Origin of the sequence: Paenibacillus cymbidii (genome assembly GCF_004764705.1) — a bacterium.
Lineage (GTDB): Bacteria > Bacillota > Bacilli > Paenibacillales > NBRC-103111 > Paenibacillus_AN > Paenibacillus_AN cymbidii.
In genome coordinates this window covers 57,672-115,342 of record NZ_SHLX01000020.1, presented here as the reverse complement: position 1 = coordinate 115,342, position 57,671 = coordinate 57,672, and the positions used below count along the sequence as shown (strand labels likewise).

42 protein-coding genes and 3 pseudogenes (2 of these 45 cut by a window edge) are annotated in these 57,671 nt (G+C 54.1%); 25 read left to right on the top strand and 20 right to left on the bottom strand.

What is annotated here, in order from left to right; translation table 11 throughout:
* From EXY20_RS24900 to EXY20_RS24870, 7 genes are all read left to right on the top strand, one after another.
* Positions 1-58, top strand: the final stretch of a protein-coding gene (locus tag EXY20_RS24900; protein ID WP_135554833.1) for an extracellular solute-binding protein. It extends 1,583 nt beyond the left edge of the window; only the last 58 of its 1,641 coding nucleotides appear in the window; its start codon lies off the left edge, out of view; it ends in the stop codon at positions 56-58.
* Between the two features lie 87 nt (positions 59-145).
* Positions 146-1,090: an ABC transporter permease gene (locus EXY20_RS24895; RefSeq protein WP_135554832.1), complete on the top strand. Its 945-nt coding sequence runs from the start codon at positions 146-148 to the stop codon at positions 1,088-1,090.
* A gap of 12 nt (positions 1,091-1,102) precedes the next feature.
* Positions 1,103-1,978 (top strand): carbohydrate ABC transporter permease, encoded by an 876-nt coding sequence (locus EXY20_RS24890; protein WP_135554831.1) that lies wholly within the window; start codon positions 1,103-1,105, stop codon positions 1,976-1,978.
* Between the two features lie 67 nt (positions 1,979-2,045).
* On the top strand, positions 2,046-7,541 hold the full coding sequence (locus tag EXY20_RS24885; RefSeq protein ID WP_135554830.1) for a LamG-like jellyroll fold domain-containing protein: 5,496 nt from the start codon (positions 2,046-2,048) through the stop codon (positions 7,539-7,541).
* A gap of 89 nt (positions 7,542-7,630) precedes the next feature.
* Positions 7,631-8,683 carry a Gfo/Idh/MocA family protein gene (locus tag EXY20_RS24880; protein ID WP_135554829.1) on the top strand — a complete coding sequence of 351 codons (1,053 nt, stop codon included), beginning with the start codon at positions 7,631-7,633 and terminating at the stop codon, positions 8,681-8,683.
* A 44-nt stretch (positions 8,684-8,727) separates the two neighbouring features.
* Positions 8,728-9,591: a sugar phosphate isomerase/epimerase family protein gene (locus EXY20_RS24875; protein WP_135554828.1), complete on the top strand. Its 864-nt coding sequence runs from the start codon at positions 8,728-8,730 to the stop codon at positions 9,589-9,591.
* Between the two features lie 104 nt (positions 9,592-9,695).
* Positions 9,696-10,838 (top strand): sialidase family protein, encoded by a 1,143-nt coding sequence (locus EXY20_RS24870; RefSeq protein ID WP_135554827.1) that lies wholly within the window; start codon positions 9,696-9,698, stop codon positions 10,836-10,838.
* A 249-nt stretch (positions 10,839-11,087) separates the two neighbouring features.
* On the opposite strand, the gene EXY20_RS24865 is transcribed toward EXY20_RS24870, so the two are convergent.
* The 3 genes from EXY20_RS24865 to EXY20_RS24855 form a co-directional block, all read right to left on the bottom strand.
* The gene (locus tag EXY20_RS24865; RefSeq protein WP_235886184.1) at positions 11,088-12,062 is read right to left on the bottom strand and encodes an ABC transporter substrate-binding protein; all 975 of its coding nucleotides are present in this window, start codon (positions 12,060-12,062) and stop codon (positions 11,088-11,090) included.
* Between the two features lie 81 nt (positions 12,063-12,143).
* Positions 12,144-13,298: a helix-turn-helix domain-containing protein gene (locus EXY20_RS24860; protein WP_135554825.1), complete on the bottom strand. Its 1,155-nt coding sequence runs from the start codon at positions 13,296-13,298 to the stop codon at positions 12,144-12,146.
* Between the two features lie 208 nt (positions 13,299-13,506).
* A complete protein-coding gene (locus tag EXY20_RS24855; protein ID WP_135554824.1) occupies positions 13,507-16,095 on the bottom strand; it encodes a LuxR C-terminal-related transcriptional regulator in 2,589 nt (862 codons plus the stop codon).
* Positions 16,096-16,344: 249 nt separating this feature from the next.
* Between EXY20_RS24855 and EXY20_RS24850 the strand changes: the two genes are divergently transcribed.
* Complete coding sequence (locus EXY20_RS24850) at positions 16,345-19,719, top strand: S-layer homology domain-containing protein (RefSeq protein WP_167859496.1); 3,375 nt, start codon at positions 16,345-16,347, stop codon at positions 19,717-19,719.
* Between the two features lie 237 nt (positions 19,720-19,956).
* Complete coding sequence (locus EXY20_RS24845; protein WP_135554822.1) at positions 19,957-20,379, top strand: VOC family protein; 423 nt, start codon at positions 19,957-19,959, stop codon at positions 20,377-20,379.
* 205 nt (positions 20,380-20,584) lie between these two features.
* Here EXY20_RS24845 and EXY20_RS24840 read toward each other — a convergent pair whose 3' ends face one another.
* Both EXY20_RS24840 and EXY20_RS24835 read right to left on the bottom strand, forming a co-directional pair.
* Positions 20,585-21,127 carry a hypothetical protein gene (locus tag EXY20_RS24840; RefSeq protein ID WP_135554821.1) on the bottom strand — a complete coding sequence of 181 codons (543 nt, stop codon included), beginning with the start codon at positions 21,125-21,127 and terminating at the stop codon, positions 20,585-20,587.
* Positions 21,128-21,450: 323 nt separating this feature from the next.
* Positions 21,451-22,059 carry a hypothetical protein gene (locus tag EXY20_RS24835; protein ID WP_167859495.1) on the bottom strand — a complete coding sequence of 203 codons (609 nt, stop codon included), beginning with the start codon at positions 22,057-22,059 and terminating at the stop codon, positions 21,451-21,453.
* On the opposite strand from EXY20_RS24835, the gene EXY20_RS24830 reads away from it, so the two are divergent.
* From EXY20_RS24830 to EXY20_RS24795, 8 genes are all read left to right on the top strand, one after another.
* Positions 22,042-23,712, top strand: a complete 1,671-nt coding sequence (locus EXY20_RS24830; RefSeq protein WP_167859494.1) for a helix-turn-helix domain-containing protein — start codon at positions 22,042-22,044, stop codon at positions 23,710-23,712. The genes EXY20_RS24835 and EXY20_RS24830 overlap by 18 nt on opposite strands.
* Positions 23,713-23,856: 144 nt before the next feature.
* A complete protein-coding gene (locus tag EXY20_RS24825; RefSeq protein ID WP_235886183.1) occupies positions 23,857-24,858 on the top strand; it encodes an ABC transporter permease in 1,002 nt (333 codons plus the stop codon).
* Positions 24,859-24,867: 9 nt separating this feature from the next.
* The gene (locus EXY20_RS24820) at positions 24,868-25,743 is read left to right on the top strand and encodes a carbohydrate ABC transporter permease (protein WP_135554818.1); all 876 of its coding nucleotides are present in this window, start codon (positions 24,868-24,870) and stop codon (positions 25,741-25,743) included.
* 97 nt (positions 25,744-25,840) lie between these two features.
* Positions 25,841-27,382, top strand: coding sequence for an extracellular solute-binding protein (locus tag EXY20_RS24815; protein ID WP_167859493.1), 1,542 nt, complete (start codon positions 25,841-25,843; stop codon positions 27,380-27,382).
* 94 nt (positions 27,383-27,476) lie between these two features.
* The gene (locus EXY20_RS24810; protein ID WP_167859492.1) at positions 27,477-30,923 is read left to right on the top strand and encodes a glycosyl hydrolase family 28-related protein; all 3,447 of its coding nucleotides are present in this window, start codon (positions 27,477-27,479) and stop codon (positions 30,921-30,923) included.
* A 97-nt stretch (positions 30,924-31,020) separates the two neighbouring features.
* Entirely contained in the window at positions 31,021-34,875 is a 3,855-nt protein-coding gene (locus tag EXY20_RS24805) for a fibronectin type III domain-containing protein (RefSeq protein WP_135554815.1), read from the top strand.
* Between the two features lies 1 nt (position 34,876).
* On the top strand, positions 34,877-36,208 hold the full coding sequence (locus EXY20_RS24800) for a sulfatase-like hydrolase/transferase (protein ID WP_207671334.1): 1,332 nt from the start codon (positions 34,877-34,879) through the stop codon (positions 36,206-36,208).
* Positions 36,209-36,274: 66 nt separating this feature from the next.
* On the top strand, positions 36,275-39,457 hold the full coding sequence (locus tag EXY20_RS24795) for a hypothetical protein (protein WP_135554813.1): 3,183 nt from the start codon (positions 36,275-36,277) through the stop codon (positions 39,455-39,457).
* Positions 39,458-39,847: 390 nt separating this feature from the next.
* Here EXY20_RS24795 and EXY20_RS24790 read toward each other — a convergent pair whose 3' ends face one another.
* From EXY20_RS24790 to EXY20_RS24780, 3 genes are all read right to left on the bottom strand, one after another.
* Complete coding sequence (locus tag EXY20_RS24790) at positions 39,848-40,150, bottom strand: 2Fe-2S iron-sulfur cluster-binding protein (protein WP_167859491.1); 303 nt, start codon at positions 40,148-40,150, stop codon at positions 39,848-39,850.
* Entirely contained in the window at positions 40,143-41,492 is a 1,350-nt protein-coding gene (locus tag EXY20_RS24785) for a DUF455 family protein (protein ID WP_135554811.1), read from the bottom strand. Before EXY20_RS24785 ends, EXY20_RS24790 begins: the two co-directional genes overlap by 8 nt.
* Before the next feature lie 242 nt (positions 41,493-41,734).
* On the bottom strand, positions 41,735-42,631 hold the full coding sequence (locus tag EXY20_RS24780) for a helix-turn-helix domain-containing protein (RefSeq protein WP_135554810.1): 897 nt from the start codon (positions 42,629-42,631) through the stop codon (positions 41,735-41,737).
* Between the two features lie 935 nt (positions 42,632-43,566).
* Between EXY20_RS24780 and EXY20_RS24775 the strand changes: the two genes are divergently transcribed.
* The 3 genes from EXY20_RS24775 (at position 43,567) to EXY20_RS24765 (ending at position 46,998) form a co-directional block, all read left to right on the top strand.
* Positions 43,567-44,121, top strand: coding sequence for a dihydrofolate reductase family protein (locus EXY20_RS24775; RefSeq protein WP_135554809.1), 555 nt, complete (start codon positions 43,567-43,569; stop codon positions 44,119-44,121).
* A 280-nt stretch (positions 44,122-44,401) separates the two neighbouring features.
* On the top strand, positions 44,402-46,678 hold the full coding sequence (locus EXY20_RS24770) for an ATP-binding cassette domain-containing protein (protein ID WP_135554808.1): 2,277 nt from the start codon (positions 44,402-44,404) through the stop codon (positions 46,676-46,678).
* A 110-nt stretch (positions 46,679-46,788) separates the two neighbouring features.
* Positions 46,789-46,998 carry a hypothetical protein gene (locus tag EXY20_RS24765; RefSeq protein WP_135554807.1) on the top strand — a complete coding sequence of 70 codons (210 nt, stop codon included), beginning with the start codon at positions 46,789-46,791 and terminating at the stop codon, positions 46,996-46,998.
* Between the two features lie 527 nt (positions 46,999-47,525).
* Here EXY20_RS24765 and EXY20_RS24760 read toward each other — a convergent pair.
* The 10 genes and pseudogenes from EXY20_RS24760 to EXY20_RS24720 all read right to left on the bottom strand — a co-directional run bounded on the left by EXY20_RS24760 (position 47,526) and on the right by EXY20_RS24720 (position 52,955).
* Positions 47,526-48,051 (bottom strand): annotated as a pseudogene (locus EXY20_RS24760) (DUF3231 family protein).
* Positions 48,052-48,198: 147 nt separating this feature from the next.
* Positions 48,199-48,456, bottom strand: a complete 258-nt coding sequence (locus EXY20_RS40475; protein WP_135554806.1) for a WGxxGxxG family protein — start codon at positions 48,454-48,456, stop codon at positions 48,199-48,201.
* A gap of 560 nt (positions 48,457-49,016) precedes the next feature.
* Positions 49,017-49,172, bottom strand: a complete 156-nt coding sequence (locus tag EXY20_RS40710; RefSeq protein WP_407944937.1) for a hypothetical protein — start codon at positions 49,170-49,172, stop codon at positions 49,017-49,019.
* Between the two features lie 44 nt (positions 49,173-49,216).
* A pseudogene (locus EXY20_RS40705) lies at positions 49,217-49,267 on the bottom strand (hypothetical protein); the annotation flags it as partial.
* A gap of 305 nt (positions 49,268-49,572) precedes the next feature.
* Entirely contained in the window at positions 49,573-50,151 is a 579-nt protein-coding gene (locus EXY20_RS24745; RefSeq protein ID WP_135554805.1) for a dihydrofolate reductase family protein, read from the bottom strand.
* A 490-nt stretch (positions 50,152-50,641) separates the two neighbouring features.
* On the bottom strand, positions 50,642-50,938 hold the full coding sequence (locus tag EXY20_RS24740; protein ID WP_135554804.1) for a spore coat protein: 297 nt from the start codon (positions 50,936-50,938) through the stop codon (positions 50,642-50,644).
* A gap of 10 nt (positions 50,939-50,948) precedes the next feature.
* Positions 50,949-51,149 (bottom strand): hypothetical protein, encoded by a 201-nt coding sequence (locus EXY20_RS24735; RefSeq protein ID WP_135554803.1) that lies wholly within the window; start codon positions 51,147-51,149, stop codon positions 50,949-50,951.
* A 31-nt stretch (positions 51,150-51,180) separates the two neighbouring features.
* Positions 51,181-52,317, bottom strand: a complete 1,137-nt coding sequence (locus EXY20_RS24730) for a zinc-dependent alcohol dehydrogenase (protein WP_135554802.1) — start codon at positions 52,315-52,317, stop codon at positions 51,181-51,183.
* Positions 52,314-52,700 (bottom strand): spore coat protein, encoded by a 387-nt coding sequence (locus EXY20_RS24725; RefSeq protein ID WP_135554801.1) that lies wholly within the window; start codon positions 52,698-52,700, stop codon positions 52,314-52,316. Before EXY20_RS24725 ends, EXY20_RS24730 begins: the two co-directional genes overlap by 4 nt.
* Before the next feature lie 12 nt (positions 52,701-52,712).
* Positions 52,713-52,955: a spore gernimation protein GerQ gene (locus tag EXY20_RS24720; protein WP_135554800.1), complete on the bottom strand. Its 243-nt coding sequence runs from the start codon at positions 52,953-52,955 to the stop codon at positions 52,713-52,715.
* 197 nt (positions 52,956-53,152) lie between these two features.
* Between EXY20_RS24720 and EXY20_RS24715 the strand changes: the two genes are divergently transcribed.
* The gene (locus EXY20_RS24715) at positions 53,153-53,470 is read left to right on the top strand and encodes a hypothetical protein (protein WP_135554799.1); all 318 of its coding nucleotides are present in this window, start codon (positions 53,153-53,155) and stop codon (positions 53,468-53,470) included.
* A 1,036-nt stretch (positions 53,471-54,506) separates the two neighbouring features.
* On the opposite strand, the gene EXY20_RS24710 is transcribed toward EXY20_RS24715, so the two are convergent.
* Positions 54,507-54,863 (bottom strand): hypothetical protein, encoded by a 357-nt coding sequence (locus EXY20_RS24710; protein WP_135554798.1) that lies wholly within the window; start codon positions 54,861-54,863, stop codon positions 54,507-54,509.
* 75 nt (positions 54,864-54,938) lie between these two features.
* On the opposite strand from EXY20_RS24710, the pseudogene EXY20_RS40470 reads away from it, so the two are divergent.
* The 4 genes and pseudogenes from EXY20_RS40470 to EXY20_RS24695 all read left to right on the top strand — a co-directional run.
* A pseudogene (locus EXY20_RS40470) lies at positions 54,939-55,170 on the top strand (tail fiber protein); the annotation flags it as partial.
* 54 nt (positions 55,171-55,224) lie between these two features.
* Positions 55,225-55,884 carry an Ig-like domain-containing protein gene (locus EXY20_RS40015; RefSeq protein ID WP_328592591.1) on the top strand — a complete coding sequence of 220 codons (660 nt, stop codon included), beginning with the start codon at positions 55,225-55,227 and terminating at the stop codon, positions 55,882-55,884.
* Positions 55,874-56,527: an InlB B-repeat-containing protein gene (locus EXY20_RS24700; protein ID WP_235886181.1), complete on the top strand. Its 654-nt coding sequence runs from the start codon at positions 55,874-55,876 to the stop codon at positions 56,525-56,527. Before EXY20_RS40015 ends, EXY20_RS24700 begins: the two co-directional genes overlap by 11 nt.
* Before the next feature lie 163 nt (positions 56,528-56,690).
* On the top strand, positions 56,691-57,542 hold the full coding sequence (locus EXY20_RS24695) for a DUF4339 domain-containing protein (RefSeq protein ID WP_167859489.1): 852 nt from the start codon (positions 56,691-56,693) through the stop codon (positions 57,540-57,542).
* 107 nt (positions 57,543-57,649) lie between these two features.
* Here the strand turns inward: EXY20_RS24695 and EXY20_RS24690 are convergent, their stop codons facing one another.
* Positions 57,650-57,671, bottom strand: partial view of an RMD1 family protein gene (locus EXY20_RS24690; protein ID WP_135554795.1) — the end only. Its footprint extends 818 nt past the window's final position; 22 of the gene's 840 nt are visible here — the last part of the coding sequence; the start codon falls outside the window, past its right edge; the stop codon is at positions 57,650-57,652.

The following is a 57,671-nucleotide window of genomic DNA, read 5'->3' as shown; positions in this document are numbered from 1 at the left end:
CATCGATAAGGCGATCGAGATGCAGCAGGCGGCGCTCGACCGGTATAACAAACGGTAAACCGTTGTCCGGCGGGGGAGCGGGAAGTAACTTCGCTCCTCTGTCGGTTTCAACCGCACAAGGCATGAAACAAGGAGAGACGGCAACATGAACCGACGGTTGGAGCTTCGGCGGGCGCTGCAGATGTGGGTCCCCGTCATTCGCCGGGATTGGTTGAGAAATTATTCGTTGTACATGATCGTGCTTCCCGTCATCGCGTACTATGCGCTGTTTCATTACGTTCCGATGTACGGCGCGATCATCGCCTTCAAGGAGTACGTCCCTTCCAAAGGGATATGGGGAAGCCCGTGGGTTGGATTCAAGCATTTTCAAGTTTTTTTCGACAGCTTTTATTTCGGGCGCATTCTCAAAAATACGCTTGTCATCAGCCTCACTTCGCTCGTATTCGGCTTTCCGGCGCCGATCGCGCTTGCGCTGCTCATCAACGAAGTGCGCAGCCGTTATTTTTCGCGTTTCGTGCAGACGCTCACGTATATGCCGCATTTCGTTTCGCTCGTCGTCGTGTGCGGGCTGATCATCGATTTTACGATGGACAGCGGCGTCATCAATGCCGTCATCGGGCTGTTTGGCGGCGAGAAGGAGACAATGCTGAACAAGGCGGGCAATTTCGTACCCATCTATGTGACATCGGAAATATGGCAGGAAGTCGGCTGGGGTTCGATCATATATTTGGCGGCGATGAGCGCGATCGATCCGCAGCTGTACGAAGCGTCCACGATCGACGGCGCCAGCCGATGGCGGCAGACGCTTCACGTGACGCTGCCCGGAATTGCGCCGACGATCGTCATCCTGCTCATCTTGAAAATCGGCAGTATGCTCAGCGTCGGTTACGAAAAAATCATTTTGCTGTACAATCCGGCCACGTACGAGACAGCGGACGTCATCTCGACTTATGTATACCGTAAAGGGCTGCAGGATTTCGCATGGAGCTTCAGCGCGGCGGTCGGTCTGTTCAATTCGACGATCAACTTCGCGCTGCTCGTCGGAGCGAATTGGTTCAGCCGGAAAGCGGGCAATTCCAGCTTGTGGTAAGGAGAGATACGAATGAAAGATAGCGTCGGCAGAAGAAGCTTTCGCGCACTGAACGGACTCGTGCTGGCTTTACTCTCGCTCGTGACCGTGTACCCGATCGTCTATGTGGTCTTCGCTTCGCTGAGCAATCCGGCGGAGATGATGGCTCACCGCGGCCTGCTGCTCGCTCCGCTCGGCTGGTCGCTTGAAGCGTATAAGGTGGTGCTGGCGAATCGGATGATTACCGGCGGTTACGTCAACACGCTCATCGTCGTCATCGCGGGGCTAACCGTCAACTTGCTGATGACCTCGCTCGGCGCTTACTTCTTGTCGCGCCAGGGAGTGCTGTGGCGCAATGCCATCATGATGCTGATCGTGTTTACGATGTTTTTCAGCGGGGGGCTTGTGCCTTATTATTTGACCGTCATGGGGCTCCATCTCGGCAATACGCTGTGGGCGCTTATCGTTCCGACGGCTGTTAACACGTTCAACCTGATTTTGATGCGCACCGCCTTCCTCGGCATTCCCGGCGAAATCGAAGATTCGGCCCATCTTGACGGCGCCTCGCACCTGACGATTTTGTTCCGTATCTTCCTTCCGCTATCGATGCCGGTTGTGGCCGTCATGATTTTATATTACGGCGTCGGCCATTGGAACTCGTGGTTCAACGCGATGCTGTTCATTCGTGACCGCGATCTGTACCCGCTGCAGCTCGTCCTGCGGGACATCCTCGTGCAGAACGACACGGACGGCATGCTGGTGGGGATGGACTCGTTCGACAAGGGGTTAATCGACGTTACGCTGAAATACGCCGTCATCGTTGTGGCGACCGTGCCCGTACTCGCGTTGTACCCGTTTCTGCAAAAATATTTTGTGAAAGGCGTGATGATCGGCGCCTTGAAGGGGTAGTGGCAAGCAGAGCGGGGGCTGCGACGATCGCTCCTTCCCCCGCGCAAACGACGAGGAGGTGCGAACGATGACAGCGATTCAAGGATGGCGGCAACGGCTGTGCACGCTGCTGTGCGGAACGTTATTGATCGGCCTGCTGCCCTTTTCTCCATGGACATCCGGCGAGGCGAACGCAATTGCAGGGACGCCGAATGCGGAGACAATCTTGTTCGCGGACGACGGTTCATCCATGCAAGCGGCGGGATGGACGGCGAACAGGGCGCCCGAGAACGGCTTGTATACGACCGATGCCGGGCATACGCTCGGCAACCCGAACGGGGTGACGATGAAGCCGGTGCCGGCCGGCCAATATTTGCTGTTCGGGGATCAGGCGGCGGGCAATGCGGGGCATTATACGCTGCTTTCCCGCGATGTGACGATTGGGCCGGGCGCTTGGACGGTCGAGCTGTCGGCGCGCTTCGCCGATTTGATGACCCCGTCGCGGTATGCGGCGGAGCGGGGGTTCGGCATCGATTTATACGCCGACCATAAGCGATTCAAGCTTTCGTTCAACGATCGCAACAAAATATCGGCGCTTATCAGCGTCGCCACATCCGCCTTCGTCACCCAGGAAGTGGCGATGCCGGCCGATGCGGCGTTTCACCGCTGGGACATCGCGTATGACGGCGCGAATACGGTGACCGTGTTGCTGGACGGCACTGCGGTCGCTGCGTTCACAGGCATCGTGCAGCCGGCGCCGACTCACGCGGACGGCTTTACGCTGTTTAATGCGCCGCTCGATTGGGTGTCGGGCACAAACGAAGTGTACATCGACAGCATCAACCTATACAAAAGTGCGTTGACCGATCCCGACGCACTGCTCACGGATTTCGGCTCGAGCTTGAGTGGGGCCGGCTGGTCGCGGACGTTGGCGCCAATCAACGGGTTGTACGCGACGGATGCCGCGAATTCGCTCGGCAACCCGAACGGAGTGACCATGAAGCCGGTCGCCGGCGGACAATATTTGCTGTACGGCGACCAAACGGCGAGTGCCGCCGGCAAATACGTGCAGCTGAACCGCGACGCGGCGATCGGTTCCGGCGCCTGGTCGCTGCAATTCGGCGCGCGCTTCGCCGACTTGATGACGCCGGCGCAGAACGTGGCGGAGCGCGGCGTTGTGTTCATCGTCTACGCTGCCGGCAAACGGTATCAAATCGCCTTCAACGACCGCGACAAAGTCGTCGCGCTGACGAGCGGCACGGGCGCTTACATCCGGCGACAGGTGGCGATACCGGCCGACAGCGGCATCCACGAGTGGGAGATCGCCTACAACGGCGGGCGAACCGTCTCCGTCAAGCTGGACGGCGCAGTTGTCGCCTCGTTTGACGACATTTCGTTTGCGACCACCCATGCGGACGGCATGACGATCGCGAATTCGCCGCTCGACTGGCAGGCGGGCACGAACGAGACGTATCTCGACAGCGTTCGCTTGACGAAACGGGCGACGGCGGACGGCACGGTGCTGCTCGAGGACGACGCCGCCAACATGAAGCAAGCGGGGTGGAGCTTGCGGATCCCCGCCGAGAACGGACTGTATATAACTGACGCGGGCCAAACGCTCGGCAATCCGAATCAAGCCGCGATGAAGCCGGTTGCGCCCGGACAATATTTGTTCTACGGGGATCAAACCGCAAGCTTCAACGTGAAATATACGTCGCTGGCGAAAAGCTTCACCATCGGCCCCGCTGCGTGGACGATCGAATTCGCCGCCCGCTTCGTCGATCTGATGACACCTACGCAATATCCGGCGGAGCGGGGATTCGGCTTTCTGGTTTATGCCAATCAGAAACGGTATCAGCTCCTGTTCAACGATACGAACAAGCTGCTCGCGCTGACGAACGCCAGCACTTCCGAGTATGTCCGCAAGGAAGTGGCAATGCCGACCGATGATGCGTTTCATCAATGGGCGATTACGTATGATGGCATCAATACGGTCATGGTGCTGCTCGACGGCGCGAAGGTCGCTTCATTTGCGAATATCGCCTTGTCCGCGCCGGGCAGGGCGGACGGGTTGACGATCGTCAATACGCCGCTGGACTGGCAGGAGGGCACGAACGAAGTCTATTTGGATTCCATTCGCATGTGGAAGGGCGCGATCGCCGATCCGAATGTTGCGATCAACGACGACGCGACCAGCTTCGCCGCCGCCGGCTGGACCGCGGACACACCTGTCTCCGGCGCTTACTTTACCGACAGCGGCCGCACGAATGGGTCCGTGCCGGGCATGAAGACGATCGAGGTCGGCCGCTATTTGACTTATGCCGATTCGTCTGCCTCCGGCGCCGCGACGATCCGCCAATCGGTTGCGCTCGGAGCGGGCGTATGGGCGACGGAATTCGACGCGCGTTTCGATCGCTTGGCCGTCCCGGCCGCATCGTCGCCGGAAGTTGGGCTGAGAACCGACATCGTCGCCGGCGGGAAGCGGTACCGTGTCATCATCGGCGGCGCCGGCAAGCTGCTCGTCGAAAACGCGCAAGGCGGTTACGACAACGGGGACGCTGCTATCCCGACCGATGGACTTTTTCACACATGGGGCATCGCCCGCGACGAGCACGGCCGAATCATCGTCACCCTCGACGGCGGCAAGCTCGGCTGGTGGACAGGGGCGGGAACCCCGACCGCAGAGCCGGACAGTTTCGCGATCGGCAACGATGCCGTAGGAGCGCTGTCGGGAGCGAACGAAGCCGCGTTCGACCGCATCCGGCTCACGCGGAACGAGCTGCCGGAATGGACGCAGTTTAAGCCGCTCATCACGGGCGTTACCGTGTTGCCAACTTCACAAACCGCACAGATTGACGCGATCGTCTCCGTTGCCGATGCCGACCCGCTGTGGTATGCCTCGGGAGCCCTGACCGTACAAGCGGCCGTATACCAAGGCGACACCGCCGTATACTACGGGACGCAGGCCGTACAAGGTCCGGCGGTCACGGTGCGACTGAACGCGGGCAACGAAACGGGCGATATGAAGATGAAGCTGCGGCTGGTGGACGGCGGCGGCGCCGTCAGGAACGAGGTGACGCAGAACATCAAGGTGTACCGCGCCGTATACGGTCTGAATCCCGGACAAACCGACACCGCCGTACCGGGGGAAGTCCGGTTGTTTACCGCGATGGACGAGACGACGGACAATTCGGGCAACCCGACACCGCTGGCGGAATGGCATCAATCCACCTTTACGTATGACGGCACGAACGAGGGCGGTATTCTGTTGGAGCATGCCGACGGGAGCGGCTCGTGGCAGCTTCCGGTCCACCTGAACGGCTGGTATGGGGTTTATATCGGCTACGTGACCGGCACCGAAGGGTTTACGGTAACGGACGGCGTCTATCCGCGAGATGTGACGATTCCGGTTGTCGGCCCCGTTCCTTCTGTACCGGTCGATCCATATGGCAGCAAAGCGATTGCGGAAGTGTTCGCGCTAGCGTCCGATTTTGCCGGCGGCACCGTATCGGTCGCCCCATTGGCCGGGAAAAAGGCCAGAATCGCCTATGTGAAGCTGATCGGGCTGACGCCGGATGAAATCGCGGCGTACACGCGGCCGGACGAAGGGGCGGCAGGCAAGCGAGTCATCTACAATAACGACGGTTCCAGCGATTTTTATTCCGGTTTGTATGCGGACGAACAGACATTGGTGGACAACGCCGTCAACATTTTTGCCGGGCAGGACGTCGACTCGTTGTACTGGGGCCTTGGCACGACGATGCTGCTGCTGCGCAACAGCCAATACGCAGGCATGCCGTTCGCCGGCTTGACGCCGGCGCAGGAAGCGTTGATGGCGGACGGGGATAAACAGATGCGGGACACGATTGTCGGCATGCTGAACAGCGGCAAAGATCCGCTGACAATCGTCGCCGGCCGGGCGCGGCAGCTCGGACTGCACCCGTTCGCGTCCATGCGCATGGAGGCGTTCTATAAACAAGACCAATTTCCGTGGCTGAACGGCAATTTGTACGGCGAGTACGCCGGCAAAGGCTATTTGCAGAAAACGGTGGACGGCTTCAACGATTTTCGCATGAGCTACGCATATCCGGAGTTTCGGCAATATGTCATCCATGTGCTGCAGGAAGCAGCGGCGGTCACCGATGCAGCGGGCGTTCCGCTGATCGATGGTGTGGAGCTCGATTACGGCCGTTACCCGTACGTGCTCGGCTACGAGCCTGTACTTACGAACGCGTACAAAGCGCAATACGGCATTTTGCCGCAACAGGAGACGACGCAGGCGGGGCTTGCCCGATGGTACCGGTTCAAGGCGGAAGTCATGACCGACTTCATGCGCGACGTGCGGCAACAGCTTCCGGGCAAGCTGATTTCGGTCCGCATTCCGTACGACGAGTACGAGAAGGACGGGCTCGACGTCGCGACATGGGTGCGGGAAGGGCTGATCGACCGGCTCGTGCCGTCCGTGATCGGACACGAGGATTTTTTCGGCAGCTTGAACGTTTTCCGCGACATGACGGCGGGGACGAACGTGCAGCTTTACGGCGGCATTACCTCTACACTGGCCGGTCACGAATTGACGAAACAGGAGGAAGATTTGCGCAAGCGCGGCATCCCGATCAGCGCCGGGTTTACGGCGGTCAGCCGGCAGCAATATTTGCTCCGCGCGCACCAGTTCTACGAAGCTGGCTACGACGGCGTCTACATCTTCAACAATTGGAACGGCGGTCAATCGATACTTGGCGCGCTCGGCGACCGGGTGAAGGTGGATCGTTGGTACAAGCTCGCGTATCCGGCGGAATGGGTACAAAATTTGGTTACGGTTGCGCCTCCGCAACAGACTGTGACGGGCTTGCGCCCAATCGGCGGCTCCGCCTTGCGCATCGAGGAAGGCAGCCTTTATGTTGATGCTGGCGCAACCGCCACGGACGGCGCCGGAGCGGATATTGGCGGGCGGATTGTCAGCGACGCGCAAGCGGTGGACACGCATACGCCGGGTGAGTATACGGTGTCGTACCGTATCGCCGGCGCCGACGGCCGCGATGCAGTCGCTCCGGCAACGCGAACCGTCACTGTCGCACCGCATCGAGTGTCCGCACAAGGCAGCGCTGACGGGTCAGGCGCGATCGTAGTTGACGGAGCGCGCGGCGGCGTGGAACTGAAGCTGTACGACGCTTCCGGAGCGGTGGCGCGAACCGGCTTGGCCGACAGTACTGGCGTGCAGCAGTTTTTGTCCGTTCCATTCGGCGGCGGCTATACGGTAACGCAAACGGCGTACGGTGTCGAAAGCGATCGGAGCGTTGCCGTCGATGTGACGACCAGCGTGCACGCGATGCGCGGGCTCGTCGGCCAATTCCGCGCTTCCGGCGATATCGTTGCCGCTTTCGCGGACGAACTGGATTACCGGCTTATGATCATTGCCGCGCTGCTTGGGCAGCACGCTTCCGCACAAGCAGCCGCATACATGGAGGATTTTGTCGCGCATATTGGCGATCCGGCCGTTCTGCAGCAGCGCTTGATCGCAGCGGAGGCGACGGAGACGCTGAAAGCGTCGGCTCGCGCCTTGCTGCGGCAATGGACGTCGTAACGCTTGGCGACAGCATCGGCCGGGTTCACGCGAAAGGGCCGCCTCGGCAGTTCGTTCGGACCCGGCGCAACTATACTTAAGGAGCGGCTTTGGATGAAAAAAAAATCGGCGTCGTCGGGATCGGGGCGATCGCTCATCTTTTCCATCTGCCTCATTACGCGCAACATCCGTTCGTCGAGCTCGTGGCGGTTGCGGACCAGGATTATGACAGAGCGCAGCAAACTGCGCAACAGTATGCTTGCCAAGCTTATGCCAGCGCGGAACAGATGTACGCCGATGCGGATTTGGACGCGGTCAGCATCTGCACGTTCAACGAGAGCCATGTGCGCTTGTCGCTGCAAGCGATCGCGGCTGGATTGGATGTACTTGTCGAGAAGCCGATGACGACGACGGTGGAAGACGCCGAATTGCTACAACGGGCCGCGGCCGCATCCGACCGGATCGTCATGGTCGGCATGAGCAGACGTTACCGCGACGATTGCCGCGTCTTGCAGAGCGTTGCCGCGTCCGGCGAGCTCGGCGACATTTATTTCGCCAAGGCGCGCATTTTACGCAGACGCGGGGTGCCGCTCGGCTGGTTTACGTCCATGCAGCTGTCGGGCGGCGGGCCGATGATGGACATCGGTGTTCATGCGCTGGACGCGGTGTGGTGGATGATGGGGATGCCGCAGCCGGACAAGGCGATGGGCAAGCTGTTCCGGCGCATTGCGCCCTATGCCACTAAGGATACGGGCAGCTATGAAGCCCGGTCGAGCGACAACAAGCTGCAGCCGGTCTACGACGTCGAGGATTTGGGGACAGCTTATATCACGTTCGATAACGGGGCGGCATTGACTCTCGAAGCAAGCTGGGCGGTCAACGGCAATCAGGACGACGCGATGAAGATCGAGTTGTTCGGGACGAAGGGCGGCGCCAGCTTGGAGCCGCTTACCTTGTTCAAGGAATCCAATCGTATACCGGTCGATTCCCGGCTGTCGGTGACAAAGAACGACCACTACAAAGACGAAATCGCCCATTTTGTCGAATGCGTCCTGACGCGGAAGCAGCCGTTGTCCGATGCGTCGCAAGGCTGCGAAATCGTCAAAATGCTCGACGCGATTCGCCGGTCGTCGGAGGCAAACGACGCGGTAACAGTCGTCTGACACGAGCGGGACATTGACCAACAATAGAGACGGGGAGAAGCAGGATGAAACTGGGGATTAGCTCGTATAGCTTGAGCAAAGCGATCCAAGCCGGAGAAATGACGATTGTCGACGTGGTGCAATGGGTGGCCGACAATGGTGGGGAACACCTGGAGATATGCCCGATCGGGTTTACCCTTGACGATAACCCGCATTTGCTGGAGGCGATCCGCCGAAAGGTCCAGGAGACAGGGATTGACATTTCCAATTACACGATTGCCGCCAATTTCATCCAGCCGGGCGAAGCGGGCGTTGCGGCGGAAGTCGCCCGCGTCAAGCGGCAAGTCGACATCGCCGCCGCGCTCGGCGTCAAGCGGATGCGCCACGATGTCGCTACGCGTCCGATCGGCGAAGCGACGATCACGAACTTTATCGCTGATTTGCCGATCGTGGCATCCGCTTGTCGGCAGGTGGCCGACTATGCGGCCCCACTCGGCATCACGACAAGCGTGGAAAACCACGGCTATTATGTACAAGCAAGCGATCGCGTACAAGCGCTCGTTCAAGCGGTGGACCGCCCGAACTATCGGACGACGCTTGACGTCGGAAACTTCCTTTCCGTCGACGAAGATCCTGTCGCAGCCGTGAAGCGCAACACCGCGATCGCTTCGATGGTGCATGTAAAAGATTTTTATGTTCGGCCTGCCGATCGCAATCCGGGCGACGGTTGGATGACGACGGCAAGCGGCAACTATTTGCGCGGAGCGGTCGTCGGGCACGGGGACATCGACATGCGGGAAGTGCTGCGTGCGATCAAGCGCGCGGGTTACGACGGCTATATTTCCGTCGAATTCGAGGGGCTCGAATCGTGCACATACGGCACGAGAACAGGATTGGACAACGTGCGTCGCATCTGGCAAGAAGTGTAGCGCGAAGGGAACATGGGACCCGGCCACCGACAAGTTTGAACAGAACGGAACATTAACATGATTAACGAGTTGAATGATAAATGCATGAATGAAAGGGGATTCGAATGTCTGCGCTCTCCCAATCAATTGCCAATCTTGAGATCGTCGATACCGGTATCATTTACCGCAATCCGCTACCGTATGTTTACTCTCGCCATGCCTATTTTCCGTCGGTGATTCAATTGGCCGGCGGCGACTTGCTCGCATCATTTACGGTAGGGCAAGCGTTTGAAGCCGCCGACCTGCACACGGAATTGTCTCGCTCCAGGGATCAAGGAGTTACGTGGGAGCATGAGGGCCGGTTGTATCCCGGCACAGCGGACCGAGTCACATCGGATACGTGCCGGTTGTCCCATGGAGCACACGGTGAAGTGATCGCCTATGTAATTCGCCACAATCGATCCAGGAAAGATTGCGGATTCGTTAACCCCGGGAATCTCGGCTTTGTCGAAGTCGAGCAGCTGTTGTTCCGGTCGTCCGACGAAGGGCGTACATGGAGCGAGCCGCAGTCGATCGAGCCGCCGCTGGTCGGGCCGGCTTTCGAGATGACTTCGCCGATCGTGCCGCTGCGTAGCGGTACCTGGATTTTGCCTACTTCCACCTGGAAAGGCTTTGACGGCTATTGCCCCAACGGAATGAAAATGGTTGCCTTTCGATCAGAGGATCAGGGGAGATCCTGGCCGGCATATACGGATGTAATGGCGGATGAAAGGGATGTCGATATTTTCTGGGAGTCCAAGATGGTCGAGTTGTCCGACGGCAGAATTTTGGCTGCTGCCTGGGTATACGATAGGCAAGCGGGGAAGGACCGGGACAACCACTACGCCATTACCCGCGGAAAGAGTATCGATAGTACGTTCACGGAGCCACGATCATGCGGGCTGCAGGGACAGACGCTGAATTTCATGGAAATATCGCCGGGGCAAGTGCTGACGGTTTACCGCCGCACGGATGTGCCCGGACTGTGGGCCAATCTGTCCCGAATTGCGGGTGACGAATGGGTGAACGAATCCGAGCGTCCGCTATGGGGGAGCGGCCAAGCCGGGTTGACTTCCAATTCCGGCAACATGGCGGCTGATTTCATAGCGCTTCGGTTTGGCGCCCCCTCGCTGATCCGTATCGATGCCGGCCTTATTTTCGTCAGTTTCTGGGCGGTGGAAGAAGGAGTAGGCAATATCCGCTGGATCAAGCTTCGGGTGATCGATTAACGAAGGTTAGCAGGTTGAAATTAAATAGGATTACTCCGACGGATTTGAGAACTGGGAGTTGAAATACTAACGCCCCTTGGCCTGCACAAGGAGAACCTTATCGGTTCAACGTATGCGTGGCTAAGGGGTACTTGATTTAATCGCGGCCGATCAATGGACGAGCTGTGAAAATAAAAACAGGCCGTTCCGATGGGAAGGCCTGTTTTGTCGCTGTGCAGCCTATTTTACACGATGGATTCAAATGGCGTCTTATTTGCCGGTAAGCATCCTGACGGCTTCCTTCATCGTTTCGCGAATCGTGACGACATCGGAACCGTAATATTTGTCCGTGTCGAGCAGATGGACGTTGCCGTTTTTGACGGCGGGCAAGTTTTTCCAGAATGCGGATTGCGCAATTTCGTCATATGCCGTTTTGTCCGCTCCTTCGCCGCGGACGATCAGGAACAGGTGATCGCCGGCGAACTGGGGCAGCTGCTCCATGGAAATGGCGATGGCGGATCCGTTTTTGTTTTTGGCGATTTCGGCTGCGACCGCATCGGGCGCCTTGACCTGCAGGCCGGTGTTCAGCATGTAGCCGGCGAAGTTGCGGTTCAGGTAAATGCGCAGACGGCCTTTCTCCACGCGGAAGATAGAGACGGTTTGATTGCCGAGCGCCGTCTTCACTTGCTCCCGCGCCGCTGTCGTTTCCTTGTTGTAGCTTGCGATCCAGTCGCGGGCTTCCTGCTGCTTGCCGACCAGATCGGCGACTTTCGAGAAGATGTCGTTGATCGGATCTTGGTCGAACGAAATGTAGTAAACCGGCGCAATTTTGGCGATGTTCTCCATCTGTGTCTTGTAGATGTCGAGAAACACCGTGGAGGCGATGACGAGATCCGGCTTCAGTTCCAATATTTTCTCCGGACTCGGCGGATCGCCGATCCGTTCGACGCCTTTCATTTGCGCTTCTGTGAAGACAACCTTGAATCCGTTCTCCCCCGAACCGATCGGCGTTACGCCAAGCGCCAGCAATTCTTGAGCGAATTCGCCGGCGACGATTCGTTTGGGCGACGTCGGAATGACAACTTCGCGCTTCAGGTCGTCGACGACGGTTCTCGTGGCCGGCAACTTGCTTGCCTCGGGCGACGGCGAAGCGCTGTTCTTGCCGGAACTGCCGCAGGCGGCGAGCAGCAGACTCATAACGACGGCGAGGGCGATAAACGGCAGGCGAATCTTGTTGACAACCAACATCATGACCTCCATTGCGAAAATGATTCTTATTCTCAGTACGTATTGTAGCGTGGATCGCGGCAGGTAATCCATGGACGCTCATTGCATCTGTGATGGATATTTGTGATGTCTGTCGTTTCTTGCGGTGAGCAGCCGCGCCGCTTGCTCCATTTGCCTTGCGATGGAGAGTGGATCGAACGGCAGCCATTGCTTCGCCTCGATCGGGTACACATTGCCAGACAGGACGGCAGGAAACGACCGCCATATGCCGGTGTCGGCGATTTGGAGCCACAGCTGCTTGTCCGCTTCCGTGCCGAGTACGACGAACAGATGCTCCGCCGCATAGTAGGGAAGCTCCTCCAGCGTGATGACACTGGAATGGAACGTGCCATTGCACCAGCCGGTCATGGCGATTCGTTCCGGCGGGGTTACCTGGAGCGAGCGGTACAACGGGTACCCGATAGTTTGAATTCCGTACATTTGCAACAGTCCTTCGCGGATGCGGATGACGGCGACCCTTTCCCGTCCGATTGCCGCTTTGACTTGCTGACGAAGTTGATCGCGTCTTGCTTCATATTGCTCGATCCAAACCGCCGCCTCCCGCTCCTTGTTCAGGAACGCGGCGATACGGGGAAACTGTTCGTAGATCGGTTCGTCAAACATTTGAAATTCGCATACGTTCGCGATGGACTTGAGCGTACGATTCCAATCTTTGCGCGGCGAAATAACCTGATCGGGCTGCAACGCGAGAAGACGGTTCATCATGGCGTGCTGCCCGTCGGCCTCGTGGATCATGTGCGGCGTGCCGCCGGTACCCTCGCTGCCGGCAAAATCGGCGCAAGCGGCATTAGCTGCGTACGGAACGACGCCCAGCGCGAGGCAATGACCCAGACAGTCGATGGCGATCGTCCTCGATGAGGGGCGATCGGTATAATGGGAGGGAGCGACGCCGACAGTTTGTTTGAAACGGCGGCTGAAATGGTACGGGTCGGGGAAGCCGACTTTGCGTGCAACGTCGAGAATCGAAGCATTCGCCTGCGCCAGCAGCGTCTTCGCTTTCTCCATGCGCGCGTTCGTCAGCCATTCGCTTGGACTCATGCCTTTGCACTTGCGGAACATGCGTGAATAATGCTCCGGATGCAATTCGGCGATGGAAGCGAGCTTCTCCCGCGTGATCGGCTTGTCCAGATGCTCCTCCATGTAGCGGATCGATTTTTCTATTTTATCGGCCGGTTTTTCCATTGCGAGCTGCATCGTTCTGTCTCCTTGCCTCGATGAGAATCATTATCACCTTCGTTGATTATAGCATAACGCACGCTATTATCGATATGGTGGCGGCATGGACGTGGACCGATTATACCCACTTTTGATTATGAACGATCGGGGCACCGTCAATATACAGGTAAGCAGCAGTTGTTGACAGCAGCAGCGAACGAACATGCGGCGATTGAGCGAACGAATTTTAGTTATTCAGCCGTGCATATTGTTCAATGGCCTGCTTCCGATTCGCAACGCCCAGCTTGCGATACACATGCCTGCAATGCTTTTTTGCGGTTTCGGTTGTTATGGCTAACACGTCTGCAATCGTTCGATTGGAGGCTCCTTCAATAAGCAACTGAAACACGCGCTGCTCTTGTCGCGTAAGGATGGCTGTGAGTGCAGCGTTCGCCGTTCTCTCTTTGCCTTCTTTGGGAATCCGCATCTTTTGGAGCAGCGTGGAGGCAAACGCATCCAGTTCCCGATTGTTCTGTTGTCGATTGCGCTTGTTATGGTCAAGAAGCAGGTCGGTCAATGCCGATCCTTCGTCGTTTATCATCTGGACATATCCCTGCGCATGTGCTTCCGACAAGGCGCGGTTCAGTTTCTCCAACGCCCGTTCCTCTTCCCCTTGCATGCGGTGGATTCGCGCCAACAAGAGATGCGCTTCGATTAAATCTTTCGGATGGTTGACCAGCAAGGAAGCGTGAAGGAGCGTTTCCCCGAGCGTTAACGCTTCGGACGTTTTCCCGATAAATAAGTACGCCCGCAGCAAGACGAACGCTTCGAACATCCGATCCGGCGGAACGGAAGGAAGCGAGCGGATGGAAGCCGTTTTCATCCATTGTCTTACATGACGGATATCTTGTTCTTCGATCCTCAGCTTGGCTTCGCACGCATCGACAACCGCAAGACCTTCTCCGAGTTGGAGCGGAATCAATTGGTTCCGCGCCTCACGAAGCGCAGCCCATGCCGCTTCCTTCTCGCCTTTGCTGTATTTCAGCTGCGCCCATGCCAGATAGGCGGGAACGAACAAGCCCGGTTTGTTCAAATCCAAACCAAGCTGCAAGCCTGCCCGCAGATGCTCCTCCGCTTGCATCAGCATTCCCTCTTCGTAGCAGCATTCTCCCATACAGACCAACATGACGGCGAAGGCCGTATCTTGCCGCCCCCAACGCGGAATGCAATATTCGCACGTGACCCGAGCGGATTGGAGTACCCCGTAATGCCCGTATTTTCCTCTGAGCAGAGAGGCGGTATGCGGATGGAAATAGAGCGCGTGACGATGCAGTTTGCCGGGACCGCCAAGTTCATCCGCCGCCCGGATCATATACTTCAGACCAAGATCGGTCTCTCTTCTGGAAAAGTGGATCATGGATCGAAGGGACGCCAAGTAACCGTTCAGTCGTTCACCGGTAGGGGGAAATAGGATATCCGGATCTTCTGCTACTACTTCGTTCAGCAAATTGACGACATGTTCGGCGGCATTGATCCTGCGCGCGTGAATCAGTTTATTGGCGTACATGACGGCAAGTCCCGGACGCTCCGTCAATTCGGCTTCCGTAAATCGTTCGAGCTGAAGCTTCAGATTGCTGTCCCTCATCAGTTCAGCCGCGTACTTAAACAGCAGATCGGCTGCCTGCCTCCGATAGCCTCCGTCCTGCAAGTGCTCGATCGCCTTGAAGATTTGCCCTGTCTCCTCCATATGAATCGCGCATTTCCACATCAATGCCGAGTAAGTCTCTCCGGACGATTCCCGTAATTCCCGTTGCAAAAAATCCGCGAACATCGGATGAAATTGGAACTGGCCCGGTTGATGACGCGCAGGGAACAAAAACCATCCTTCCCATGCCAATTGTGCAAGGGTCAAGGCAGGGTTGATGGTTTCCGTCAACAGCTTGGCGAGCGTTTCGTCCGGCTGCCGGGCGACCGATAGGTGCAGCAAGGCGGCTAACAAGTCAGGAGTGCCTTCCGTTCGAATCAAATGGCGGAAATATGCCGTCGTTTCTTGCCGTGCCTGGCCGTGATAATGCGGATCGCCGCTCCGGTAACCTTGATTCCGAACGAGGGAGAGATAGGCGTTTGCTCCAACGAACCATCCTTGCGAGCGTTGCATCAAATCGCCGATTTCAGACTCCGTTAAACGGACCGATGTTCGTTGAAAAAGGTAAGCGTACAATTCCTTGTCCGTTAAAGCCAGATCTTCGGCGTCAATATAACCGGTTTCGTCGATTTCGGTCGGTCTAATGCCGGTATCTGCCACCTCTCTGCCGGACAAAATAACATGGAGGTGCGGCGGACTGTATCGGAAGAATAACGTGAGGAAGCGCACTATGGAAGCGTTGCGAATCGATTCGAAGCCGTCCATTACGATCAAATGCTGCTTCTCGATCCGGTCCAGCACGGCAATCCATTGCGCCGCAATAGGTTCAAGCTCCAATGGCAACCGCTCCGAATCCGTATCCATTATTCGTCGTGCCCAGCTTGACTGCTCGTCTTCGGACGGAAAGGGAAGCGTATGCACGAAGTAGAAGAGGAAGCGCCGCAGCTCGTTGTCGTCCGCATCCAGCCGAAGCCAGCGAACGTTGAACCGTTGGTTGTCCGCCCAACTTTGCAAGAGGGATGTCTTGCCATATCCGGCGGGAGCCGTAATGACGGTCACGTTGCGCTTCCATGCCGCGCTTAGCTTGGAAAACAGCCGTTCCCTGAGCAGCGGCTGGGGAATTGGCGCCGGCGGAATTAATTTAGCGCGGAACAACCGGTAGGATTCATCAACGGATGCGGAAGAGAACATTTCGACTCCTCATTGTCTTTTTTATGTCAATGTGTACACTCAATCCTTCTTCGCTCTTGTCAGTAGGGTACAGTTGCGTTGTTCTACTACAACTAAAATATATCAAGAAACGCAGTAGATGAAAATAGATCCGTTGATAGGGGGTATATCCATCTGAATAAAATACCCCCAAGGGTGAATTGTCCGATAAAAGTAGGCAAAGTAAACTTAGAATGAAAATTTGTCGAAATGGGAGGGAATTCGCAAAGAATGAAAAAGATTTGTCTATACATACTCATGCTTTCGATCGTCATGCAGCCTCTCGCGGCGTCCTTCCGGACAGGGACGGCTCTTGCCGCTCCAAGCGGCGGGGGCAGCGGAGCGGATAGCGATCATCCCTATATCATCCTGACCCCTGAAGATCTGTCCTACATTCGCAATGAATTGAACGCTCACTATAAACTGGGGGCGGATATCGATTTGGCCGGGTATGGCGAGGACGACGGAGGCTGGTTGCCGATCGGCACCTATGTATCGCCTTTCACCGGAACGTTGGACGGCAACGGCTATACGATCCGCAACCTGAAGATCGAACGTCCGCTCGTGGATTACGTCGGGTTGTTCGGCGTGGTAGCCGCAACCGGAAAACTGGCAAATATCCAGTTAGTTGACGCGCAAGTCAGCGGCGATTCTATTGTCGGCGGGTTAGTCGGTGAATTGAGCGGGCAAATCTCGAACAGCTGCGCGGCCGGCACTATAATCGGCAATGCTCGGCAGATTTACGATCCTTTTTTTGGGTATATACTCGGCGGAGGCACTAACATCGGCGGCTTGGCAGGTCGAAGCTATCAAGGGCAAATAACGGAATCTTGTGCGAGTGCAAGCGTAAACGGAAGATTAAGCGTCGGCGGCCTGACTGGCGAAAACTTCGAAGGAACGATAACGAACTCCTACGCGATCGGCGATGTAACGGCATCGCAAAACTACGCGGGCGGTCTGGTCGGCATGCAGCAAGGCTACGCTTCCTCGACTTCGAACGCTTTTGCGACGGGAAGCGTTAGCGCGTCCGCTTACAAGGGCGGTTTGATCGGGTTTAACGCGGCCGGCATTTCAACGTTGTCTTCCGTATTTTGGGACACGGGTACTTCAGGAACGTCAATCAGCGACGGTGGAACAGGCAAATCGACGGCAATGATGAAGCAGAAGGAAACGTTTTATGCCTCTGGCTCGGGGTGGGACTTTACAAGCATATGGGGCATCAGGGAAGGGGAAAGTAATCCGTACCTGCTGCCGTTCCAACCGAGCATAAACATTAATTTGCTCGCGAGTACGCCTTATGGCGCTGAGTTGGCGGTGACGGGTACGATATTGGATTTCAGTATCGGAGAAGCGTTGACAATCGATTTCGCGGTCAAGAATAGTTTGAACGCGACCGTATCCAGCACAACCTATCATACTTACGCGAGCGGATCGGACCAGTCGATTGCCCGATCGATATCGCTGGCCGGGTTGCCCAGCGGATCATACACGCTGCATATCGCGGCTGCGGATACCTATCATACGGCTGTCTCTGCACCGCCGCAGACTTTCTTCGTGGACGCCGACCTGCCGATTATCGCCTTCGGGACGAATGGCAACGACAGCTGGGCGGAATCGGCATCGACGTCGGTCACGGCGACCGATTCCGGAAGCGGGGTAGACGGCGGCTTGCTTCGATACGCATGGACGACCGATACGTCCGTTCCGGCTGCCGGATGGACTTCATTCGCCAATGGGGCCACGTTAACGAAGAGCGATGCCGACGGAGAGTGGTACTTGCACATTCGGGCAGAGGATATGGCAGGCAATGTGGCGAACTTGCGATCGAATCGTTTCCGGCTGGACAATACCGGCCCGTTGATCTCCATTGAGATGACGAAACCCGATTCGAGCCTCTATACGGATAACTCGTGGACGAATCGGACGATAACCGTCTCTGCAGATGCATCGGATACGAACAGTGTAACCACTGTCACGTATTCGCTTGACGGCGGAGCGGCGTGGAACAGTTATACGGCCCCTATCGTACTCCATAATGGCGGTACCTATCCGTTCGTTGTAAAGGCTGTCGATCAGACGGGCAACGAGTCCGTGCACAACCGTACGGTGAACATCGATAAGACGGCGCCGGTTATGACGCTCGTCGGACCGTCGAGTTTGCGGCTGACGGCCGGCGGCGGGTATACGGAAGATGGGGCAACGGCGACGGACGCCGGCGGTTCGGGAGTCAACGGGCCGATCGCGGTGACCGGAACGGTGTATACATCCGCGCCCGGAACCTACGTCTTGCGGTATAACGTATCCGACTTGGCGGGTAACGCTGCGGCGGAGGTTACGCGCACAGTCTTCGTAGACCCGGCGGATTCGCCGGCAGCGTCCCCGAGCGGCGGCAACGTGACCACGCCTGCCGTGATGAAGCCGTTCATCGATCAGAACGGCATCAAGATGGACCCTTCTGCGATAGATACGGCCAAGCCGTCCGTTACATTGGAAGTGACGCCGAAGGACGGCGTCGCCTATATCAGCATTCCGGCGGCCGTTTTGTCCGACTTGGAAGGCAGCAACGCCGAATTTTTCATCGAAATCAAAGCACCATACGGCAGCTATCAAGTCCCGGTCCATATAGCGTCGTTAATCCCGGGCTTGGAAGATTTGCTTGCTGCGAACAAGCTCCAAGCCGAAGATATCAGCTTCAAGATCACTTTATCGGACAAGTCCGGCAATAAGGAAATTCGGGAAGCGTTGGCAAACGGTTTGCCGAACGGCTCCATACGGGGCGCAATCGTCGATTTCCATATCGAGATCATAAACGCGAAAACCGGTCTGTCGATCGGCCCAGCCGATACGTTCAGCAAGGCGCTCACAAGGATGATTCCGATGCCGAAAGACATGTCCGTCATGCCGGAGCAATGGGGCGCGTTCCGCTACGACGAATCGACGAACAAGTTTGCGTTTGTCGCAGCCAATAAGATGCAGATAGAGGGCGTATGGTATGTGTTGATTCGTTCTTATTCGAACAGCGTGTACCTTGTGGCGGAAAATTCAGCGAGCTTTGCGGATATGCAGAAGCATTGGGGCAAATCGTTCGTGGAGCTTGCCGCGGTGAAAGGGCTTGTCGAAGGCGTTGGCGGCGGCATGTACGATCCGGACCAAGCGGTGACGAGAGCCGAGTTCACTGCGATGCTTGTCCGGGCGCTCGGACGGGGGACGTCGAATGTCAGCGTCGCGTCATATGACGATGTGCAACAAGGCGCATGGTATGTTGGGGAAATAGCCGCTGCAAAGGAACTCGGGCTGTTGGGCTTTGCGAACGGCAATCGGTTCAAGCCCGATCAGCCATTGACCCGCGAGGAAATGGCGAGCATGCTCGCGGCCGCCATCGGCATCGAGAAGCTCCCGCTTACCGAGGATAGGGAAAGTTTGGACGGTTACAAGGATATTGAAAGCGTCGGTGCAGCCTTCCTGGAGGATGTTCGCTTGATGGTGATGCTCCAAATCATGACGGGCACAGGCGATGATACATTCAGTCCGAAGAGTGAATCGACACGTGCACAAGCGGCGGTCGTCTTCATCAGAACGCTCCAAGCGCTGGGGATGATCGACTAATTCATCGGGCAGCAATCGCTTCCGCTCAAAGTCATCGATTCGCGCGTCATACTCGTAACAGATTATCAGTATTTTTTGCTGGGCTGTAACAAAGGAGATACTTGTGCCAGTGGCGAAATATCTAACGAAATGATTCATGGAGCAAACGGTAGACCGATGAATTCCCGGATCGGCTTTCGTCTATAAAAACGAAAGCATCAATGACAACAAACCAATTTGACGATGAGGTGTTTAAAAATGGCATTAACGTCCACATTCACGAGCCTCAATCTGCCTGTAAACAACGTAGAACAATCGAAGGCGTTCTTTATCGGACTCGGATTCGAGCTCAACCCGCAATTCCCCGATAATGAGAAGTCGGTAGCCATCGTGATCGGCGACAACCTGCAGGTCATGCTGCTCACCAAAGAACTTTTAAAGTCGCTCACGCAGAAGGAAACCGTTGATACGGAAAAGTATGCGCAAATGACGATCGCATTGGCCTTCGAGAGCCGGGAAAAGGTGGATGAAATCGTGAATACTGCGGTCTCCTTGGGCGGGAAATCGTACGAAGAACCTGAGGATTATGGATTCATGTATCATTGGGCCTTCGAGGACTTGGACGGCCATATGTGGGCAATCAACTACATGAACACGGAGCCAGCTCAAGGTCAAGGATAACGAAGAGCGCACTCATACTTGGATTAACAAGGGAAGACGCCGGGCACTTCGCCGGCGTCTTCTTTGCGAAGATTAGTTTTGTTCGGAATAGGCTTTGAAATTGTCCATAATAGTGCAGCGGTCCAAACAGTACAAAACCACGCTGCTGCCCGAAAGCAGCGTGGCGCATATGCCAATCGTTACGAAGCCGCAGCGCAAGCAGCAGCTATTTACCGATCATCGAGCTCAGCACTTGTTTGGCCGCGTCCACTTGAGGAGCGCGCGGAAGCACGAGGGCATACAGCACTTCCCCTTGGTACCCGGCATCTTTTAACCATTTGGCATCCGTCACCGGCACGCCGTACAAATGCATGCCAGGCTTGACGTCCGGCTTCTTCGGATCTGGCTCCGGCGTAATGACGCCGTCCGGGTAAAGGGCCGGATCGAACACATCGTCCAGGACGACCAAACTGCCTTGCAGGGCGAAATTGACGAACTGTCCTCTCGGTACGATCACGATGCCGTTGTCGCCAGCGGCGATCTCGACCATCAGCTTCTGCAAATTGAAAAGCGGGCTCGCCTGGACGGAAACCGTCGGTTTCTCGCCAATCAAGCCTTGCAGCGACTGTTCCAGCTGCCGGGCCGTTTCCGGCGCCATGCCGCTATTCGGCATGATGAATATCGGCACATCCGTCTTCGATCCGCCGCAGCCGGCCAATACCGCCAGCAGCAGAACAAGAACCGTCGCGCAAACCCATCTCTTATTCATAATAGCCAATCTCCCCGAATTTCCGGTTTTTCCCTCTTATTTTAGCATAGAGCAGAGTTCCCCAACAATCGAAAGGAAATCGGAGCGAATGCCCCGGGTTCGCCTGATGGAGAATAGTTGAAACCGTCCCCAAAGAAACAAGAAGTGAAAAGCAAGGTGCGCTCCAAAACGAAAAATAGTTAGTTTGGGTGATCCATCTTGAAATGCCGCGCAGCCGCATACCGCTCATGCTTGCACAATCCTTCCTTGTTGACAGCCGTTTTCTCCATGTTACGGGAATCCCGATTCCGAAGCTACTGTTGCTTTCCATCATTCCCGTCGTTCTATTCGGAACGATTATCTACAAACTTGGCACGCATATGGTGCAGGAAGAGATCCATCGGTTCGCCGAAAAAAATCTGGCCCAGATCATGTACCAGACGGAGACGCGGATGCGGAAACACCGACAAATAGGTAAGTACCGGTCGCTGTTCGCCATTGTCCGTTATTTCCCGCGGCGCCACCCACAGTCGTTGTTTTTTCTCCGTCGTCATCTGGTCCAGCTTGTCCAGCCATGACTCATCGCTGAAAAGCCGCTTTTCCCCCAGCTTGGTCAGCAGCTTACTCGTAAACACCAATTGTTGCGGGATATGAAACAGATAGACGGAGTCGATGTAGTCCACCGACGTTTTCATGACGGCGAGGCTAGCGATCAAATTGTTGGCGGCGAACGTCGTGCCAAGTGAAGGAATCATGCCCGTATTGACAATTTCCAGTGTGGACGGCTGCAAGCTGAATTGGTTGGCCAGTTGCTCGATATTCCGTTGCCGTATTTCGCCGATCGGCCCAAGGCTGCACTCATCGTGAATATGAAAGCGGATTTCCTCGACTCGATTATCGGCAGCTTGCCGATGGAGAAGTCGGGAACGCTGCTTGTGTATAACGAGCAGCATACGCTTATATCTGCCACCGGCGGGATCAACTCGTCGAGCCGACTGGCTCTCGGCGTTCAAGCTGAACTGGACAATGAAACGACGCTGGAAGGGACACGTACGCTGCAAACGCGTGGCCTATTCGTGTCGATGATGCGCTCCTCCTACACCGGCTGGACTTACGTCGTGACGGTACCAGCCAGCGTCCCTCGTCAAAGTGTCGATTTATTCAAGCGGCTGCTTGTCTTTATCTCGATCGCGCTGGTGGTGTTGGCCATTCTTTCTGCCTATTTCAGTCATAACCAGTTTCAAAAACGGGTTCGCCGCGTAGCGGAACGGTTATTTCCCCCAGGGCAAACCAAACCCGGCGATACGCCGCCAATCGACGGTTCGCTCGAGAACATGGAACATCACATTCTCCAGTTGGTGCAAGAGAACATGGACAACCGCATCCTCGCCCAATCACGTTTGCCGCTGCTTCAGACCCATTATATGTACGCCGCTATTTATGGCAATGCAGTGGATTTATCGAAGATCTCTGGTCAGGATACGCGAATCGGATTGTTTCCGCACGCTCGTTATGTCGTCATTGTCGTCGAAATGGACTTGGGATCGGGCAACGCACGGTTTTCCGGCGAAGATCCCCTGTTCTCGTTCGCCGTGACGAATATTGCAGACGAGCTGGCGAGCCGCAATCGGCAGACAATGGCCATTGGTACGCTGCTAACCAATTGGCATGCCGTCATCATTCTCAACATGGCTGAAACCGCCTCTGTCGAACAGGAGGCGGTGGCATTCGCCGAACAATTGCGTACTGTAGTCAAACATTATTTGAAGATGACCGTTACCATCGGCGTCGGCACGATTGTCGAGGCCATTGCCGACGTTGCCAGCTCTTACAGAGCGGCACTGCAGATTCTGCAAGGCAAATGGGGTCAGGCGGGAGACACTGTGCTGACGCTGCAAAGCACATCCATTATGGAGGAGAAACTGATTCCGTATCCATCGACAATCGAACAGCAACTGCTCGCCGCTTTACGGGCAAGAGATTTGACTCAGGCCCGACTGCAGCTTGATGCGTTCCGCCAGGCGCTCGACCAAGAGAATTGCCCGCCGGCCACCATAAAGACCTGCTGCATGCAGCTGCTTGTCGCCGTTGTCCGACTGGGGCAAAGCTACCATGACGACCTGTCGCAAGTATTTGGCGGCAATCCGTATGAAACCTTCTTCCAATTGAAAACACTTTCCGATGTCGTGCGCTGGATGGACGTGACGTTGTTCCCGGCGATGCATTCGTTCCTTGAATCCGTAAAACGGAGCAAAACAGCCTACTTGATCGAACGAACGCTGGAGTTGATCGAGGAACGATATGCCACCGACTTGTCCTTGCAACTGGCCGCGGACGAACTTGGCATCAGTCCGTCGCATTTGAGTCAGCTGTTTAAGGAGGAAACGGGCGAATCGTTTATCGAGCGCGTGACGAACAAGCGAATCGAAAAGGCGCAGCAACTGCTGACGCAAACCGATCTGCCACTGGTTCTGGTGGCGGAGGCGATTGGCTATACGAGTGTGCAGCAATTGTTTCGCGTGTTCAAGAAGAAGTTTGATATCACGCCGGGTGAATACCGCGAACATCAATCGGGAACACCGGAGCGGACACAACACACCCCTTAACAATGCCGGATGCATGCCTCACACCCGCCAAATAAATGTGAATGGCGGAGGAATCGGAATGCAAGTACCGTAGGAGGTGCCGAACGAGTCGAGTCGGCGCGCCTGTGGCCACAAGCGGCAATAAAACGAAAGAGGGGTGTGAAGGTGGCGAGGTCAACGTTGTTGCGGCATGACGAGGAAAACAATCACGCAACTAGCGCGGCAGCGGGACGAATGATCGCCAGGCAACATGCGAAGGGGGCGCTTAGGCGAACGATTCGTTCCTACCGCGCGCACAAGTATGCCATCATCATGTTTTTGCCGGGATTTTTGTTGTTTCTGCTGTTTCATTACGTCCCCATGTACGGGTTGCTCATTGCGTTCAAAGACTACAAGCTGACGAAAGGCATTCTGGGAAGTCCGTGGGTCGGAATCGACAATTTCCGTTTTATGTTCTCCGGTCATGGGCTGACGAATGCGTTGCGAAATACGGTTGTCATTTCGCTGTTGAAATATGTGTTTGTGTTCCCCGCGCCGATTGTACTCGCGATCTTGCTGAATGAGGTGCGCTTGGTCGCTTTTCGTCGGGTTGTGCAGACCGTCTCGTATTTGCCGCATTTTTTTTCATGGGTGATCTTGTCCGGCATTTTGTTCACCTTTCTCAGCCGCTCAGGCGGGTTAAATCAATTGCTCGGCTTGATCGGGATCGGACCGATCGATTGGCTGATCGACCCGGAGAAATTTTATGGCGTTATCATCCTTTCAGACATTTGGCACAGCATAGGCTGGGGATCGATCGTCTATTTTGCGGCATTGGCGGCAATCGATCCGACGCTGTACGAAGCCGCTATTGCGGATGGAGCAAGCAGATGGCGGCGCATCTGGCATATCACGCTGCCCTCGATCACACCGGTCATCACGACGATGCTGCTTTTGTCGATCGGTCATTTCCTGTCTGTCGGCTTCGATCAAATTTACAATTTGACCACGCCTACGACATCGAGTATCGGCGATATTCTCGACACGTACGTACTGCGCAGACTGCTGTCCATGGATTATCAACTGGGTGTGGCGGCCAGCATATTCAGCTCGGTGTTCGGCTTGCTGCTCGTAATTGCAGCCAATCGGCTCGTCAAATGGTACAACGAAGACCAGGGCTTATGGTGAGGTGGCGATATGGCCAAACGAACGACAGGCGAAATCACATTTGATTGGTTCAATGCGGCATTTTTGCTGCTGCTCGGTTTTTTTACGCTCTATCCGTTCCTGTACACGCTGACGATTTCGCTCAGCAACCCGACGGACGCCCAGTTGCCCGGCCTTCATCTGATTCCTTCGGCACCGACGCTGGATTCGTATCGGAAGGTGTTTACGCAGCAAGGGATCGCGCTGGCTTATGGGAATACGATTGTCCGTACCGTGGTTGGCGTCGCGTTTACGCTGTTGCTATGTTCGTTGACTGCGTATCCGCTGGCCAAACGGACGTTCCCGCACCGCAAGTGGATTATGCGGCTGTTTGTGTTCAGCATGTTGTTCAGCGGAGGTGTTATACCCGGGTACTTGCTGATCAAGCAACTCGGTTTGCTCAATACAATTTGGCCGTTGGTGTTGCCTGGTGCGGTCAGTGCGTTCAACGTCATCGTCATGCGCAATTTCTTTGAGGCGATCCCGAGAGAGGTGCTCGAATCGGCGACCATCGACGGAGCAGGCGAGTGGACCATCTATCGAGCCATTATTTTGCCGCTTTCGCTGCCGGTTCTGGCTGTCGTGGCGCTATGGGCGGGTGTCGGCCACTGGAACGCCTGGTTCGACGCCATGATTTACATTCAGGACAGCAGCAAACAAGTGCTTCAGTTGTTTGTCCGCCGAACGGTAATCGAAGAATCGCTTCAGCTTGCGACTACACAGGAACTGATGCGGCGTACCGAATATACGTCCGAGACGCTCAAAGCGGCAACGCTGATGGCAGCCACTTTGCCGATTCTGCTCGTGTATCCGTTCATTCAACGCTATTTTGTCAAAGGCATCATGCTCGGCTCTGTCAAGGGGTAACGCGCAGACGATCAAACGATAACGAAAGAGGGATGTTTCCATGTTTCGGAGAACATTGGGACGGGTCGATGGAACACGTTTATTGGCGGTCGCCGTATTGAGCACAGCGGTTCTGGCCGGCTGTTCGTCCAACAACACGTCCAACACGTCGAGCGGCAAGGAAGCAAGCGTCGCGCCTTCCGCCACGACAGCTTCCCCAACAGCAAGCGCAACACCGAAAGCGCCGGTCGAGCTCAAATGGCTGTTTCGCGGCGGCATGCTGGAGAATGCGGAAGCGCTTGCTTATGTGAATCAGAAATTCAACGCCGTCATCAAGCCGACGGTTGTGCCCGCGGCCGATTACGTAAACAAGCAGCAGCTGATGTTGTCGTCAGGCGATGTGCCCGATGTCATGCTTGTGCTCGATCCGAATACGCTCAAGAAATATGCGGATCAAGGTCTGCTCGCCGAAGTGCCGGTAGATACCATTGCCAAGTACGCGCCGAAGGTGAAAGCCGCGCTTGACAAAGATGCTCCGCAAGGGTGGTTCTATTCCGCCCAGGGAGGCAAAAATTACGGCTTGACGACGTTGTACACCGGCAACTATACGACCCCGGTCGAATGGCGGACCGATTTGTTGGAGAAAGCGGGCATCACCAAGGTGCCGGCTACCATTGACGAAATGACCGCTGCTTTCGAAGCGCTGAAAAAAATCAATGTATATGGCATGAACACCAATGGCAATTCGTATTACGCCGCCTTCCAAAAAATATTCGGCGCCTACGGCGTCATGCCCACCCAGTGGATGCTGAAGGATGGCAAAATTGTCAACGGAGCGGTAGTGCCGGAAGCGAAAGAAGCGCTCACCTTGTTGGCCGACTGGTATAAAAAAGGCTATATCGATCCCGAATTTATTACCGGCAAAGACCTTGGCACGAAGTTCATCGACGGTAAATACGCCTTCAACGACAATGGCAGCGTCTTCGATCTGGACGAAACCAATGCGAAATCGGCCATAGCCGCGATCAAAAAAGTATCGCCGCAAGGCAAGCTTGCTTTCGGTACGATGCCCAAAGGACCGGCCGGCAAGATGGGCGGTTGGTCGTGGGGGACAGCCGGAAGCATCTACGTATTCGGCAAGCAGCTGGAGAAACAACCGGAGAAGCTGCAGAAGGCACTGGAAATTATGGAAAGCGCAATAACGGACGAAGAAACGTATGTAAGGTTGGCATACGGGGTGAAGGGGAAGCATTGGGACTTCGCCAATGGGCAAAACCTCGACGACGGCGTCAAACAGCTGTCTCCGTACGACGACACGGCAAAGCTGCAAGCCGAGGGGATTGCGTTCGGACAAACATTTTTCGGCGGCGTGGCAAGATTGGACCTGAACGGCAAATACACCGGAAAAAAAGTGACCGACATCAGCGAAGCATACGGCAAACCGGCGCAATGGGACGTATTCGGCAAGTCGGACATTCTTCCTTCTTCAGGAAAATATTGGGGTGATTTAACCAAACTGAAAACGGAAACGTATGCCAAAATCATTCGCGGCGATTTGCCGATCACGGCTTTCGATTCATTCGTCAAGCAGTGGAACGATATGGGAGGCGCCCAATTGGAGAAGGAAGCGAACGATTTGTACAACAGCTTGCATAAATAATCAATCCCGCTCCCGCGGATCGGCCGGCATGGAGAGGTTGGCCGGTCCCGGGCGCCGCACCGGATTCATTTCTATCAAACATGGAGGTGTACTAATGAAAAGAATTCGGTCACGCCACTTTTGGTTATTAACCATATGGGCCATGATTGTATCGGTACTGGGCATAACACCTGTCGCATCTGCCGATCCGGCCCACGAAGCGATCTACCGAGGCGAAGACAAGACGACGAACGGAAGCTGGAACGGCGTGTACGGCAGTGACGGGTATGTGATGCCGTTCTATACGACGACGTCAACGAATGGCAGGGAGGCGGGCTGGCCAACTTACAAGCCTGCGCATGCGGTCCAATTGCCATCGTATGTATCCGCTTACAGTATGAACAACAACAACGGTTACTGGGTTCGCAAAAATCCGAGTACGGATGCCAGAGCGCTTGTCGCGCCATCAGGCGTGACCCGCAAGCTAATGGATGCCGGGTCCGTCGACCATACGTTTACCGTATCCGGTGAGGAACCGTTCCTGTTTACCGTTTACTCCTATGCGACCATTACGCCGGCCATTAATCTGCGTTTGGAAATTTACGATCTGAGCAACCATTTGCTTGCTTCACGAACAGTCGTACAGAGCAACTTGAACGCAGGAATTTATTCCCAGTTTATGATTCAGGGCAGTTTCAAGCTGAAAGTGACTGCGAACGAAGGCGCTGCCAATACCCAAGGCTTCTTCTTCGATCCGGTTCCGGCATCGACGGTTTCGGTCACGTCGGTAACGTACGGCCTGCCGCGCAAAGCGATTGTGACATGGAGCAACAGCGATACGGACAACAAGATCAGCATCGCCCGCAAAAAACATGCGGACAGCGAGTTCAGCGAAATTGCCGTCGTGAACGGGACTGAAACGTCCTATGTGGACAACAATCTCGAAGCTGGCGCAACGTACGATTATGTGCTGCGATCCGTGAGCGGCAGGTTGACTTCTGCCGATTCGGCCACATACAGCGTAACCATTCCGACTTACCAGCCGACGACAGTCACATTGTCGCAGTATGCGTATACGCTGGACGGTCCAGTAGAATCGCTTATGATTCAGGCGCTGCTAACCGATGACGCGTCGGCGCCGATTGCCGGACGGACGGTTTATTTCGAATTGTCGGGCGAGCATGTCGGTACCTTTATCGGCAGCAGTCTTGGTTCGGCGGTTTCGGACGCTTACGGCGTAGCGGAGACGGTATATACATTCCCTTACGCTGGCGACTATACGATCCGAGCTTTTGTACTTCCAGACGATGTGAACGGTTTCGACAGCGGGGACGAAACGGCGCCGCTTACCGTGCAGATTACACCGTGGGCAGCGCCGCCGAAAATCATTCGCTTGTCGGATGCGGTATCGCCAGGCGGAGCGATATCGATCAATGGGTATGCGATCGATGACGACGAAGTCGAAGTAGCGATTGCTCCTGCGGACGGCTCCAGCGTATCTCCTGCCGAAGCGACCAAGCTTGACATTCTGCAAACGGATGCCGACGGTTATTTCGTCGTCGCCAAGCTGCCGGATGAACAAGCGGCCGGCGTATACCGGGTATGGGTAAAGAACGGTTATGGCTGGAGCGATTCGTTGCTGCTGAACGGACCGCGGCCTTTATTTTTGTCCGAGCGCGAGGCTAATGCCGGCTTGTCAATGAAGCTGGTCGGCCGCAACCTCGACGGTGAGGAATTTGGCGCCGCCCGGCACACGGCGGTCCGTCTGCACAGCGCGAGCGATACTGTGTACACGCAAGTGGTGATGGACGTCAATCCGTTTGCTGTCGATTTTACAGTTGGCGCCGACGTTCCGAACGGAACGTACACGGTGGAGATCAGCAACGACAATGGCGCGAACTGGACGGTGCTGGACAATGGCCAGCAGTTGACCATCGTCACCCCCGGCGCGGATCCGCTCGGTCTCGGTGTTGCGTGGGCGCGCGATTTCAACTGGAGCAACCAGTTGAGCGTGCTCGATTACGGCGCAGATCCGGGCGATGCGGCCGACGATACGGCGGCCGTACAAGCTGCCGTTGACGCGGCGCATACGGCCGGCGGAGGCGTCGTTTATTTCCCGTCCGGCACTTACCGGATCACGCGGATCAATATGCCGGCCAATATCGTATTGCTCGGCGAAAGCCGCCGTACTTCCGTACTGATGTACACGGGGAACGACACCAGCAAAAATTTCATCGAATCAACCGGCGACGGCATGACGGTGGGCAAACAAGGATTTGCCGAGCTGCGGGTGACGATGGACGAAACGACCGGGATACGACCGTCGTTTTTCTTCTGGATCGGCCACGATTGGAGCAAGTCAGCCGATCGCACCTTGCGTACGGCAAGCGAATTTTTCATGCACAATGTGGACATCGACTACCCGATCGATCCTGCCGGGACGACCGGACAGGGCAATGCGGTGTGTTTTATCGGTCACGAACGGTTGCTTATGACGGGCAACAGCTTCCGCGGCTTTGCGGCGACGATGAACGTCAGTTATGTGGATTCGTACTTCACCATCCGCGACAATCAGTTCGAAATGGCCAAGGGTACCGGAGGAGCGGCTCAAGGCTATGGGATCTTCGAGCACAAAATCACGATCGGCCATCCCGAGTACGATTATGGCCTGCACGGCCCGTTTATCGGCAACAACGCCTATGTGTACGACAATGTTGTGCAGAACGTTGGGTCTTTAGACAATAACGACGGCGAAGCTTTCGGAGCGGACGGATCGGCTTTCTGGGCCTACGGCGACGTGCTTGCGGGAACGGAAACGACGATTGAAACGGCGCCGGAAGCAGGCCCGCTTGTTGTCGGACCGCTGCGTGCCGCGCCGGCGCTTGTGTTGATCGTAGGCGGTCGGGGCATGGGCCAGTACCGCAATTTCGTCCATGCGGACGGCAATACGATTACCGTCGACAAGCCGTGGGATATTGTGCCCGATCGCACCAGTCAATTTTCTGTCGTCAATTCTAACGCGAACATTACGTTCTATAAAAATGCGGCGGTGAACAGCAGCGGACCGTTCCAGTTCTATGCACACGTGGCGGACGGCGTGATGAAGGACAATACCGGCGTCGATACGCAAGGATTTCAGGTGACGGCGCACGGGGCGCCGCGTACGGACGCTCGCTTCTATGTCCGGCTTGACGGGAACGTATTGCGCGGCGGGCCAAAGCCGGACAAACGGATTTATTCGCGCATCCATCTGGTTACGGGAGGCGATTACGGCACGATGATGTACGGCTTCGACATCCGCAATAACGTGTTGATCGGCAACGGGGACAATACGTCGCCAGTCGGCATTCTGATCCAAGTCGGACAGGTGCAGGCAGCCGTTCATCCGCAAACCACGCGCAATGTTACGGTAGAAGGCAATACGATCATGGATTACGACGCAGGCATCGGCGTTGGCAAAGGATCGGACGGCACGCTAATTTACCGAAATCATACGATTGGCGTTGGCGCGCTGACAAGCGGCACCGGCAGCGTCAATACCGTAACGCTAGAGAACGATTGATGCAGCTTCGCGGGAGGGAGCTATCCGGGATTTCGCTGCGATAGCTCCCTTTTGTGTTGGAGTAAGAAAGGCGTCAACCATCAAGGAGGCACACCAAATGGCGGTAAGAACGATTATGTTACGGGACGATTTGCAGCATCGTGCGTATCGCTGGCCGACAACGCTGCTGTCGTACCCGCTTGTATTTGCCCCTGGCGAAGCGATTTCGGGTCGATTCAGGGTGACCGATGAATCGGATGTACCGCTTCCTTATCAGTTGGAAGTGACCGAGCTTCAGGATGCAGAGGTACGACAAGCGGTCTTATACGCGATGGCTGACTTGCCAACAGGCTCGTTGCGAACATTCCGCCTGCACTACGATAATGGATCGGGTTCCCCCGCAAATGAGGATGGCATGCATTCGGTCGCCCCAGGTCTGCGAACGACGCGTGAGGAAGCGTTCACGCTTGTCGAAAACGACAGACTGGCTATGGAAGCCGGTCATACCGTAAGCAGGGAAGGGGCCTTGAAGCCGTTTATGTTGTGCTGCAAACGTACCGGCGTCCGGGCACAGGCGGTCGTTATGACACCGGAGATGCCGGATGCGGCTACGTTCGATGTGGAAGCGCAAGGGCCGTTGTTTTGCCGATTGGCTTATCGGTATTCCTTTCCTTCCGGCGCGACCTACACGTTGCGGGTGACGGTCATCGCAGAAATGGACTTTGTCGAGCTGGATGAGACGATCTCCGGTTTCGATAGCGCGGACGGCGCGGCGCTGATCATTCATTGGGAAGATTTTATGCCGGAAAGCCGCTGCTTCCGGCGCCGGTCGAAGGAGCGCATCGACGCTTATGCGGACGAGACGGGCAAGTTGCCTTTCATGTTGCTCCCGTATCGCAATTGGATCTCGTGGTGGCACGGCAAAACAGCCGCTTTCGTCGATCGCGCGCATGACTGCGCGGCCGCCATTTTTATTCGCCGCACGGATCGCTGGGATGACGGCAAGTTTGCGTTGTGGGGAGCGGATACGGCACTGAGCATCACCTTTTATTACGGCAGTGATAAAGCGGACGTCGATCCCCGGTTAAGCTGGCGATATCCGCTTGCGTCCGGAACGCGAAGCACAGCGATTGCCCTCTATCCCGCTGTAAAGGAGGAGCAGTCGCCGCTCGGGTCGTATGTGCACGATCTCGACCTGTGGTACGAGCTGCTGCATCTCGACAAGGTCAAAGATTGGCGTTTGGAGTGGGATGAACCGCAGGAAGCTTATCCGCGCTTTTTTGCGCCGTGCGCACCGGGCGAAAGCAGCGAGTTTGCGCATTTCGGTTGCCCCGGCTTGCCGGAACCGGCCCATATGGAGCGAATGATCGGCGAGCTGGCGGGAAATATGAACCGCATCTACGAAATCAATCCTGGCAGCGCGCGCGACTTTTTCGCTTGGGTGCCGATGCTGGATATGACCGCCAAGGACATGACCGCACGCCAGTTTCGCGACGCCAAGGCAGCCAGCGCCTTTATGGCCTATGTGCATATGGACGAATATGCGATGCCGGTACGTACGATGTTGGCGGGCCACCCCAACTTTCTCGCCGACATGATTGCGGTTCCGGGCATGATGGCCGCCTTGTTTCCCAACCATCCGGACGGAAGCAAGTGGCGCGATCATTTTGCCCGGGCGGCTGCGCTGAATGTGAAATATCACGTTCGGCCCGAGGTGCCGGTATGGCAGACGAAAGGAGGGCGCTGGACGGAAAATATCGGCGTATACGCATGGGCGGCACTTATGCCGATGATTCGTACGGCATGGCTCATCAAGAAAACATGGGGGGGCGACACGCTGCTCGTGCCGGGCATCGAGCCGCTGGCGGAATGGCTGCTGCATACGATGAGCCCGTCGATTGAAGGCAAGCGGACTTATCCGCCGCAAGGAGCCCACTCCGGTGCAATATGCGAGCGTTTTTTGTTCGCCGCCCCTTATGAGCTGCGTTTGCTCGGCATGCTGTTGCTTGATTACCGTCCGCTGCTTGGCGCCCGGCTGCTTGCCGAAGTTCAGCGCGATGCGCTGGGCTTCTCCAAGAAGCCGCATGCCGCCGACGTATGGTCGCAGTTGCTGGATACGCCGCTTAACGAAACGAAGGGCGTACCGGTCCCCCTTCGTTCGGCAGCATTTACCGGCTATGGCTTCGTGTTGCGGGCTGCCTCTCACCGGCCGGACGAAATGTGCGTCGTGCTGCAGCAGATCGACGAGGGGCCGAATTATCGGTGGGGCCGGGCAGCGGCCGGCGGCAATGGGGTCATTTACTATTACGCGGAAGGACAACGTTTCAGCCACAACGGGCCGGAGGATGTCGGCGACGAGAATCGCGGCGATGTACAGTCATGCACCAACTTCGGTGTATTGGTCGGTCACGAGTATCGTTGCATCGGCAGAAATGAGTTGAGCGGGCCGTTGTACGACCATATGTTTGCCCAATTTGCCTGCGCGTTGGCCGGTCCTTCGGCGCGACCGTATTACCGGTCGCGCAGCGTACTGCTGTCGGGCAACGACTACATCGTTGTGTACGACGAGGTCGGCGACCAAAAAGTGAGTGGACGCTTCACCTGGTTCGTGCACGGCGAGGAGCCGTTTCCATCCATTTGGCAGCTGACGCCGGGAGCAGCGCCGAGCGATATCGATCCCGGCGTGCCTATTGATCGTTCGCCGTCGTATCGGGATCGGTACAGTCCGCGATGCAAAGGCAGGCAATATGATGGGAAAGGGCACTTCCTGACCGTCGTCAGCCATCGCGATCCGGCCGTCATGCGCGTGCATAAGACGGATTACGGCGCGCTTGTCGAGTTGCCGGGGCGAATCGATTACGTATTTCGCGACAGCAGCCGCATCCGGTTTCGCGAGGACGATAACGTGTTTGACGGCAGGTGCGGCATCCTGCGATATCACGGAGATGGCCGAATCGAAGGCGCGCTGTTCGATGGCGTACGGATCGGTGCCGGCGGCATCGAGCTGGCCATCGCCGGCGCAGCAGAAGGAAGCGGCGCCGGCGGGCGGGTGCGAGCCAGCGTTGGCTTCGTCCTGGATTGTGGAAACGGCAACGCCAGCGGTACCTGGATGCTGCGAGATGCCTGCAAGGTAATGGTCGAATGCCGCCGGGAGCAGTCGGCGGGAGGCAGATTGTACGTCAACGGCGGCCTCGTCAACAGCGAAGGCTTGACCTTTGCCGTCGCCCTGGAGCCGGGTGAATACAGGTGGGAGTGGACATCCGGCGAACCGCTGCCGCTGCCAGTTCGCATTGTATCGTCCGTTGCATATCCCAACAGCTTGCGATTAAAGCTGGACGGTGCATACGAGAACACGATGCAAGTGGCGTACAGCAACGATTGCGGGAGCTATTGGCGCACGATCGCCGCGACACCGGAGAGAGGAGTGCTTGATTTGTCAGGGCTGAAATCGGACACCGATTACCGGGTGAAAGTGCGGCCGGCGTCGTTGCAGGCGGAGAACGACTGGTCCGATCCGTATCAGGCGAGCACAACGTCGCTGCTTCCCCGTACACCGACCGGCCTACGTCTGACGCGCAGAGGGCAACATACCGTCGAGGCGGATTGGGGAGAAATCGCGGGAGCGGCTGCATATCGCCTGTACCGAAGCAGCGAAGACGGGGAGTCGGTTGAACTGATCTATGAAGGCGAAACGATCCGCTACACGGATGATAGAGCCCCTCGCGAACGGACATGGACGTACCGGGTCTCCGCTGTGAACGGCAACGGCGAAGGATCGCCTGGCATCGCACTCGATACCAGGCCCGGCGGTCCAGCGGATTGGGACCCGCTGCCGGAGGAAACGTTCCGGCGCGATACCCGGTCGCACGAATACGGATATGCAGGCTTTGACTTTGCCGCAAATGACGACAAGCCCGTATTGGCGTATCCGCGTCGGGCCGCGGCCGATCGGAGGAACGGGAAGGATGCCTGATATGGGGAACGGGAAGCAACCGAATGTGATCGTTTTTTTCACTGACCAGCAACGATGGGACTCGACCGGTATTCACGGCAATCCGCTCGGCTTGACGCCGGTTTTCGACTGGATGGCCACTCAAGGTACACACTTGATGCACACGTTTACCTGCCAGCCGGTTTGCGGTCCGGCGCGCGCTTGCTTGCAGACCGGCCAATACGCCACGAAGACGGGGTGTTATCGCAACGGGATTCCGCTGCCGCCCGACTGCCGAACGCTCGCTCATCATTTCCGCGATGCCGGTTACCGGACCGGCTATATCGGCAAATGGCATCTTGCCGGGGAGGAGCCCGTTCCGCCCGGACAGCGCGCGGGCTACGAATACTGGCTTGCCGCGAACTTGCTGGAATTGTCGTCGCAGCCATACGAGGCGGTTGTTTACGACGACGCCGGAGACCGCATCCATCTGCCAGGCTATCGCACGGATGCGCTGGCTGACGCAGCCATTCGTTTCGTTGCCGACAACCGCACACTGCCGTTCTTTTTGTTTCTCTCCTTCCTCGAGCCGCACCAGCAGAACAACACCGACAACTATCCGGCGCCATACGGCTACGAGCAACGCTATACCGGCCGCTGGATGCCGCCGGATCTGGCGGAGCTTGGGGGCACTGCGGCACGTCATTTGGGCGGGTACTTTGGCATGGTCAAACGGTTGGACGAAGCGCTTGGTCGCCTGTTCGACACGCTCCGCAGCTTCGATTTGCTGGACGATACGATCGTGCTGTTCACGTCCGATCACGGCTGTCACTTCAAAACCCGCAACGCCGAATACAAGCGTTCCTGCCACGAAAGTTCGATTCGCGTGCCGGCGGCTTTGTATGGTGCGCGCTTCACAGGCGGCGGCTCCGTCCGCGAGATGGTCAGCCTGATCGACTTGCCGCCCACCTTGCTGGACGCGGCGGGTATTGCAATTCCCGCCGAGATGCAAGGCAAGTCGGTGCTGCCGCTGTTGCGGGGCGAACGGTCGCAGAACCGGCCGCAGGAAGCGTTCGTCCAGATCAGCGTTACGCAGGTTGGCCGCGCTATTCGCACCGATCGGTACAAATACGGGGTCGTTGCCCCCGGCAAGGATCCGGTGCGCGACTCCTGTTCGGACCTCTATGAAGAAGCATATCTGTACGACTTGCATGCGGATCCGTATGAGCTCGACAATCTTATCTTGCGCGATGCGGCTGTTCCTGTTGTCAAGGAGCTGCGGCAAAGGCTTCTCCGGCGGATGGCGGAGGCGGGAGAAGCCCCCGCGACGATTCAACCTGCCTCTTCTCGGCAAGGAACAACGATTGAATCATGATCCGGTGACATGGCGCGGATCGGGCTTGCTGCAAGGAGTACTTTCAACGAATAGGGGGGACATCGTTTGTTTACAGGATACCTTATAACGGATCAACATACGGAGCAGCGTTCAGGTGTCGTTTGGCAGTTGGGGGAGCCGACGGCACAAACGTTCGCCAGCGAATCAGACGGCGGCTGCCACCCGATCTTTGCCTCGCTGACCGCACCGCTTATTCGGGTGGATGTCGACAACACCACTTCCGAGAGACTTGTTCCCCGCCGTCTGACGACGGACTGCCGCAAATTCGCGGGGGCGGAATGTCTGGAGATCGACATGAGGGTATTGCCGGGGCGGTACACGCTGCAGATCGATGTGCTCGAAACGGTGCAGTCCGACTTTTGCACAGTCAGTATGGACGGGTATGAAATTGGCGGCTTCGGCATTCCGTTTGCCGGCGATCCGGCGCATACGTACCGAAATATGCACGCACAGAGCGAGCGGCACATGCAGCAGCAAGCCGAACATGACGCGATCAAGAGCCGCTATCGCCTTAGAGATACGTATGAGGGGCAAATGCGCCGGCTGCGTCCGTTCCGCTTCGAACTGCCGCTTGTTGTCGCAGCGGAGGGGCGGCATAGGTTGTCGGTGCGGTGCCACGCTTCCGCTCACAGCGAACGGCAGGACGTCTATGTCGGCGACGGGTTCTCCCTGATTTGCCTGGCTTTGGTCGAAGGGCTGAAGGAAGCCGAACCGAGCTTGCGCCGTCCGTTTCCGGGCCAGCCGCTGATCGATCTGTGGGGTTGGATGAGCATGACGTCGTTTGATCATCCGGGCAACCGGGAAACAAGTCCGGAGCGGCTTAAAGCTCGTGCCATTCGTGAGCCTGGCAAGTGGGGAGCCAACAATTTTGAATTGCTGCCCGTGCATCGAGACGGCGTGTTATTCGATTTTGCTGACGATCCGGCGTGGGTGAATAGCGTTGGCTACGAGCAATCGCGGGAAACGGACTATACGAATGCGACCATCGCTTCGATTCTGGGGCAAGCCCGGAAACATGGCATGTTGAATACGTTGTTTTTCTATTCGCTCTACGGGGCGAACTTTATTGAACGCAAGCTGACGTCTGTTCAGCGGCAACAGCTTGCAGAACGGCTGTTTGCCCGGTGGATGGACGCGGCGGATGGCGCGCGACCCCGCTTTGACGCCATGAGCATGGAGGCTTGGGTGCCGTTTGACGCGCCTGCCTTTCAGCGACTGGTCTGGCGATGGAATCCCGGCTTGTGTTTGCTGATGTCCAGCGGAGCCGCGGGTGGCGTGCCCGAAGCGCAGGCTTACGGCTACACGCCCGGACTGCACGCTTATAACGCGCATTGGCAAGGACCGCTGTGCTACCAGACCGGCTTCGATCTGTCGCATCCGCTGCAGCCGTATCCGCCGGAAGCATACGAAACGGAATGGGGGACCACTTACTTCTACATGCAGGGCTGCGGGCAGTCGCACCATCCCCGCCGCTTGTTCCCATTGCTGCGTTTCGCCGAATACGGGATTACGAATCGGACGGCGACACCCGACTGGATCGTGGCGCAGGCCCATCAATTCGCTTATCGGCGGTGGATGAACCCGCATGACCGACTGGCATCTGCGGTTTGCTGGGAAGCTGACGAGGAAACGATGGCGCCGGATGAGACGCGTGTCTACATCTATGCAGCAAGCCAGGACCCGATTCGACTGGCGGTAGCCGGCCAACTGACGGATATGGGGCTGGGTGGGGATCTGGCGATGAAACACTCGCTCAAAAAGGCAGCTCCCGGCGATACGACACGCGTTCGGCCGCGCCATCGCTATCCGGCCTCGACCCATTTTATCCAGAACAATCACTTGCAGATGCTGGTGTTTGACGATCGAGAATACAATAGTCTCCAGTGCGATTTGCAGCGGGCTGGCTGCTACTACAATTCCGGCGCGCTCGTCGAACTCGCCTTCCCGCTGTGCGCTACGCGTTTTGCAGACAATCGCTTTTTGCGCCAACAGGCGGCTTATCCGGAACCGGCGGGACCGAAGGCGATTCTACGGGAAGAAAGCGAGCTCGGCAGCTTGGCCATGACAATTCGGCAAACGCGTACGATCGAAATGTTCGCTGATTGCCCGGGCTTGCGGATTCGGATTGAACGCCGCCTCGCGCATGGTCAGGGCGGGATGGTGGACACGGTGATGTCGTTTCTCGGCCATGATGTTATCGTTATTGGTGACAAGACCTATTCGGAGCGACTGGAGCTGCAGGGGACGAACGGCGGGGAGCCAATCCGTCTGATCGATTCGCGCGGCGTGCTGCCGGACGTAGTCATCGGCATGCAGGGCACGGATGCACCGGAACGGCTGATTTGGCTGCCGGGCAGCGGGCTGGAATGGAGCCATGCCCTGTACCGCAGCCACCGCATCGACATTTCGTTGGTCGTGCCTGACGGCATGCAGCGCGACTGGAGCAGCGAGATTCTGCTGGCGATGCTGCGCGAAGTCGACGGGGCACCGGCGGCCGGGGATCCGGGAACGGTCGCGCTATGCCGTAATACATTGCCGGTGCCAAGCGTGAAAGTGGCGCAACTGCCATCGGTTGGCGACGGTCCATATATGGTCCGGGAACGGGGGTGGTGGCGGGTGAGAGGCGCTTCTCCCAGTCGGACGAATCCCGGCATGGACCGGGTGAAGATTTATGCCGATGCGGGAGAAGAAGTACCGATCCTCCCTGCCGGCTACGTGGAGGGCACCGTTAAGCCGGGATGGGGCTGTCAGCATGTGCTGGCCATTCGCGACGTGAGTCGGCAAGCCGCGTGTGTACGGTTTATAGTCCATGTGGACGGCGTCACGCCGCTTCTTTTTGCACCGAGAGTCGAATTGTGTTCAAGCGTCGGCCGTGTGCGGGTGAATGGAGCGGAGTGGCACTACCAGGACGGAAGCATCCTTTACTTACCCAACTGTCCGGGCATATATGCGATCGAAGCGGCAATTGGTGCGGTCGGACAAACGCCGCATTTGCTCACTTCTTATGCGCTCATCTCCGATACTAGCTGGCGTGATGGCATCTTCCGCTTTCGCGCCGACCATCCATTATGGACCCGTAAAACAATGGAGGATTTCCGCTATACGGCGGTTGTCGACCCTAGTGGCAGGAAAGCGGAGGCAATCTCAAACGGCACGTTGCTAGATGTGCGAAACGGCAAACTGGTACTTGCGTTCGAGCCTGGTGAAGTTTCGGTCAAGCTGCACTGATTTTTCTATTAGACAAAAAAGGGAGGATTTCTACTAAGGCAACTGCCGCGGTTGCTCCTATTTAACTATCTTGCTCGTTAATGCAACAGGCAGAATACCAGATAAGGTTTCTTCAGCCTAATTACTTGCCGTTAATACTTCTGAATACTGAATCGATTTCCGTCTGTATAGCTAACAGTAGGAATAATGGAAATCATTTGAAGAATATATAGGAGATAAAATAGATTATGTGAGCGGCCGTACAGGCCTCAAAGCTGCAGCTAAAACGGCATGGACGTCTGATATAACGGTCCAATCTGTCCAATCCGTACGGCACGCGCTAGCGACGTTGTACAGCAACGTCGCTGGCACGTGCCGTTACCGGCCCAGCAAGTATCCTCTCAAATCTAATTATACCGGCGTATCTTTTCTGCGGCGTGATAGTTTCTCGAAGACGGCGTCGCTCTTCAGCCGGCTCATGCACAGCAAGCGGAGGCCGTTGTCGATCTCCTGCGGGCTGATCAGACAGCTTTCCATGTCCTCCATCACAACGTCGCCTTCCACAACTTTGAAAATGCAAGTACGGCACGTGCCGCTGCGGCAGGAATAGGCGACCTGTATCCCTTGCGCGATCGCAGCGTCAAGAATAATGTCCCCGGGGGCCGTGGTGAATGTTTGGTTTCCCGGCAGCAAGGTGACCCGATACTTATCCATGCCGGGATCCGTTCGGTTCTCCCTCGATTGCGGCGATTCGCGCATCGATCCGGCTGAGGAAAGGTTCGTAGTCCCATACCGCTCTCGCTTGGGCGACCCATTTGTTCCAGTCGTCCATGACCTGCTCTTTTAAATCCTCCAAGGCGTCCATGTCGCCTTTCAAGCGATGGAGCACCCATTTGTGCCCGTAGGCCAGATGAATGCTTTCGTCCGCCCAATCGTAATCAAAGTCTTGCGAGCTGGATGTATCGCCTTGATTCTCGAATTCGGTTTTCATCTGGCTCTTCCAATAGGGGCCGTTGACCTCGAAAGCATGCAGAAGCGCAAGCACGGCTAGTTCCCCTTGGCCGCTTACCGCCAAATAATGATCGGCGATGACCGGATAATCAATGCCGATCTCGAAACCCCATGCTTGCAGGCGTCGTACGCCCATCAAGCAATGCCGGGATTCGTCGTAAGCCCATCTTGCGCAGTCGAGATAGAAGTCCCACGGCATGTCGTTCCATCTCCACATGACCAGAGCGGGTATTTCCGCGGCCCATATTTCGTTGACATGATTAATCGCCGCATATACTTGCCGCTCTATAAATTTGCTGACGGGACGGATTGGATAGTGGTAGCGGGCTTCTGCGAAACGCGGGTCACGTACCGGTACAAGCGGCGGCTCGTAGGGAGGACGAACAGCCAGCAATGGATCGGCTTCAATAGAAACGTTAGATGCGGCGCCGGGTGATTTGACGCGGTCTTTGTTGGAACCGAGTACTCCCCCGATACGGCGCAAGCTATCCATCAAGAAATATCGCCACTCTCCCTCGTCTGTCGTTTGCGCATGCCCGGCATCTCTGCGTTGTCTGGTTTCCAGCTGTGCTTTCAGCTCCACCGCGTCGTGAATCTGTTCCTTGATTTCCGGAATGAATCGTCTGATCAGCGATACGGTAGGTGCGTCATCCAATAAATCCGCCGTTTCCAAATAGATAGAATAAGCATGGGCAAGAGCCCGTTTGACGACAAAATATATGCCCTCCAAAAGCTCGGCGTCACCCTTGCACCGGATCAGCAAGTTCAAAACGGCAAGCAAATCTTCGTCATGCTCCTGATCGACATCGCGCTTCGGATACCTCAATTCCAGAATGCGCGTGCGAAGGGCGTCCGCGCGTTGCGCGTCCTGCCATATATGGCGGGGAAGCTGCGTTTTTAAGTTCCAATCGGCCACATTGACCAAATAACCGCCCAGTGTTCGCATCGTTTCCCGTTCAACGAGATACAATCTTTTTAACAGATACGAAGCCTCTTCCACCGACCGCTTGCCGGGAATCCCCATTGCCAACACCATTTCTGCCATGCTCCCATCCCCGTTATTGCGACGCTAAAAACGTACGGACTTGATGTCCAGAAACGTTAAGCGACGCTAAATAAGCCATAACGTACGGACTTGATATCCAGAAACGATAAACGTGCCTGGAACTTCACTCGCGTAAATACGTTATTTTTCGCAAATATACTTCGTATTATGGGGGTGAAAGCAGCCGTTCTCAATAGAGGGAGCCGTAAAATAAGTGGATTTTCTTGATATGGCCGCAAACCTTAGTCGTAGTAGAAATATTCATTGAGCGGGTAAGGCGCAAGCGTATCGTCGACGGGAGCCAGGTGCTGGTTGCGCGGATTGGCAAAATTCGTTCGGTATTGCGACGGCGTCAATCCTTTCCGCTTATGGAACAACCGCGAGAAATAGTGCTCGTCCTCCATACCGATGGCGTGCGCAATTTGTTTGACGCTCCAAGTTTCCTGCACTAGTAGTCGACAGGATAACTGAATGCGGCGACTCATGATCGCCTCCCTCGGAGACATTCCGGTATGCCGGGCAAACAAGCGAGAGAAATGCTCGTGAGTCCATCCTGTGACAGCGGCCAGTTCAGCGACCGTAAGAGAAGGCCGTCGCAAATGGACGTTCAGAAATTCAAGGGAACGGGTAATTTGCTGGGGTAAGGTTCGCTCCGGGGCATAGATCATCGGAGTGCCGCTAACCAGTGCCTCGGCTTCCAACAGGGCTGCGGCAACGAGCAGGATGCAGCGCTCGCGCCAATTCCAAGCATTCATGCCAGCCACGGTTATCGCTTGCTTAAGAAGTGTCGGGATGACGGAAGTCTCATGGAGCGGGATCATCTGCGGGCCACGAACGGAGAGTAGCTGTAACGTCGGCGATTGTTGCTTCTCCGTCATTACATGAAAATGAAAGAACATATTGCGTGTCGGATGTTCGGGGTCGAAATGATACGAATGCTCTTCGTTCGGTCGGGTTATAACGAGACAAGCTTCGTTCAGCGTACTGGTTAGGCCGTTTGCCGTATAACGGGTTTTTGAGCCGGCCGGAAAATAGACGAGTTCGTAATCAGAAATAAATCTCGGTCCCAGCACCCAGTTGGCTTGTACGATGAAATCGCCGGCCAGGGACAATTGCATATTCGTAACATTACCCAGCATGTCGGGTCACCTCTGTATTTGAAGTAGAGCAGCAACAGAAATAGAGAAAAGCGGTTTTTGCCTCAATCGGATTGTTGGATTATACGGCTATTATACTACACCATCGGAAAATTTCATTTTGACGTTTTTTCGTTCTCTTGGCAAAAAAACTCTGGTGATGTCAAGAAAATTGTCCGATTGCTACGGAAAACAGATAATCAGTATTGTCTCTGGGCAGTAACAAAGGAGATACCGGTGCGGTGGCGAGATGTCTGACGAAACGATTCATTGAGCTTTCGGGCAGAATTCTTTAATACAAGATATTCTGAGCATAATAGAGAAAGAATATAAATAATTCGAATCTTGTATAAGGAGAGGTTAGTTTGTTAACATTCTCGTCTATTGATACTAGAACAGCTGAGTGGAAACAGGTAGTGGAAGGCATCGAGATTGTAGTATTAACCCAGCAGAGGTTCGAGTGTTATTAAAATTTGCTCCTGGAAAAGGATACCCACGACATAAACATCCTGCGGGCGAGGAAGTTTTAGTTTATAGCTGTTTGGAATAACTTAGATGTTTTTAAAGAAAATATTCAGTATAAACTTGTTCCTGACGGTCTTAATGAGAGGCTTACAAGAGGGCAAATTTCTGATATTAAACATATTAGCACACAGATTTATTGGCTTTTAAAGGGTCTTCATTAACCTAACGGGGAACGTTAGCTTCATAACTACACCACGAGGCTGCCGAATCGGCGGCCTCGTTAAGCTAAGACGGGCAGGCTTTTTTCAATGATTTATGAGAACCTACGTAGAAGAAATGCTTGTATTGCTTTTAGGGAATCGATCTGACGGACAGAATTGTTAAAAAGATATCCTCCCTTTTATTAATATGACACAAGATGACATAATTAAGGTTTATAATGGGTGATAGATCAACGAAAGGAGTAATAAATCATGAAACGAAGAGTAATTTTAGATTTAGCAGTTACTTTAGATGGTTTTATTGAAGGAAAAAATGGAGAAGTTGATTGGTGCATTATGGACTCTGAGATGGGGTTTAATAATTTCTTAAATCAAATTGATACTATTTTATATGGAAGAAAAAGCTATGATTTATGGGGACAATTTACTCCAAAAATTGAACATACTGATTCTGAAAAAGAATTTTGGGAATTGGTTCATAGTAAAGAGAAATATGTGTTTTCCAGGACGCAAAAAGGGGCTGATAATAAAGTAATATTCATAAATGATAGTATTCTTGAAGAAGTAAATAAATTAAAAAATAAGCCTGGCAAAGACATCTGGCTATATGGTGGAGCAAGTCTTATTACAACTTTTATCCATTTAGGACTTGTTGATGAATTTAGATTATCTGTTCATCCTGTTGTTTTGGGAGAAGGGAAACCGCTGTTTGTGGATATAAAACAGAGGTTGAATTTAAAAATGGTTCATACAAAAACGTTCTCCTCAGGCGTTGTACAACTAATTTATCATTTTGATGGAAACTAATAATATTGCACAATCCAAAGATAAAATCGTTAGTTTTATTTTAACAGCGGCAAGTCTAAGACTTTATTTTCTGGTCTTCGACCGCCGCTTTTTCATCTATTGGGTTCAGTCTAAAACTTTATTTTCGCCCCGGTTGCTCTGGCGAGTCTCGCTGCATCGTTAGCCTTCCAGGTGCCGAACAAACTTTATCTGCAATGAGAACATTCGTCTAATCATGACACAGTTGTCGTGATTGCTTATACTGTGAAAGCTAAATAAATGGAAATTCGAGGTGGAGTCTATGAACGTCAATGATATTGTAATTGAAGGAGCACGCGAGAATAACCTGAAAAACGTGAATGTCCGCATCCCGAAGCGAAAAATCACGATCTTCACCGGTGTGTCGGGCTCGGGCAAATCTTCCCTTGTCTTCGATACCATCAGCGCCGAAGCTCAGCGGCAGCTTAACGAGACGTTTTCCGCATTCATCCGCAATCGGCTGCCCCGGTTTAATCAGCCGGATACCGATCTCATCGAGAACTTGTCTACGGCGGTTGTTATCGACCAGAAACGGCTCGGCGGTAACTCCCGTTCAACGGTCGGCACAATCACGGATATTTATGCGATGCTCCGGCTGCTGTTCTCCAGAATCGGGAAACCTATTGCTGGAAATTCGCATATTTTCTCGTTTAACGACCCGGCCGGTATGTGCCCGGAATGCTCCGGAGTCGGACAGGTGGTGCAGTTTGATGTGGACAAGCTGCTCGTCAGGTCCAAGTCGCTGAATGAAGGCGCAATCCTGTTCCCCGTATTTAAAGTGGGAAGCTGGTACTTGAATACGTATACCCATTCCGGCTTGTTCGACAACGACAAGCGGCTTGCCGACTATACGCCTGCAGAATGGGATACCCTCCTCCACGGCAAAGAAAGCAAGATCGTATACCGCACCAAAGGCGGCGATATCGAATCGGATTATGAAGGTCTGCTGCCCAAGCTCACCCGCCTGTATTTAAAGCGGGACAGCAGCGAGATGTCAGATGCCAAACGCGAAACCCTTGACCGCTTTCTATCCTATAGCGAGTGTAACCTTTGCAGGGGAAGCCGGCTTAATCAAGTGGCCTTGAGCTGCCGGATTAACGGATACAACATTGCAGAGTGCGCAGCGATGGAGATTGGCGAGCTAATACGTATGATTGAAGTCATTCGGGATCCCGTTGCCGGTCCGATGATTGGCGGGATTCTGATCCGGTTGAACCATCTGGTCTCTATTGGGCTGGAGTATCTGAGTCTGGACCGACAGACCGCAACCTTGTCGGGCGGCGAGTCGCAGCGCATCAAGATGATCCGGCATCTGAGCAGCAGTCTTACCGATATGATCTACATTTTCGATGAACCGAGCGTCGGACTGCATCCGCGGGATGTCCATCGTCTGAACGGCATGCTGTGCCAGCTCCGGGACAAAGGGAATACCGTACTTGTCGTCGAACATGACCGCGAAGTCATGGAGATCGCCGATTACATCATCGATGTCGGACCTCATGCGGGAACCCGCGGCGGAGAAATCGTCTACGAAGGCGACTTTGCGGGCTTGCTCCGCGCGGATACCTTGACAGGACAGTACTTGAAGCAAAGTCTTCCCTTGAAAACTTCAACCAGGGTGCCCAAAGGTCGGATGACCGTAGCCGGCGCCAGCCTGCACAATCTGAAGGATGTGACAGTCGATATACCCGTCGGTGTGCTGACCGTGGTAACGGGAGTAGCCGGCTCAGGCAAAAGTACGCTGATTAACGGAGCACTCCTGCCGTCGCATCCGGAAGCGATTGTCATTGATCAGACGGCCGTGGGCACGTCCATCCGCTCCAATCCGGCTACCTACACGGGGATGATGGACGAGATCCGTCGGCTGTTCGCAGCAGCCAACAAGGTGAGCGCTTCCCTGTTCAGCTTCAACTCCAAGGGAGCCTGTTCCAACTGTCAGGGTCTTGGGATGATCTACACGGATTTGGCCTTTCTCGAGCCGGTTAGGACGACATGTGAAATATGCGAGGGCAAGCGGTTCAGCGATGAAGTGCTGCAGTATAAACTGAACGGAAAATCCATCAGCGACGTCCTCGCTATGACGGTACGGGAAGCTTCGGCGTTCTTCAGCGGGAAGGAACTGCTCCGTCAAATGCGGACGCTTGAGGATGTGGGACTCGGATACGTAACGCTGGGCCAGCCTCTGAGCACCTTGTCAGGCGGGGAATGCCAACGCATCAAATTGGCCGGGGAACTTCACAAGGAAGGCAGTCTCTACGTAATGGACGAGCCGACAACCGGACTGCATATGTCCGATATCTCTCGTCTGATGGACATTTTGAACCGCTTGGTCGACGGAGGCAACACGGTTGTGGTCATCGAACACAACCTGGATGTGATCAAGAGCGCAGACTGGATCATTGACATGGGTCCCGAGGGCGGCCACCGGGGTGGCCGAATTGTATTCGAAGGCACCCCTGTCCAACTTGCCGCTGCCGAGCATTCGATAACGGGGGCGTTTTTGCGCAAGGCAGAAACCTGCCAGGGAGCGTCTTCCTGACGGGGTACGTTGCAACGGACCCAATTCCGAGACATCGAATACAATTTGTTGTATCAACGGATTTTCCAGCTGGATAGCTACGACTTGTGTGGCATAGGAGGGTATTCAAATTGAACGTAAGGATAAGGGATGCTGTAGAGGCGGATATTGGTGACATCATTAAATTAAGAAGGCAAATCGATGACTACCATGCAATTTTGAGACCAGAACAATTTATTAGTGCAGATCTGTACAATGAACAGACCGTAACGTCCTACTATGAGGCTGATGTTGACTCAAATACTCTTCTCATTCGAAATAAAACACATGAAGGGGATTAACTTATTTTTTCACGTGATATTAAAACGTGACAGGGTATTAAATTCAATTGATGGATCTCTGCTAAAAGAAATTATTTCTTCATATCATGGAAAATAATAGAGAAAATTGTCGATTGAGATCGAATACATCATGTAGTTCTTTTGGCTTGGGTTAATAGAATTATATAACCCGTATGTCGCAAAAGGAAATACAAGAGGAGATGTATTCTATTGAAAAATCATTGGCTGTTATGCTCTTTATTTTCATTTCGGTATTAATATCTTCTACCGTTTTTGCTCATTCAGGCTGAACAGATTCCAAAGACAATGATATTATTCGTCCGGAATACGCTCAAGAGATGGCAAAATTGCTTCACACCGAACTAGTATTAGTGACCGGGGATCATGCTTCGTATATTACTGCTCAACCTCAGTCGTTGCTCGCTCATCTATATTGTTTTTTCGAGTTATCCGTGTAATTACTAGTTATTCAGATCGCCTCTCCGCTACGGGTACGATAGAAAAGCCCGCCTGCCGGCGGGCTTTTTTCAGCTTCGAACCTCTTCCAGCTGCGGCCGCTCGATTACAAGAGGCGGCGGAACAAGCCACCCTTTCTCCTTGCTCAAGCGAAGTGTCTTTAACCCAATGGCCGCTTTTGTGGCATGATACTTCGCGAAAAGTACACCTACGTCTTCCCGAATCGATTTGCCCATGATTTGACTGCATGTCACAAGCCCCGCCGCAGAATCAGCCGCTATCATGGCGGCAATCTCCATGTCCGTGAATCGGGCGCCGATCGGAATGTTTTCCATTCGGGCTTCCGGACGGTCCGGCAAGCCTGGAGAGGGGACGAGACCGTTGTGAACCAAGATGTCGTCGCATTCCGCGGATTCAAGCTCCGCTTGGTTGATCATATCTCCGATAATCCCTTTCAGCCTCTTTGTCGCCAGCATGATAGCTCAGTGCCCGATAAGCAGAAACACATCCCTTGGCTGCCATGGAGAACTGCCAAATATCGTAGGCTTCTCCATAATGCAACGGCTCTTTTTTCGGGTTACCACTCAATATGCCCATCCTTGTCTCCCACCTTTATTTGAATATCAATGCTTAATGCACTTGGGGTCTTGAACAAAATTGTTTGTTGCCGTTCCAACTGCCCCAGAAGCAGTTTTTGCAAGATTCGGGTTGTTTTGCGACAAAGTCATTGCTGGAGTAGGGGGGTCACGATCTTTCCCGATTCCGACTCCGAAGTCCTGCCAATCCAAACAATCCTACCAGACCTAACCAACCCCAATTATTACGATTGTCATTAGTGGTCGCTTTAGTCTGGTAATTGCTCCCGGTGTTATTCATTCCATTATTGTTCATCCCGTTTGGATTTCCGTACCCAGTACTTGTACCAGCAGCCCCTGCGGCACATACAACGATACTGGTGCCTAGGATGGCTGGTAAGAGTAGGTACATCAATTTCTTCTTCATTTACTTCACCTCACTCTACATGGAGTATGAATCTCACACTTTCTTGGTTTCCCCAATGAAGTTTCGGATTATGCGTATCATGTCTAGTGATAGCTAATGTACCCCTATGGCACGGGATGGCTTTTTTTTAATCAGACAATGTTCTTGACAATTGGTGATGTCAAGAACATTGTCCGATTGCCACGGAAACAGGTGTATCCCCAATCGGACGCAAATGCTTGCTGCAAGCGGCTTTATAGCAGTTGCTTCGCAATTCGGGTGTATCCGTTGCAAAAAAAGTGTTTGGAAATTGGAGCGGCTCCACACTTCTTTCCAATAAATACATATTCCCGCCCCTACGTCGGAATACTAAGCGAAAAAAAAGGGGGGGGAGGGTTGTCCGTGTCAATCGTGAATTGTTCCGCAGACGATTTCGTTTACAAGCCGCTCCGTCGGGTATAGCGGAACAGCGGCAAACAAATGACGAAAACGCGGAAACCTCCTTCGATATTGATTCTCGCCTCGCAGCCATGCAGATGCGGTTATCGTGCAGCTACGAACCCCATCGGATAGGATGTCGCCTAATCATCCGTTTGAAGCAAATCGATCAGTCTGCTTATACCGCGGTCGATCGCCGGAATCGGATGCGGATAAACCGCAATTAGCGCGTCAAGCGCCCATGCGGGTTGAGACGGCGTGCTGGCGCCGAGCGGGACATACTGCATACGCTGCGGCACGACTCTCCCCAGCCTCCATCTTGATTATGGACGAGTTGAAGCCAATCGGTGGTGCGTTTGACGGAAGGATGGTCCGCTTCCGCCCCTACCGCCATCATTCCGGTCAGCGCCGCCCATGTGCCGTACAAATAACAAATGCCCCAGCGAGCCCGAATCTGGTTAGGAGAGTATACATTCCGAAACCGGGTAAAGAGGAAAAACGCCCCCCTCGCCGGATTAGGAATCCCAAAATCCTGAATACGTTCCCGCAGCGAGCGGCACGCTTAGAAGTCGGGGCTCGGCAATCACACTTAAATTGTAGGATCCATCTTGGGCTCAAAACTTCAAAGGCCAGCTCGATACCGGATTGTACCGAGCGAGTTTTTGAAATTGTATGGATGCTGCACATCCTATTCGACAATCAAGCCTTTTGGTAAGAGAGCACGACGACACCCGATTGGAACGTCTTCGTATCCGTCAATTTCAGTACGGTATTCTCCATCCCATCTTGGAAGACGCGTTTGCCGCTTCCTACCACGACCGGGAACACCATGAGCCGGTATTCGTCAATCAGTCCCAAATTGTGAAGTGTTTGTACGAGAGAGCAGCTCCCGAATACAAGAATGTCTTTGCCCGGCTGCTTCTTCAGCTTCGAGACCTCATTAGCGATACCCCCCTTCAGCGCCGCGCAAGCGGCATGAGCGTCTAATACATATTTATAGAATTCTGAGGGCTTAGAAATCTCAAAGGGGCGTGGGATCAACCTGTCCAGTCTTCTTTTTTTCCAAGAACAGCTGGCTGACTTGCTCGACGGACTTATTGCGGCAACCGTAGAGGAGGGGGCGAAGTCGGCGGCAAGAACGGATGAATGCGGAGCTGCGGTGCGAAGCCCGCTGGACCATCGCGGCAACCGTTGAGGAGGGGCCGACGTCGCCGGTGGAACGTACGGACGAACGCGGAGCTGCAGCGCGCCGCCGGCCGCCTTGTTCGCCGTACTCATCGCGGCGACCGTAGAGGAGAGAAGCCTGCGATGGTGGGATGTAGGGACGAACTCGGAGCTGCAGCTCGAGTAGCCGGGAATCCGACGGCACTAGCGGGACGTCCGGACGAGCGCAGAGTTGCGGTGCATCGCAGGCCACCTGATTTGCTTTACTCGTTGCGGCGACACCGTAGCCGGGGGAGACGGCGGCACCAGCGGGTCGTCCGGACGATCGTGGAGCTGCGGTGCACCGCAGGCCGCCTAGCTCGTTATTTTGCTTCCGAGAAGCAAAAGCCCCTCCGCAGTTTTTGCAGAAGGGGCCAATTCAAAAAAAATGCTTTTGTAATTTTGCGTCGATCTCCAGTTCGATGGCTTGAGGGGTGATCCCGTCTTTGTCATGAACCTGTTTGACCATACGGGGAACATTTTGTTCTCTGAAGTCTCCGGCTAAAATCAAAAACGCGCCTGAACCATTGTGGTTTTGCGGGATTTGCCGGGACGAAAAACGGTGTCAGGAAGGAATGTTCATAGCGGCCTGAATGTTTTTCAGATCGAGCTGAATTTGCTCTGGAATATGGTAGGGATGGTATAGGCCCCGCTGCATCATGTAGATTGTTATCTTTTCATGGGAGTCTATAGCTTCGTCGAGCTGTTTCATCAAAATTTGCTTGATTTCGGGGGTGGCACATTCGGTTACGGCCATGGCGTAATTTCTGACTCCGCTCTTGGCGTTCATCAAAAAATCCATTGCGATCACGTCGTCGGTCAGCGAGTGAAGCCCTGTCATGTGTTCTAGTATTGTGTTCATGTTTTATCTCCTATAGGGTCAATTTAGAAAGCACTCCACCGAGCTCCTGAAGTTGCTGTTGTGATAATTGCACGTCTTGCTGCAAAATTTGCTTGAGCTCCGGGTCGGTTACCAGAGCTTGCATGGTTTTGGATTTGGTCATGCAAACGGTCTTGAACGCAGCCATTTCATGAACCTCCAGCATCTCATGCAAAGCGTAATTGGAATTCATTCGGATTGTCCTCCCCTGTATTTACCCATATTCAGGGCTTTAAGATGACTTTGATGCAATTGTCCGTTTTCGTATCGAACATTTCAAAGCCGTGCTTGGCATCGCTAAGCGGAATGACGTGCGTAACAATATCTCCAGGGTCTATTTTGCCCGACGTAACCAGCTCGTACATATACGGCATGTAGTGAATGACCGGGGCTTGTCCGGAACGGATATTCACGTTGCGTTGCATGATGTCGCCGAGCGGGAATCCGTTATAGCGTCCGCCGTATACCCCTGTAATTTGGATGGTCCCGCCTTTGCGGACAGCCTGAGACGCAATGATGAAAGCGCTCATCGTGCCGCCTTGCAGTTTCATACCGCTGGCTAGAAATTCGAGATCGCTCATCTTGCCGTCCATTCCTACCGCATCAATCACGACATCGGCGCCGCCTTTGGTCATTTCCTTGAGATTGTTGCCGATATTCGTATCCTGTTCGAAGTTTACGATTTCCACATGGTTCGTTCGCTTCGCATGCTGTAAGCGATAATCGACATAGTCAACGGCGATGACCCGCTTGGCTCCTTTCAGCCAACAGAATTTCTGCGCCAGAAGTCCGACCGGACCGCAGCCGAGCACGATGACCGTATCACCATTCTTGACGCCGGCGTTATCTACGCTCCAGAATGCCGTCGTCATGGCATCGGCGATCAAACTTAGCTTTTCGTCCGGTTGCTCGCAGTTTTCAGGAATCTTGAAGTGGGTGAAATTAGCAAACGGAACTCGTAAATACTCGGCTTGCCCGCCAGGGTAACCACCGGTCGTTCCGGAATAGCCGAAATATGCGCCCATATCACCGTGTTCGTTTGACTTGTCACATTGGCTTTCCAGCTGATTTTTGCAAAAAAAGCATTCTCCGCATGCAATGTTGAACGGGATGATCACGCGGTCGCCTTTCTTTACCTTTGTCACGCCGGGGCCTACCTCTTCTACGATCCCCATCGGTTCATGCCCGATGACATAGTTCTCCTGAAGGTTAGGGATCATCCCGTGAATAAGGTGAAGGTCGGAACCGCAAATGGCGGTACTGGTGATCTTTACGATCATATCGTCCGGTTTCTCAATCTTCGGATCCGGCAACTCTTTGACCACGACATTTTTAATCCCTTGATAGGTCACCGCCTTCATGCTTTATGTCCTCCAATATGTTCATCTGGGGTCCGATCAAACAACCCTTTACGCGACGTATCATCCGGGAACAAATTCATCTGCCCGATCATCACCGTATTTTTCGCCGAAAGCTGGTCGAGTTGGTACTGTTCGTTCAGCTCGTAAGGATGGAACCATTTTTTGCGAATCATAAGCTCCGTGATTTCTTGGTGCATTGCAATCCCCTGTTTAAGATGATTGCGCAACAGCGCTCTTACATCTGGAGAAGCCGTTTCCGTCAGGGCGATGGACAAATTTCGCACACCCTCCTTGGCACGAAGAAGGAAGTCCATTGCAAAAGTCATATCTGCCATTTCCGGCATATTTAATGAATTAATCGGGTCTAAATAATCGGTAATCATTTGTGTTCCCCTTTAATGTGTTATAGGTGTCGGGCTATTCGGAACAGGCGCTTGGAAAGGAGCTCTTGCGTAGATTGCTTGCAGCTCGGCGATCTGTTGTGTGGATTGAATTACGTCTTTCTGCATTAACGCTTTTAGCTCTTGGTCAAAGACCAAGCCTTGCATAAGTTTTGACTTAACGAGGCAGAGCGTTTTAAAGTTTAACGCTTCATGCAGTTCCATCGATTCGTGCGCCGCTAACGTTGGCATATTCATTGAGAAATTATAACCTCCTTTTTTTTCATCATCAACGTTAGATTTTCCGGCGCATCGGATCTTATACTAAAATTGATTGCCGGAAATGTGGGATCCGGATACTTTCCATGCAATCACAGGAGTATAAACAAAATCTCAACCGCATACTTATTTCTGTTTAAAATTAATGAACTTTGCTCGAGGGAGGGGGACTCGCTTTGCCCAACGAAAACAAAATTGATCTAGCTACCGAAAATGCAAGAAAACCGGCAGAAGGCACACTTAACTCGAGCGGCAATACACTGGAGCAGCATGCATCTAACGCGGTTTCTGAGGTGCAAACGGCTATAAATCAGGCGATAAGCTCGATAAGTGAATCTAATGCAGCAATAAATTCACAAGTTTTGGAGACGGCCCGGCAGCAATTATCGTGGCAATCGGACATTGGTCAGCGGCAGCCTGTTGTTTTTCGAAAAATAGAGCAAAACGTGGCAATCGGACAATGTTCTTGTTTAATATTATTTAATGTCGGGTGACAAGAACATAGGCCACGGAAAGTGGATATGCCGTTCCGAATAGACGCTGGCGTCGACGCGATGTGATTTGTCAGATGGATATTATTTTTCGACGATCCATTAAGCTATCGGGCAGATTAGTTCCAACTGGAGCTAACGGAACTGAGCGCCGCTACCGGACGAAATAAAAGGTTATAAGCCAGCTTAACGGAACTGAGCGCCGTTATTCAGCAAAAAATGGTGCAAATGCGCCTGCCAAACGCCCAATAACGGCGCTGAGTTCGGCGGAAATCAATTGAGCGACATAAAATGAGTTTTATTAAAGGATCGTGGCAATCGGACATTGTTGTTCTTGGAAATATTAAATGAACTGATGATACGCGTGAGGAAATAATAATGGCTTTTGGAAAGGGGATAAAAATGAATGAAGTAAATTTAGGAAATGAAGGATTTACAAAAGAAGAATTAGAAGCTATTAGAAATTGGTTCGGTATATAAGGCAGTAGACAAAAATCCATCAGAGATTCATCTCTCAGCTCTTCGCAAATTGAACTTGTTATTGCAATCCCCGGTTCCGACAGAAGAAGAACATAGAATGATTCAGACGGTAATATAGCTCAAAAAAAGTCGGTTTCGCAACGGAAAATCTACTAATCAAAAGTTATTCAAAATATTACGATTTCGATCAGCAGTATGCTTCAAAGCTTCTTATAATAATGATAAAAAAAAAATACTTAGCAAGAAGAGCGATTGAATTCTATAAAGAAGGTGTGCAGGTGCATCGAAAGGCGATAGTTACAATTGAAGAAAAGAAGCGGTTATTAAAGGAACATAATGAACGAATAAACATAAAAAATTCAACTTGCTCAGCTGCAGAAGAAAAAGCATGAATGCACTAAGAAGATGTCAAGTGACAAGAATATATGCCGAATGAAACCCGCAACTGATGCGGTTTTTTTTATTTGTAGTAAAGAATTTATATGTTTCCGGGCCCACGCAAAGTAACTGAATATGCTTCGAAGCGAAAGCCCCACTTTGTGGGGTTATTTTGTATTCACTATTCCATCTGGTTGAACTTGATCACTTCCTGCAGTTGGTTGAACAGGACGTCGCTTAAATAGTCGGAGGCGATGTTTATGTCGTTCCTGACCCACTCGGCCAATACGGCGAGCGGGATGGCGGAGCGCAGCGCGAAGAAGTAGTTGCTGTACTTCGTGGCCGGATGGACCAGTTTGATCGAGGCTTGCAACTGGTTCATCATTTTGGCCAACGATTCGCTGAGGATGTAGGCGCGGTCGGCTTGGAAAATCAGGCGGAGAATGGCGGAATTGTCGTACCAGTACCGCAGAAACGGCTTCGGGAAGAAGGGCGCTTTTCTGTGTCGTTTCGCACAAAACGTCGAATCATGTCGCACTGCCGAAACGAAATCATGCTATATTTTATGAATATGTAGGCAGTTGTTTTCGAGTACATATTACCATTGTGAATAATGGCACAAATGATGAACCAGGGGGAAATTGATGTGCGGAAAATAGTGGAGGCATTTCTGTGCCTATTGCTTGTCTTGTCTTATCTGCTGCCGGCGCGATCGGCACAGGCCACCGCCAATGGTGACCATTATTTGGGTGAAATCAAGCTGTTTCCGTACGGCAAAGCGCCGGACGGGTGGGAGTATTGCAACGGTCAAACGTTTCTTATCAGTCAGAACCGCGTTGTTCAGCTTACTCGGCACGGCTTACGGCGGCGATGGGACGTCCACGTTTCAATTGCCGAATATGCAGCCGCTGGATAGTGCAGGCGTCTATTATGCGATTGCGACCAGCGGGATGTATCCCGGCGAGGGAGGAACGGGGCTTGGCTCGGAGTATAGCGGGGAAATCGGGCTATTCGCTTATCCGAGTACCCGGTTGGCGCAAGGTATCGTGCTGGATGGACAGGCACTTAATCAAAGCGAGTACCCTATCTTATATGCGATGTTAGGAACACGATTTGGCACCGGCGGCGGCTCCACGTTCAAAGTGCCCGATCTGAGCGGAGCGAACCCGACATTGCTTGGCCGCGCCAGTTATACGAACGGTTTGACGATTTACCAAGTGTTTAACGGCTCTATACCTTCCTTGTCTTCCGCGAACGCGCCGATCGCCAATTATGACGCTTATGCGACCCAAGCCGGCTCGTTGAACGTTACAGTCACCGGTTTGCTCGCCAATGACAACTACGCTTCCAGTGTAATGGTTGTGAAGCAGCCGAGTCACGGCACAGTGACCGTGAATGCAAGTGGCCATTTCGTTTATACGGCGAACACTACATACCAAGGTGCCAACAGCTTCACGTACAAAGCGTTCAACAACTGGGGCAGCAGTATGGAAGCGACAGTCAGCCAGCTTCACCAGCAATGGCGGGACGACGGTATCGTCGCAAAACGTGGAGTATGACGCTTCGGCCGCGGAACCTGCTGCGTCGACGCGAACGGGTTACACGTTTGGTGGCTGGTATTCGGATAGCGCGCTTAGCAACGCGTACGTCTTCTCGACGCCGATCACCGTTGACATCACACTATATGCGAAGTGGACGATCAATACGTACACGGTCAGCTTCGCAAGTAACGGCGGGACAACGGTATCGTCGCAAAGCGTGAACTACAACCATGCGGCAACCGAGCCGACTGCGCCGACGAAATCGGGTTTTGTGTTCGGAGGCTGGTACACAAACAGCGCTTTGAGCAATGCGTACACCTTCTCGGCGCCTGTCACCGGCGACGTCACGCTGCACGCGAAGTGGGCGATAGCTGCCAATATCGTTGACACCATAGTGCGGGCCGAAAGAGATCAAACCCAGGTCGCTGCAGACACAGCGGCACAACTGATTTTGCTGATGGATGATGGTCCGGAGAAGGATGCGCTGGTCGTACGTCTGGCTGCTGTGCAGATGATCATCAACAACCGCGATTTCCATATGGAGCAAATTATCCACATCATCACCGAAGGCACGTTATCCGAAAAAGACTTGAATGGCGATCAAATGTTTGACGCGGCGGATATCGTCATTTTCTTGCAGCGAATTTCCGTTTCTCACTAGCGTAAGGGAATGGTTAGGGGAGGGCAGAAGCAGTTTGCCGCGAGGCAGGCTGTCGCTGCTCTTTCGCATTTGCCGAAAAAAAAATCGAACTGCGGCACAGGAAAATGGATAAATTTGTCGAAGAATACGATAATCATGCATTTGAATGTATCGGAGGGCGCCAATGGCAGAGACGGTTGAAGAATGGTTTCATATCGAAAATGGAGTAAGAAAAGGACCTGTCAATTCGAGCGATATGGCTGAGCTATTGCGAACCAGGAAAATTACGGCCGAAACATTGGTTTGGAAGAAGGGGTTGTCCGACTGGACGCCGCTTGCCAAAACCGAATTTGGCGAAATGATCTCGGAGCCGCCCCCAATAAGCGGCCAAGCCGTCAACAACACGTTTGTTTGGTGGATGGTAGCTACTCCGATCATCGGAATTTTCGTGGAAAATATAATCATGGCCGTTACCGAACAAGAACTTAATTATATGGCCACTGCGCTGGCGTATTTTTTGGTCTATTCGATTTTATGCTCCAATGATCAAACAAAATTGAAAAAAGCAGGCCACAACACAGCTTCATTCTGGTGGATTCTTTTCGTGCCGGTTTATTTGTTTATCCGGGCCAGGAAGCTGCGACAGTTTCCCCTGTACGCTATTATCTGGTGCGTTTGCTTTGTAGGATCGTCCGCTTATTCGGAAAACATTTTTGATTATTTCGGCGTCTCGAGTCAGACGACAATCAATGCGGTGAGAGAAGGAACATTCTACGATCATCCGGAAATGACGATTGACGAAGCAACCAAAGCGTATCTCGTCAATCCGAAGTGGGAATCTTTTATAGCAGGCGATAAGCAGCAATATGTCAATGTTTCGGGCATTATCAAATCAAGTGAAGACAAGCTGCTTATCCAGTTCCTTGTTAATTCCGATCGAAGCTTCAGCGTTAATGCGCTGAAAATCAATGAGCAATGGCAAAACGTGGCACAAACGAACGCATTTGTGGATGACATGTACGCGATCGACAACTGAAAATGCTGCCCTGACTGCCATGCCCTATGCCGCGGGGCAAAGGATGTAAGAATCAATGTGTTTCTGCGGAAGATTGACAATGCACTTTCAGTGATTCGTGTCCAAGCTCAGCCCCCGCCCCAGCCGGTA

Excerpts from the sequence above, each read along its gene's own strand:
- EXY20_RS24695 (WP_167859489.1), top strand. The coding sequence starts at position 56,691 with ATGGCAGAGACGGTTGAAGAATGGTTTCATATCGAAAATGGAGTAAGA.
- EXY20_RS24810 (WP_167859492.1), top strand. The coding sequence starts at position 27,477 with ATGAAAAGAATTCGGTCACGCCACTTTTGGTTATTAACCATATGGGCC.
- EXY20_RS24895 (WP_135554832.1), top strand. The coding sequence starts at position 146 with ATGAACCGACGGTTGGAGCTTCGGCGGGCGCTGCAGATGTGGGTCCCC.
- EXY20_RS40015 (WP_328592591.1), top strand. The coding sequence starts at position 55,225 with ATGCAGCCGCTGGATAGTGCAGGCGTCTATTATGCGATTGCGACCAGC.
- EXY20_RS24860 (WP_135554825.1), bottom strand. The coding sequence starts at position 13,298 with ATGCAGCTCGCAATGGAAAAACCGGCCGATAAAATAGAAAAATCGATC.
- EXY20_RS24850 (WP_167859496.1), top strand. The coding sequence starts at position 16,345 with ATGAAAAAGATTTGTCTATACATACTCATGCTTTCGATCGTCATGCAG.
- EXY20_RS24775 (WP_135554809.1), top strand. The coding sequence starts at position 43,567 with ATGAAACGAAGAGTAATTTTAGATTTAGCAGTTACTTTAGATGGTTTT.
- EXY20_RS24855 (WP_135554824.1), bottom strand. The coding sequence starts at position 16,095 with ATGTTCTCTTCCGCATCCGTTGATGAATCCTACCGGTTGTTCCGCGCT.
- EXY20_RS24835 (WP_167859495.1), bottom strand. The coding sequence starts at position 22,059 with ATGCTGCTCGTTATACACAAGCAGCGTTCCCGACTTCTCCATCGGCAA.
- EXY20_RS24805 (WP_135554815.1), top strand. The coding sequence starts at position 31,021 with ATGGCGGTAAGAACGATTATGTTACGGGACGATTTGCAGCATCGTGCG.
- EXY20_RS24800 (WP_207671334.1), top strand. The coding sequence starts at position 34,877 with ATGGGGAACGGGAAGCAACCGAATGTGATCGTTTTTTTCACTGACCAG.
- EXY20_RS24725 (WP_135554801.1), bottom strand. The coding sequence starts at position 52,700 with ATGATTACCGATTATTTAGACCCGATTAATTCATTAAATATGCCGGAA.
- EXY20_RS24885 (WP_135554830.1), top strand. The coding sequence starts at position 2,046 with ATGACAGCGATTCAAGGATGGCGGCAACGGCTGTGCACGCTGCTGTGC.
- EXY20_RS24770 (WP_135554808.1), top strand. The coding sequence starts at position 44,402 with ATGAACGTCAATGATATTGTAATTGAAGGAGCACGCGAGAATAACCTG.
- EXY20_RS24745 (WP_135554805.1), bottom strand. The coding sequence starts at position 50,151 with ATGAGTACGGCGAACAAGGCGGCCGGCGGCGCGCTGCAGCTCCGCGTT.
- EXY20_RS24785 (WP_135554811.1), bottom strand. The coding sequence starts at position 41,492 with ATGGCAGAAATGGTGTTGGCAATGGGGATTCCCGGCAAGCGGTCGGTG.
- EXY20_RS24890 (WP_135554831.1), top strand. The coding sequence starts at position 1,103 with ATGAAAGATAGCGTCGGCAGAAGAAGCTTTCGCGCACTGAACGGACTC.
- EXY20_RS24780 (WP_135554810.1), bottom strand. The coding sequence starts at position 42,631 with ATGCTGGGTAATGTTACGAATATGCAATTGTCCCTGGCCGGCGATTTC.
- EXY20_RS24735 (WP_135554803.1), bottom strand. The coding sequence starts at position 51,149 with ATGAATTCCAATTACGCTTTGCATGAGATGCTGGAGGTTCATGAAATG.
- EXY20_RS24870 (WP_135554827.1), top strand. The coding sequence starts at position 9,696 with ATGTCTGCGCTCTCCCAATCAATTGCCAATCTTGAGATCGTCGATACC.
- EXY20_RS24740 (WP_135554804.1), bottom strand. The coding sequence starts at position 50,938 with ATGAACACAATACTAGAACACATGACAGGGCTTCACTCGCTGACCGAC.
- EXY20_RS24840 (WP_135554821.1), bottom strand. The coding sequence starts at position 21,127 with ATGAATAAGAGATGGGTTTGCGCGACGGTTCTTGTTCTGCTGCTGGCG.
- EXY20_RS24730 (WP_135554802.1), bottom strand. The coding sequence starts at position 52,317 with ATGAAGGCGGTGACCTATCAAGGGATTAAAAATGTCGTGGTCAAAGAG.
- EXY20_RS40475 (WP_135554806.1), bottom strand. The coding sequence starts at position 48,456 with ATGAAGAAGAAATTGATGTACCTACTCTTACCAGCCATCCTAGGCACC.
- EXY20_RS24720 (WP_135554800.1), bottom strand. The coding sequence starts at position 52,955 with ATGAATATGCCAACGTTAGCGGCGCACGAATCGATGGAACTGCATGAA.
- EXY20_RS24875 (WP_135554828.1), top strand. The coding sequence starts at position 8,728 with ATGAAACTGGGGATTAGCTCGTATAGCTTGAGCAAAGCGATCCAAGCC.
- EXY20_RS24790 (WP_167859491.1), bottom strand. The coding sequence starts at position 40,150 with ATGGATAAGTATCGGGTCACCTTGCTGCCGGGAAACCAAACATTCACC.
- EXY20_RS24820 (WP_135554818.1), top strand. The coding sequence starts at position 24,868 with ATGGCCAAACGAACGACAGGCGAAATCACATTTGATTGGTTCAATGCG.
- EXY20_RS24845 (WP_135554822.1), top strand. The coding sequence starts at position 19,957 with ATGGCATTAACGTCCACATTCACGAGCCTCAATCTGCCTGTAAACAAC.